Source organism: Zobellia roscoffensis (assembly GCF_015330165.1).
GTDB lineage: Bacteria > Bacteroidota > Bacteroidia > Flavobacteriales > Flavobacteriaceae > Zobellia > Zobellia roscoffensis.
This window is the reverse complement of sequence record NZ_JADDXT010000002.1, coordinates 3,979,340-4,037,010: the sequence shown is the minus strand read 5'-3', so window position 1 is coordinate 4,037,010 and position 57,671 is coordinate 3,979,340. Positions and strand designations below refer to the sequence as shown.

The window sequence follows — 57,671 nt, the reverse complement described above, 5'->3', positions numbered from 1 at the left end:
ATTTAAAATGATTGACAGAGCGGAAGGTTTAACATTATTTAAAGCAAGGGTAAGTAAGGCTATAAGAGATGGCCTAGAAGATTATATTCCAGAAGGAAATGAAAATTGGATTCTTGGAAGTCAAGTAAGAGATAAAGGAAGTATACAAAGGATATATGGATAGGTTCAGCAGCAGACTTAGCTCTTAGGAATAAAATCGCCATCTATCCAGTAGGGGGATGGTGGAAAAATCGTAAAAAACTAGGCCGTTATACTTCAAGTGTTGACTATAGCTTAGTTATTTCAATAGAAACAGATAATACAGAAGTTGACATTTATAACAATGTATTGAGTCAAATAGAAGTTCCTATTTCGATTAGTACTATTTAGGTTATTAAATTTTTGTTGGCCTAAGAGAATTTTAGCTAAACAATAGGCGAGGGGAGTGGCCATATTTTAGGGGGCTGGTTATCATTTTTCTTGACAATTGAAAAGATTCTTAAACCTTAGAGTAGTCTTAAGAGTTACAATGGATCCTAAAATATAGCGACTGAGCCGTACATTGTTTCTAAAATTATCTGTAAGCCTTGATTTTTTTGTTTCTTTTTTTATCAAGAAAAAAAGATAAGGACAATTCCTTTTTCTTTTATAACTCTACTAAACTGTAATTCATCTACTAAAGTTGGTCAAATAGAACTGTTCCTATAAAATCTATTTGCAGCTATTTTCTGTTTTTTTACACACTTTTTTCTACTATCTATACAATACTTACATTACTATTTGGCAATAAATAATATTTTCAAAGAAAAATAATTTAACATTGTCTAGAATGAAAGAAGTTTTTAGATTTAACCGAATTAGACCTGTAAACTTGTTATTTGAGGAGGAAAAAGAAACGGTCGGCATTCCTCTTTTTCCAAACTCTTCAGACGATTCTTTTGCCTTATTCTACCTAGATAGGGAGAAGTACTTTGAAGCGATGATTAAATCAATGCAAGAGTCTCAATTATTCGTTTATATGCCGGAACAACTATCGCCAGTTGTTCAAAAATTATACTTGTGGCTGCAAAAATGTTCTAGACCGATTACTCTGGAGAAATTTCAAGCTTTCTACAATCAAACATTAAAACCCATAATAAATCAGAAGCCTGATTTTTCTTTAGATAAAGAATGGCATAAGTGTAGTCATAGTTTTTTAATGAAACTCTTTAAAAAGGAGAGGAATCTTATTCCAGAAGCTCAATTTGATTTAGTTAATAAATTATACGATGTGGATTATCAATTGATAGTTAAGACATGTAAAATTCTAGACATCTTCAGAATTGCACCATTAAATAAAAATAAAGAAAATAAAACTCAACTTTCAAATCTATTCAAAACAACTGAAAATGGTGGGAGTAATTTAATTGACAATATATTAGAATTGCCAATATTATTACCGCCCGGAATAAATACTCCATTGTGGCCAAACAATGACGGGATTGAGATGCCAGCTCATCCACTTGAAGAAAATTGTAATTGCGACGAAGAAGGGAATATTACGCAAGACTCAAGTTCGTATACTACTACTATTAGACATGATGTGGCGGATTTATATGTTATAAAAGAAGAGTTGGCTAGATATGAAGAAGGTGACATAGCGTACATAGAAAATGTTTTAGCAGGCGAAGAAAGGGTAAGAAAACATAGAAGTCTAAAGATTTCGGAAACAAAATCTGAATTGGAAACTAAAAGTGATGTCTATGAGGAAAGAGATCATCAGTTAAGTGAGAAGTTTTCATTACAGGAACAGGTTAACAAAACAGTTCAAGAAAGCCTCAATCTAGATGCGGGAGTAACTGTAAATTCCAAATTAGGACCAACAGCTGATATGACTGCAACAGCTAATGTGGGTTATAAATTCTCTAAATCTAAAAATAGTTCTTTAGCTAGAAATTACGCTAAGGATATTGTAGACAGGTCTGTCTCAAAGATTCAAGAAAATGTTAGACGATTAGAATTTGAAAGAGTTCAAAAGGAGGTTGAGGAAAAAAACAAACACGCCATTATCAATGAAACGGGCAAACATAAATCAGGTATATACTATTGGGTAAATAAAATTACTCATGCTCAAATGTTTAATTATGGTAAACGGATGATGATGGATATGTATATTCCAGAACCAGCATCTCTTTATAAACATCTTTTTGAAGAATCAAAAAACAATAAGATTGATGAAGTTAAACCACCAATAACTCCATCAATAACTTTACAAGAAATTAAAAGGGAAAATTTCGATGATAAACTTAATACCTATAATTTGACTGGTGCACCTCTGCCCCCTGAAGAATTTAAAGTAATTAGTTTCTCTTTTCAAACTGCCAATAAAACTTCAGAAGAACCAACAAATTTTAGCGAAAAATTTAAGCAGCAGATTCCTGAAGATTATTACTGCAATTCTTTGAATTATACAATTTCATTAATAAGGGAGAGCCATGCTACTGAAATAGATAATCGTGATCGTATGGGGTTGACCATATCTATTGGTAATAACAGATCATTTGTATATAGGCTAGATAATGATGTGTCTGGTCCCATTATTGAATTGGTGAATAATGAAAATGGAGACTTAATAAATCTTGATAACTCATTATCTAATCGTAACGGTATAGGAAAGACTATAGAAGTAACTGATTCTATAAATTACGGTCATCAAAATGGAATTGAAGGAACACATGATTTTTCTGTGTCTGGTTATTCTACATATTCAATAGCATTAACTTGTTCCGTTGTTATGAAATGTACTTTAAAAAAAGAAGTTGAAAAAGAATGGAAGCTGAAGATTTATGATATGATAATGGATGATTATAAAGAGCGTCTTGAGGAATATCACGATGAAAAAGAAGCAACCAATGAACTTATTACTATTGGAGGAAGAAATCCATTCCTAAATAGAGAAATAGAGCGTACAGAGCTAAAGCGCCATATCATTGCTATTTTAATGAATAATTATTTCAAAGGCTTAGGCTCCATTATTTCTATCACAGAGCCTTGTGATTATCCAGAAATAGATTTTGAAAAAATGGAAAAAGAGGCACATATAGTTCGCTTTTTTGAGCAAGTGATAGAGTGGAAATACATGAACTATCTATTTTACCCAAGCTATTGGGCTAGAAAATGTAAGTGGGTAGAACTTTTAGAAGAAGATACCGGTGATCCTCTATTTGATAAATTTTTAACTTCTGGTTCTGCTAGAGTACAAATACCTGTAAGACCTGGTATGGAAGATAAATTTAATTGGTTTTTACGTCAAAGAGAGATATGGGCAGAAACAGGTGAACCACCTGTTTTTAGTGATGACGAATATGTTTCTATGATACAAGAATTAAAAGAAGCAAAACAAGGTGACTATCAAGAAAGAAAGGGTAATATTATAGTTACTTCAGATGCAACTGTTTTGGAGTTGACAGATAGTACTTACTATTGGGATATAGTAAATGATATAATACATCCGCTTAACGGAAAGAATGATATTGACAGGGAGTTATTAATTGATTTTGAAATCTATAGAATTGTTGAAATAGCGCAGAAAAACCCCGATGATATAGAAACATGGCTACTTACCATTGATAGAGAATTTCAAGGAAGTAATACCAATGTTTATAAGCATTCCGTCGGAGCTATATTTGTCGGCGCGCCTTGGGAAGTAAAAATTCCAACTAAGTTGGTGTATTTGCAGAATGAGGATGATAAATTACCTGTGTATAATTAATTCATTTATTTTAATAACACCTTACGTTTAAAGCATGAGTGGTGGAGAAAAATCAACTGAAAACAAGTATGGTTCTCAAATATTATTACATAATCAAGTTACTAATAAAACTAATTTAATTTTTGAATTTGTAACCGAAACGGAAAGAGTTAAAAAATCAACGTCAAAATTAGCATTTGCCATAAAATTCAAAGGATATATTGAAGTTAAAAAAGTTCTTTTAAAAGAATTTCACAAAGATATTCCTGTAACCAATATAGAGGATATAAAAAACCTAGTAACAAAAGAAACAATACGAAAAGTTGGAAAAAACTTAAGTACAAAAACAACAAAGCATTTATTACCCCTTAATTTAAATAAGTTTTATAAACTTTTTGAAGACTTTCTTCTGTTAGGAAATGAAACAAAATTTTTAAAAAATCTTGATCAATTTTATCTAACAACAAGGAAAGGTATTATTGTTTCTGGTAACATCGAAATTGATTTTGGAGTACCGGAAATCAATGTAATGCCGGAGCGAAGCTTTTACAAATTAAAATGGAAGCTTAGTATTTATCTTTTCTTTCTGACTATTCCCATAGAAACTGAAACTTTTAAATTGAATATTAGGGGACATGAAATTCAATTTTCTTTTGTTGGTGAAGCACTTATCGATGTTGGAGTTTCTTATGATTTATTAAAGGCAATTATAAAACAGGGGATTAAAAGAAACCTACTTCCCGAATCATCCGTTACCCTTTACAAGAAATATTCTATGCCTATTTACAAAAAAATAATGAATCTTGTAAGTGCTGCCAGACTTGGATTTAGCCTGATTGGGTCCTTCGGTGGACTTCTTGCAGCCATTGGAATAACAACTGCTCTAATAGGAATTTCTTATGCTATGTTTGATGAAATAAGTAAGGCTCATTCTAGAGGAGAAGCAGAAGCCAGATTACTAGCCTATTCCAATGCATTTGTTGCAAGGCTACTCTGGAGTCCATCAATACTTAAGATAAAAACAGAAGATGTCATAACAAGTAAATCTGAACTTTATAAGTATTATCAAAACTTGAGCATCTTCCACAATAGTGGAAAATTTCATAAAAATCATTTGGAAGGATTGAATAATGCGCATCGGCTTTCTTTAGAGTTTCCTAAAATTTCTGATCACGATATTTTACTTGGGTTTATGTTACCAGCTATTAGGAATGTAGATGAGCGATATTTTAGAAACATTAATAAGTATGCTGCCCAAAAAGATATTAAACTGGTGTGGAAAAATTTTTATCTAGGATATTCAAAATTGATAAAAATAAGTTGAAACATGTAAGCATGTGCCTCGATTAATGTTTTATGATATGGGCTTGACTGAAGCTAATTAAAGTAATCGCGATTTTATGGGCCTAAGAGAATTTTGGCAAAACAATAGGGGAGAGGGGCGTTAAGAATTTTAGGGGGCTGGTTACAATAATTGTTGATTGCCATGTTGGTTCTTTTACCTTAAAGCAGTCTTAAGAGTTACAATGGATCCTAAAATTTAGCGACCGAGCCGTTCATTGTTTCCAAAATTATCTGATAACCTTGATTTTTTTGTTTCGCTGCTACATCATCTCGCTCAAAGTATACTTTGCCGTATCAAGAAAAAAAGATAAAACATTACGGTTACTGGTTACAATGTTTAAATTCTATTTGACATAATATTAGAAGTACTTTAAGTAATTGTTGAAACAGAGCTAAGTGGTAGCAAGTGCTAAGAATTTTACTCGCAGAGAAAATTTTAGCTCTTGCGGCAATCTGACGAAATGTTCGTGAAAAATTTATCGACTTATAGTTTCTTATAAATCGTGTATTTCAAAATAATCTAAAAGTTTTGCTTTTTTTGGCGCTGGCCAAGCGTTGGAAAATTGTGTTTAAATTTAAAATGCGTATTTCAGCATTTTATAATTTAAAAAGTAATCGAACGTTTGGTAGCGGCAATTTTACATAACGGCAAATTATGGTACAAATGAAAATATGCGTCGCAGACACCGCTTAAAAAAGTTTAATGACCCTGTTGTAAGTTTTAATCGATTCTCGGAGCTTGAGGGCTATTTTATATAATATAGAATTATAGCTTATAAACGTATATTCTTTTGTGTGGTTCAAATGTTATACTTTGTACTATAATTTATATTATGTAAAATAGAAAATTTAACCCTGCACTATCGTACAGTTTCTTGGTTTCAAATATATATTGGAATCTTATACCGTTTTTACGTATCTGGCTACGTCACTTACGAAAACGTCAAAACCTTGTAAGTAGTTTAAAAATAAACGGTAGCAACGTGCAGCTGAGTTTGGCTCTTTGCGTAATTTAGAACTAATACTTCTATTGGTATCTCTTAAGACTTTTGCTTCTTCTTTAAGTTCGTCTAAACGTAAAAATTGATTATACGTCTGTGGCTCGCACATATACGAATTCAATTTAGCATAAAGTTGCCCTATGTCTTTTAGATTACGGTCCAACCTTTGCAATTGGAGCTCGCTGGTCTGAATGTCTTCTTGTTTGGTAAATGTTGCTGTCAATATCTGTTCCATATCAAACCTACTTAAATAGTGCTTTCTGATTTTGCGCATCAAATATACACTACAAATACTCAGGTTTGATATGAGACAGCATAAATTTAACCTAACGTTCACATTAGGTGTTTTTTAAATAAGTTTGACTGTTAAAAAATTAGTGTCCGGTACAAATATGTAGATACTCTTCTACACCGTCATTCAGTCTCCTAAATTCAGTAAGATGTCTTTTAGCACGTTCTAAATGAATGTTAACCGTTTTACGAGTATCCTGTAATGCCGATATAATTTCACTATTGGAATGGCTTAAAGAATCCATTTTACTTCGTAGCGATTCTATTCGCTCATAAAGCGAATAGGTTTTTGGCTCACAACGGTACGAATTGAGTTTCGTTCGTAATTGAACCAGGTCTTTTTGATTTCGTTGAAGTCTTACAACAATGGCATTTTTGTCGTTTTCTTCTACTTTTGATGAAGGGCGCTGAGTTGTTGTCATAGGTGTAGAGTTTTGGGTTGTTGAGATAAACTGTGTTCCTCTAAGTTATAAAAAAAAATCCTACAGTTTTCACCTTAACACCCATATAATCAGACTTTAACATTAAATTAATGATGTTTGCTATACTATGTCACAAAGTGAAATATGTAATTTTATTAACAACTTATCAACAGCTAATCAATTGAACTTAAAGGAGTAACAACAGAAATAATCTTTAGATTTAAAGAACCATTTTGACGACCTTCAAAAAATTATAAGCTCAAGCCCTTTATCGACTTATTGAACTCTTAACAGTATAAACTCCTGAAAATCTATTCTAAACAAACCCATTATCTTCAGAAAAATTGCTTTGAAAGTCAAAATATACGTTCGTAACCAAAAAAATACCCCCAAAAAGCAATTTGCTCTATGGAGGTATTTTCCGTTTAGGTGGTATATATTCTTTATTCTTCGTCCTCAAATTCAATTTCGGCCATGGTTCTGGATAACCTATTCGAGAATGGTTCCGTTATTAAATCTTGAAGTAACCGTTGTCTTTTTCTTTCTGAAATATCTAAAGTATCCAATATTTCCTTACGTCTTTTGGTTTCTGCCAAACGTTCCTCTCGTAACTGGGTACGTTCTTCTATAGTCAACATAACTTTAGGCTCAAAACGCTCCATAACCGTATACTTGGTGATTTCAGATTTCTTTTCTTTAATTTCTTGAGCAGATAATCCACATGTACCCATAAGAATACAAGCCGCGATCATAAAAAGGGGGGTTTTCATAATTACTTCATATTAGTTCTGTTATAAAGATACTAATTTACCAAAAACGGTACTAGTTTACACTTTAGATTGTATTTATGCCGACAAATATGTTCGGGTCATCGGTATTTTCAAATGACTTACCTTTGTAAAACTACAATAGCACCGCATTCATGAAATCTATTTACATCCTATTCATAACACTGCTAATCAGTGGCTGCATGCTACATGCTCAAGACCAAACTAGTATTACATCAGCTGAAATTACATTTCGTTTTGTTTCAAAAAATGTGGACGGCAGCCTATCGGGTTTTGAATCAAAATCAGAACTAAACCTTACCTCTATAACCAATTCCAAATTTAAAGGTTCTGTAAACGTAGAAACTATTAAAACGGGCAACTTTCTTAGGGACTGGCATCTAAAAGGTAGTAAATACTTTAATTCAGATGACTATCCAAAAATCAGTTTTGAAAGTACTAAAATTGTAGATACAACAAATGGTTTTTCCGTTACAGGAACCCTTACCTTAAAGGGTACCTCAAAGTCTATCACCATCAACTTTTTAAGAAAACAGTCCAAATTAGTGGGTACTACTACCCTATTTTCATCAGATTATGGAATTTCAATCCAAAAAGAAAGAACAGATAACAAGGTTGTGGTTACTCTCATTTTTACTACAAACAACGAATAGTAATGTATTGAAAAACAACGGTAATATGATTATCGTTCATATCATAAATAATTCTTTCTTAAGTTGATTTCAATTGAGTTAAAGACGTTATTTAATGCGTCTACACAAACTCCAAAAAACAGTATCTTCGCAGCCGTAAAAACTATATAGTATGTGGGTTTGGATACTTTTTATTGCTCTTATTATCGTTTTCCTTGCGTTAGACTTAGGCGTGTTCAACAAAGATGAGCATGTCATTAAAAGTAAAGAAGCTGCTATATGGACTGCCGTGTGGGTTTCCGTGGCCTTGGCCTTTAGCGGTGTTATTTATTGGTTGTTTACCGAAGGGCTTATAGAAAATCCCACCAACTTAACTCCCAATAATGCCGTTCTGAAGTATATAACTGGCTACCTCATAGAATTATCGCTTAGTATAGATAACGTTTTTGTTATTGCGGTTATATTTTCTGCTTTTAAGATTCCGGCACTTTACCAACATCGCGTGTTGTTCTGGGGTATTTTGGGTGCTATTGTTTTTAGAGGGTTGATGATTCTCTTTGGCGTGGCGCTGATTACTAAATTTGAGTGGATTATTTATGTCTTTGGGGTGTTCCTATTATGGACGGCTTTTAAGATGCTTAAGGGCGATGACGAAAACTTTAAACCCAAGGATTCATGGATTTTCAAGCAAATAGGTAAAATTTATCCAATAACATCTGACTTTCACGGGCATGACTTTTTTGTAAGACTGAAAGGTTTACGCGCCGCCACTCCCCTTTTCGTGGCCTTAGTGGTTATTGAACTTACGGATGTGTTGTTCGCTTTGGACAGTATTCCTGCTATTTTAGCCATTACTGCAGACCCTTTTATTGTATTCAGTTCTAACATATTGGCTATTCTTGGTTTGCGTTCTATGTATTTCCTTATCTCTAGAATGTTGGAGAAATTCCGTTATATAAATTATAGCTTGGTAGTTATATTGGCCTTTGTAGGGCTTAAAATGTTATTTTCCCATCAAGTGGAATTACCAGAATGGCTATCTCTAGTTGTCATATCCGTGGCGCTTTTATCAGGTATTGGCGCGTCCTTATTAATTCCCGAAAAGAAGACAAAAGAAGAGTTACCGCAAAACGATTAATCATTTAGACTCCAAGTTTTGCGTCTATAATGCCGAGTGCATCTTGTACGGTTTGCATTTGGTCCATATCTGCATTCTCTAGCATGATATCAAATTCATCTTCAACATCTAGAACTATATCCACTAAATTGGCCGAATTAATATTAAGTTCACTAATAAAATGACTCTCTGCTGTAATGGCATCTACCGAAACATCTTCAGGTAAATAGACCTTAATAATATCTTTAAGTTTGTTGTATTTAGTCTCTTGATCCATAGTTTTTAAGTCGATTGATTCTCTTGCTCTTTCTCAAGCCGTATAATTTTTAAAAATAACACAAGCATTGACATCTCCAAAACCGAAACTAGCTTTTGCTAAGATACTAGGTTGATGTGTTATTGTTTTTTGAGGGATACGTTCAGCTTCAATTATTTGCGTGATTTCTGGATGTAAATCCTCACAATTCTTATTCCCGAACACTTGAGATTTTTTAAACTGAAGTACTGCTGCCACACATTCAATACTCCCTGCAGCAGATAAACAATGTCCAAAAAGCCCTTTAAAGGAATTGATGTAGGGAAAATCATTTCCTGAACGCCCCAAAGCTGCACTCCAATTTGCAATCTCTAATGCATCTTTGGTCGTAGCAGTTAAATGTCCGTTTATGGTATCAATAGCATCATTTTCTATTCCTGCATTCGTAACCGCTTGAGAAATGCAACGTTGTACCGCTTCACTATTAGGTGCGGTCATTGTACCATCACCACGTTGCCCACCACTATTTATAGCACCCCCTAAGACTTCTGCATAGATTTTGGCTCCGCGTGCTTTGGCACTCTCCAAAGATTCCAAAACTAAGGCTCCTGCCCCACTTCCCGGCACAAAACCTACCGCCGAAGCACTCATAGGCCTACTGGCAACTTCAGGGTTATTGTTATAATTTCTAGGAAGAATCCGCATGGCATCAAAGCCGGACCAAACATAGGGTCCGCTATCACTGCAACTACCTACCAACATACGTTCTGCATGACTGTTGGCAATACGCTCATAACCCATAAGAACACCTTCCGTTCCTGTTGTACAAGCGGAAGAATTTGTTGTCACTTGATTGCCGCAACCTAAAATACCGCCTAAATAGGCACTAACGCCACTCGCCATAGTTTGGATAACCGTTGTACTTCCCAAACGACGGACTTTCTTTGCATCTACAAGATGTATAGCCTCATGAAACTTATCCACCCCCAGCGTTCCAGATCCGAAGAGAATACCGCTGTCCCAATCTGGTTTGTCCTTTTTGGCTACTGGTAATCCGGCATCCTTCCATGCATCGGCACCTGCAATTACACCGTACATAATTCCCGTGGCGGAGAGTCCGCGTAATTGTAAGGGTGTAAAATACTGATTTAAAAGCTCATCGGTCAACTCAGGTTTCCCTGCGATTTGACAAGCAAACTCAAGCGCTTTTAATTGAGCCTGAAACCGAATACCACTCTTGCCTTGCTCCATTGCTTCAGCAAAACTATCAAGACCAATTCCATTAGGCGCACAAACTCCCATGCCAGTTATTACAACTCTTCTACGCATTTCCTTCAGTTTTAAACATTCCGGATATCTCACCTTTGCAGACCAATTCCCCTTGGGAGTTGTGCATTTTTACCTTGCATTTCAACTTATTGAATCTAAAATATACTTTCTCAGAGGTAACCGTTACTTTTTCGTCCGGTTGTACTGGAAGCAAGAAATCCATCTGAGAGCTACTCATACCGATTTGCATCCCTTTTGGTGTAAAATCATCTGCTTGAGACAACAGAAAGATACCCAAACACACCAAGCCAATCTGCGCACAACATTCGGTCAAAAGTACACCTGGCGTTACCGGAGCCTCTTTAAAATGCCCTTTGTAAAAATCCGAATCCTTAGAAAACAAATAGGTGCCTTTCACCCCATCCCTACTCACCTTTAGCAGGTCGTCAACAAACAAGAACGGAAGGCCGTACGGTAATTGGTTTATAAGTTCTGTTTTCGTCATTTTATAATATTCTGTTTTAAATTAGATTGCGCAGCGCGTAATCACAGGCACAAATCTCACAACCCCTTCCTGAGCGCAGCCAAAAAGGTTTATGTTCTGTACTCTTACCCCTTCCTGAGCGCAGGCAGACACAACCCCTTCCTGAGCGCAGCCGAAGGGAGGGGTTAACGCAAACTCTCCCCTCCATCCACTTTTATCACGGTTCCCGTAATCCATTTTGCCTCATCAGTACTCAACAGATAAACGGCATTGGCCACATCCTCAGGTGTAGTTAAACGTTTATTAGGGTTACGGTTAAGGGCGTTTTTCTTTAAACTATCGCTATTGGGTATCATTTGAAATGCCTTGGTATCTGTAGTTCCTGCTTGTATGCAGTTGGCTTTAATTCCTTTTGAGGCGTATTCCAATGCAATACTTCGTGTAAGCGCTTCCAGAGTTGCTTTAGCTGCAGAAACAGCTGCATAGCCTTCCCACGCTTTGCTACTACCCTCACTGGTAAAGGCAACAACACGCGCATCTTCATCAAATAGATTTTGTGCAGAAAGCTCTTTTATCCAATCGTAAAGACTTAAAGCCATGGCATTTAGGGTGATTTCTATATCTTGATGGTTTAAAGTGATTTCTTTGTTTGAAGTCATAGGTTTTAGGCTTCCTTTAGCAATGCTGTGGACTAACATTTTGATTTTCCCTGAATGGTCTAATGTCGATTTTATCTCATCAATAATTTCCTTCCTTTTACTAGAATTCGCAACATCAATATTAAAACTCAATAGCTCCACACCCCTTGAAGTGATTTCTTTAAAATGAGTGTTAATCTCTTCTAAATCAGTTCTCCTATCTCTATGTATAATTATGAGGTGATATCCGTTACGCGCCATTTTTTTAGCGGTTGCCAAACCTAGTCCGCTACTCCCTCCAAGAATAAGTACCCACTGTTTTTTCATATTATTTTATCACTTCCATATGTTACCATTCCAATAAAACCCGTTGGGCAGAGAAACCCGGACCAAAACTCAGAATGAGTCCTTGCTCTCCATTTTTTATATCTTTTTCCATAAATCGCTCTAAAACATAAAGTACGGTTGCGCTGCTCATATTCCCATATTGGCGCAATACCTCACGTGTATCATCAATATTCTTCCCCATTTTTCCAAACAGCGCTTCAACCGTCTGGACTATCTTCTTTCCTCCAGGATGAAAAATTAAATGATCAACTCCATCTATGGATGTGCCATGCTTTTTTAAAAAGGGGTGTACAATATTCGGGAAATGTTCAGCTATAGTTTCAGGTACGGATATATCTAAAATCATTTTAAGACCGTGGTTCGTTAAATCAAAACCCATCATGTGTGTAGCATCGGTAAAGTGATACATTTCACTCCCTTTTATCATGGGACCCATTGCTTTTTCTTCCGAAGACATAAGTACACAGGAAGCACCATCGCCAAAAATGGCAGCACTTACCATATTGGCCATAGAAAAATCATTTAACTGAAATGTAGCAGTAGGACTCTCAACAGCAATTACCGCTGCACGTTTCCCTGGATTAGACTTTAGGAAATTGTGCGCATAAATCAAACCAGAAACACCAGCAGCACATCCCATTTCAGTAACTGGAAGGCGTACCACATCTTGTCGTAATCCTAAATCATTAATTAAATAGGCATCCAAAGAAGGAATCATAATACCCGTGCAACTCACCGTAATAATATAGTCTATGGAATCTGCTTGCCAATTGCTTTGGATTAATGCTTTCTCTAGGACCTTCTTTCCTAATTTCTTGATTTCACGAACATATATATTGTTTTTCTCTTCGAAGGAAGTTGCAATAAAAACCTCTTCCGGCTGCATAATACTATAGCGTTTATCTACAGCTGCGCCTTCAAAAATCTTAATGACCTTACGTCTAAAACGATCTTCTTGACCAGAAAGCCAAAGATTCACTAAGGGCAAAATTTCCTTGGTTGGTTTGCAATAATCAGGCAATTGCTTGACTGTTTTTACTATTCGAACTTCATTCATATATTTAAGTCGGTCGTTTTTGTTGGGCAACCCATACATATCTAAAGGCCCATTTCCAGTTGATAGTATGCTTCATTTTAGGTAGGTTTTTAGAAAGTGCTAGTAACTCATTCATCTTAAAACCACTTTTTATAGAGATAAGACCATCACTTTTGGCTATATCTGTTCGTATAAAAATAGCACTAAAGAGTTTAAAAAGTTGATACGCTAAAGCACTTCTATGTAAATCGTTAATAATAAATCCGATTCGGCTCAATTTTGAAAACTGTTCTAGAAATTGAGGAATTTGGTCATTTTTAAAATGATGCATTGTAAGGGTGCACAATAATATATCACACTCCAATTTGTCTGGTTTCAACTGTAAAATATCTTGTTTCCAATACTGAATTTCAGGAAAATGCTTCGATTCTTCACTTGCTATTTCAAGACTTTTATCATTCAGATCAACTCCGATACAAGTAATACCAATGTTTTGTTTTCTAGCCCATAAAACAACCGCTCTAAGCATACTTCCGTCACCACAACCCATGTCTAAAATCGTATATGATTCTTTGTTTTTTCCTGATATTAGACTATCTAAAGCCTGAATAGTAAGATTGTTTCCATTCAAAAAACGATTAGCATGATCAATATCTAATAAAACCTTTTTAAGAAGAGTTTGATCTAAGGATAAATCATCCATAAGTTCAGGTTCCACACTTCGTTTTAAAAAATCGCTCATTATTTTATGGGTTTCCCATGGGTATTTTTAATTAGTTGTTTTAAAAGCCAAGGTTGTTTTACTACTAGTGTCATGGCAAAGCTAGACCAAGTAGGATTCAGTAGTACAGATTGTAATTGTCTTCCAAACCATAATCTTCTTTTAAAAGTACGATTCCATTTTTTCACATAAGCCCCTTCCATCTTTATTCGGTCTATTTCATTTCCCGATAAAAACGCATCTATACATTCTGATGCTATTTTAGCACTATGGATAGCCATAGCCATCCCGTTCCCGCAAAGGGGATGAATTAAGCCAGCCGTATCACCGCACATGATAACATGTTGCTCTACCGGGCTTTTAGCGTGAAAAGATACTTGTGCTATAGTTAAGGGCGACTCAAAAAGCGGTTCTGCATGAGTCAAAAATTCTTCTAAAATCGGGTTTTTTTGAACAACTCTGGTGTTGAATTTCTCAATATCCTTTTCCAGCTGAAAACTTTTGTAAGATGTGAGATAACAGAAATTAATTGCACCTGATTCGGTTTTTGATAGCCCACCATAGCCCCCTTTAAAATTATGAAGGCCTACTTCATTTTCTGGAAAACTATCTAGTCTATAGTGACTCTTGACCGCAAGCCAAGAAGATTTTTGCTGAATAAAACTACGATTCAACTGCTTGTCCAGAGCCCCTCGCTTGCCATATGCACCAATAAGAATTCTTGAAGTATATGTTTCATTGTCAATGGTAACCGTTTTAAAAACAGCACCTTGAAATCTAATTTCACTTACAATTTTAAAAACAAAGTCCACCCCTAATGAAACTGCTTTTTTATACAACAAATTGTCAAAAGCATACCGGCTAATACCTGTTCCCCCTAGAGGTAACTTAGTCTCTAGAACTATACCCTTCACGGTTGAAAATTTTAAAGTGTCAATTGAAATGGCTCCATGATCTTTTAAATCCACCCCTAAACTTATTAAATATGGAAGTACTTCATTAGATACATATTCACCACACACTTTATGATGTGGATAAACTTCTTTTTCAAAAACCAATACGGCATGGCCTACTTTTGCCAAATGGATAGCAGCCGTTAAACCAGCTAATCCTCCACCAACAATGATTACGTCATATTGCTCCACTAGCGGAAGATAGTAAATTTGGCCAAAAAAAATACCGACATAAATTGTCGGTATTTTTCCAAAATTATGTGATTACGTAGGATTATTATCCTTTCACTTTTTGTTTTGCTTCTTGTTTAAGTGCTTCGCTGGCTACAATGGCCAATTCTACTCGTCTGTTTTTAGCTTTACCCTCCGTGGTAGTGTTATCGCCTACAGGCTGAGACTCACCGTACCATTTAGTTTCTAATCGGCTTTTATCAATACCTTGAGCAGTTAAGTAGTTTGTTACTGACGTAGCTCTTTGTTTAGATAAAGTCATATTATAATCATCTGGCCCAGCACTATCCGTATGACCTTCTACCAAAACATTAGATTTTGGATAATCTTTTAAGATTTGGGCCATACTATTCAATGTAGTTTGAGAAGTTCCTTTTACATCAGATTTGTTGGTATCAAAATAAACACCTGCATCCTCATTAAAAGTAACATTGATTCCTTCACCCACACGACTTACCTCTGCACCCGGAATTTCTTCTTCAATACGCTCTGCTTGACGGTCCATACGATCTCCAATATATCCGCCAGCCACACCACCAATAGCAGCGCCAAGAATAGCGCCTAATACCGTATTGTTACCGCTTCCAACATTGTTTCCTATAATACCACCAATCGCTGCACCACTACCTGCACCTATTACAGCACCTTTTTGTTTGCTATTGGCATTCTGTACCGTTTTACAACTTACAACCATGGTCATTGCCATAACGATGTATATTGATTTTAAAGCTATTTTTTTCATGTGACTATATTTTATTGTTTTGAAAATTTATAAACGACCGAAACCGGACTGCCATCCACATTCACATCAGACTTTAAAGTCATTTGAGATGCTGATAAAGAAACGATATCTAGGCGATACCCAGTTCTGCCATAAATGTCTTTTTTCTTTTCATCTATATACTTGAATTGTAACTTATTGTTACCATTTTCATTCTCTAAAACTGACCATCTAATATTTCTAGCTCCACCAGAGCAAACACTATTAGTGGTAGGTATGGTATAACTGCCTGTACTGTTGTTCTCTAAGAAATACCACGTACTCCCTTCAAAACAAAAGCCATTAGCATCATTAAAAAGCATGGATTTAAAAGAACCTCCATTGCTTTCGTAACCAACATTTTCCAAAATCCAGTTACCATTAATTATTTTGCGTTCTTCACGCACATTTTTTGACAGAGAACATGATGTGACTACAAGTGATAGGGTCAGCATCAATATGCTATTTTTGATCATATTTTTGAATTAAAGTTTGCATAGATACGGTTTAGTTTGCGTCAAAGTTGCTAATAGACCGTTAAACAATTATTAATACCACAAAGATGTCGTTTTGCTAAAGTGTACACTACTGTGAAAGAATAAGATGTTTGCTCAATTACTAATAAGCAAGGAGCTCTTTAAGTGCCGTAACAAACCTCTCTTTTGGTAAATAATTGTTTTCTAGTATTTTTGAAAAAGGAATCGGTGTTTCCATACTGGCCACACGTTTAACAGGTCCGTCTAAATACTGAAACCTATTTTCCATGACCATAGCCGAAATGTCACTGGCAATACCACCAAACATACTGTCTTCTTGAAGAATAATAAGCTTTCCTGTTTTTTCTACAGATTTGTAAACGGATTCAATATCCAAAGGGGCTAATGTTCGCAGGTCAATAAGATCTGCGGAAATATCCGGATGCTTCTCCAACGTGTCCAAAGCCCAATGCACTCCTGCTCCATAAGAAACAATAGTTATGTCCTGCCCTTCCTTCAATAAAGCTGCTTTGCCGAAAGGTAGGGTATAATAATCTGCGGGGACATTTTGATAAACACTTCGGTACAACGCTTTATGTTCAAAAAATAGAATCGGATTAGGGTCGTTAATTGCTGTACCCAATAATCCTTTTGCATCATACGGAAAGGCCGGATAAACAACTTTGAGACCTGGAGTTTTAGTAAACCAAGCTTCGTTGGTTTGGGAGTGAAACGGGCCAGCACCTACATCGCCACCACAAGGCATACGAATAACCACATCTGCTTTCTCATTCCACCTATAGTGGGATTTAGCTAAATAGTTCACTACAGGGTTGAATCCGCTACTTACAAAATCTGCAAATTGCATTTCTACAACTGCTTTCATTCCTTTAATTGATAATCCCATTGCAGTGGAAACAATTCCAGATTCACAAATTGGGGTATTCCGTACCCGCTCTTTTCCAAAAGCATCCATAAAACCTTCCGTAATTTTAAAAACACCTCCGTAATCGGCCACATCTTGTCCCATGATTACCAAATTAGGGTGTTTTTCCATGGACTGCTTTAAGCCTTTTGAAATGGCATCTACCAAACGAATATGTTCAACAACACTCCCCGGGTTCGTTTCTTTATATTCAAAAGACGCGAATACATCTAACAGTTCTTGTTCCGTATTGGATTCAACTTCTGCCTCATCAAAGGCTAGTTTTAAATTAGTGTTGATTTCCGTTTCAATTTCAGTTCTTAGAGTTTCAATTTTTTCTTCTGATAGTAATTTTGCCTCTAGAAGGAGTTTTTCATAATTAGAAATAGGGTCTTTCTCTGCCCATTCTGCCATGAGCTCATCAGGAACGTATTTGGTGCCACTTGCCTCTTCGTGTCCGCGCATGCGAAAGGTTTGAAATTCAATTAAAACCGGGCGTGGATTTTCCCGCAAATCTTCCGCAATCTCTTTAACCTTGGTATATACCCCAATAATATCATTTCCGTAAATCGTATACGATTCAATTCCGTAGCCTAGCCCTCTATCCGCTAGATTTTTACAGTTATATTGCTCTTTTGTTGGAGTAGAAAGGCCATAACCATTGTTTTCAATACAAAAAATAACGGGTAAATCCCATACCGATGCAATATTCAAGGCTTCATGAAAATCACCTTCACTAGTACCACCTTCGCCTGTAAAAACAGCTGTAACCGCATTTCTATTTTGAAGCTTTTCGGCCAAAGCAATACCATCGGCTACTCCTAACTGCGGACCTAGGTGACTGATCATTCCTATAATTTTGTACTCTTGCGTTCCAAAGTGAAAACTACGGTCCCTCCCTTTTGTAAAGCCATTCATTTTACCTTGCCATTGAGAAAAGAGTCGGTGTAAGGGAACACCACGAGTGGTAAACACGGCTAGATTTCTGTGCATTGGCAATATATACTCATCATCATTCAACGCATTTGTCACCCCTACTGAAATGGCTTCCTGTCCAATACCACTAAACCATTTAGATATTTTACCCTGTCGCAAAAGAATCAGCATCTTTTCCTCTATCATCCGTGGACGTAGAAGGTCTTTATAAAGCTTTAGAGAGACTACTTCGTCTATATTCTTTTTATCGTCTTGCATAAAATTCTGGGGATGTGTTTCCAATTAGGTAGATAAAAGTAGCAAAAATACCACATCTCCCGCTTGCTTTGTTATATATAATAGTTGAGTAGATTTTACTAACTTTGATAAAATTTATAAAGCAACGTCATGAGTGCAATACCTAGTGTAGATTTACAGGATTTTGTTTCGGATAGTAACGAAAGAAAAGAGAAGTTCATAAAAGAAATTGGTTCTGCTTTTGAGAATATTGGCTTTGTAGCCTTGAGCGGCCACTTTCTATCAGATGATTTAGTAAAGAATCTTTACGATGAAATAAAGAAGTTTTTTGACCTTCCACAAGAAGTAAAAGATTCTTATGAAATAGAAGGAATAGGTGGCCAACGCGGGTATACTTCCTTTGGAAAAGAACATGCTAAAGGTAAAAAAGAAGGCGATTTAAAAGAGTTCTGGCATTTTGGACAGTATGTGCAAGATAACCCTAAATTGGAAGCAGAATATCCAGATAACGTTATGGTTGACGAACTGTCTAAGTTCAATGCCGTTGGAAAGGAAACGTACCAGATGTTGGAGAAAACAGCCAAATATGTGCTTCGGGCTCTGGCTCTTCACCTTAATTTGGAAGAAACTTATTTTGATGATTACATAAAAAATGGTAATTCTATATTACGCCCTATTCACTACCCTCCTATTACATCTGAACCTAAAAATGCTGTTCGGGCAGCCGCTCATGGCGACATTAACCTTATCACCTTACTAATGGGTGCACATGGACGTGGACTTCAAGTAAAAAACCATGAAGGCGAATGGGTAGATGCTATTGCACGGCCTGATCAGTTAATGATAAATGTTGGGGATATGTTGTCTAGACTTACCAATAACAAATTAAAGTCTACCATTCACCAAGTAGTGAATCCGCCTAAGGAACTTTGGGGAACGTCACGTTATTCTATCCCTTTCTTTATGCACCCTATAAGTGAAATGCCCCTTAATTGTTTGGGAAATTGTGTAGATGATGCCCATCCAAAGCAATTTGAGGATACTACAGCAGGCGAATTCTTGCATGAGCGTTTGATTGAACTAGGACTTATAAAAGGATAACAATGGATTTACAGGACCAATTAAAAAATCTCTTTCCAGAACACGAGCCTGAAGAAACTGAAACACCGGCAGAAGAGAAAAGTGATATCTGGCTACAGGACGATCCTATTATCTGCAAGTACGAAAAAAGAAAAGGGAAACCTATTACTATATTAGAAGGTTATAACGGTGCGGAAAGTGATTTTAAAAAATTGGCGAAGGAGCTTAAAACTAAATTAAGTGTAGGAGGTACTTTTAAAAATGAACAAATCATAATTCAAGGCGATTATAGAGATAAAATTATGGTCTTATTGAAAGAAAAAGGTTTCGCTGTGAAGCGAGTTGGAGGATAAACCCAATAAATAAGGGGGTTAACAAGGGTTATTGAAGACATCTTTAATTCTGTTAATTATTTTTGCTTTTTTTTTAATAAATAGTACTTTTATTCACTTGAACCTTATAATACACCCTACATGAGTTCCCTTTTGCACATCACTAACGGAGACAGCTTTACGGATAGATTAAAATCACTAAAAATAAAGGGTGACATTATCACGTGGCGTGAGATGCTATGTGAAGGTAAAACACTTACTAATGTGGGAAGCGAATCTTTTTGGAAAGCTCGCTTTGAATTCTTAAATAAAAACTACAAGGTATCAAAATCATGGTTTATTGAAAAAACCCTAAAAGAATACCGATCCCTTTGTAACCATAAACAACAAGATGAGATCGTACTCTGGTTTGAGTACGATCTTTTTTGTCAAGTAAACATGATAGCCGTGCTCAGTTGGCTTAAAACCAATCGTAAATACGCTCAAGTTTCTTTAGTCTGTAGTGGCAAAGAAGATAGTACAGATAAAATGTACAGTCTAAACGATTTAAACGATGACCAGCTGCAGGAATTATATAAAAAGAAAGTAGAACTGACACAGGATGATATTGAGTATGCGGATTATGTTTGGCAACTATATTGCAGTGACAATCCCATACGTTTAGAGAATTTGTCTGATTTTGGTGAATTCCAATTCAACTACTTAGGCGAAGCAGTTCGTACGCATTTACACCGTTTTCCAAGTATAAAGAATGGACTCAATCAAATGGAAAATGACATCTTAAGACTTGCAATAGATAAAAAACCCACTTCTAAAGGAGCTTTTGTTACTGAAATTCTTCAGAATCAAGGTTTATTAGGATTTGCAGATACGCAATACGATCGGGCCTTAGGAAGACTAAAACCTTTATTCTCTTCTTTTAACCCAGTAAGACTTACCAAAAAAGGAAAAGAAATATTGGAAAACAAAACAAGCTACTATTCCTGTATTCAAGATAACGACGTATACCTTGGTGGCGCGTTAAAGTATAATTTTCTTTACAATACCGAAGCTAACAGAATTCTAAAGCTGTAACTGCATGCAATTAAGCGCCTCTGAGCTTATCTTAAATGCCGACAAGAGCATTTATCATTTAAACTTATTACCCGAAGATATTGCGGAAACTATTATTACGGTTGGCGACCCTGACCGTGTTTCAACGGTTTCCAAGTTCTTTGACTCCATAGAAGTAAAAAAAGGGAAACGAGAATTTTATACCCATACAGGTACACTCAACGGAAAACGAATTTCGGTGGTTTCTACAGGAATCGGGACAGATAATATCGACATCGTTTTTAACGAGTTGGATGCATTGGTCAATATTGATTTTGACACCAGAACGGTAAAACCGAATAAGACCGTATTGGATATCGTAAGAATTGGCACTTCCGGATCTGTCAGGTCGGATATTCCAATCGACTCCTTTTTGATGAGCGAATACGCCATGGGTTTTGATGGTCTTTTACACTTTTACGAAAGTGATGCCATCCAAGAATCTGATGTTTCGGATGCTTTTGTCAATCATATGAATTGGTCTCCCAACAAATCAGTGCCGTATGTTGTAAAATATGATGAAAATCTAGGTAAAAAGCTATTGTCTAATCGTATACGATTAGGCACAACAGTTACCAATATAGGCTTTTACGGCCCACAAAGTAGGGTTTTGAGATTAAATCTTAGTGACGCTGACCTTCAAGAGAAATTAGCCTCTTTTGCTTATAATGATGTGAAGATAACCAACCTAGAAATGGAGACTTCGGGTATTTATGGGCTTTCAAAATTGTTAGGACATCGTGCGGTTTCCATGAATTGTATTTTAGCAAATAGAGCCAACGGAGAGTTTAGTGCAAATCCTACCGAGTCCGTTGAAGAACTGATTCAATATACCTTAGAAAAGCTTACAACTACATAAATCAGTTAACACTAATTTTAGGTTCAACTGTATGCGATTGGTTATTTTTGTGAGCTATGGATAAAGAATTGTACAAACACCGTGATGTAAATTGGTTGTCTTTTAATGAAAGAGTACTGTTGGAAGCTGCCAATCCCACCACTCCCCTTTTGGAACGGCTAAAATTCTTAGCTATCTTCTCATCAAATCTTGATGAATTCTTTCAAGTGCGTGTTTCACAACTTCGACAATTAAAATCCGTTGACAAATCGATTCGAAAGAAACTGGTTTTACGCTCAAACAAAACCTTGAAAAAAATTCTGGGTATTGTAGATGAACAACAACAGCGGTTTGGCAGCATCATGGAAGAAATCTTTCAAGAGCTGGCCAAGGAAGATATGCACTTCTTGACAGGCGAAGACCTCAATCCTGTACAAAAGCAGTTTTTAGACACTTATTTTAAGAGTATTTCGGATGATTGCAGTGTATCCAAAGCAGAACAAAAACCTAAACTGGAAGATGGCGGACTCTATTTTTTCGTAGCTCAGGCGAATGGCGCATGCTACTTTGTAGGTATACCTTCAGATATCCACGAGCGTTTCGTACAACTTCCGGGTGACGGTCATTCCTTTATGTTTTTAGATGATGTTGTTAAATTAAATTTAGAGAAGCTCTTACCTCCCGTGCCAATTGAAGCTAGCTTTTCACTAAAACTCTCAAGGGATGCTGAACTTTATTTAGAAGATGATTTTGGAGATACACCTTTGGCAGATCAAATATATGATGCTTTAGACCAAAGGAAATCCGGTCAACCCACACGACTACTTTATGATGCGAAAATGCCAGAGGTATACAGGACAATCATTAGAGAGGCATTGGAAATTGGAGTAATAGACCTTTTTCCAGGAGGACAATATCATAATCTTTCAGATTTTTTCAGTTTAAGTAATCCTACTGATAATCCCAATTTAACGTATAAAGCTCAGGAGCCTTTACCACATCCTGTATTATCTCAGACCACTGATATTTTCGCATCTATAAAAGAGAAAGACCAATTGGTGCATTTCCCATATCAAAGTTTTGATGTGGTGGAGCATTTTATTTCTGCTGCAGCAAAAGATGATAAGGTGTTACATATTAAAATTTCATTATATCGTATCGCAAAATCATCCGTGCTTACAGACGCGTTACTTTTAGCGCTTAAAAATGGTAAAAAAGTAACCATTTTTGTAGAAGCGAAAGCCCGCTTTGATGAAAAGAACAACATTGAATGGGGGAAAATATTTCAGGAGAATGGCGCCAAGGTCTACTTTAGCGTTCCTAATATCAAGGTTCATTCTAAGATTGCTTTAGTAGAACGAATAGAAAATGATTCCATAAAAAAATACGCGTACATTGGCACGGGAAACTTCAATGCAAAGACTTCAAGAATTTATTGTGACCATGGGCTCTTTACAGCTCAAAATCAAATAACTGACGATTTGTATCAAGTGTTTTCAACTTTAAAACGTCGTTTGATTATTCCAAAGTTAAAACGCCTACTTGTTTCTCCTTTTAACACTAGAAACGTGTTCTTGAAATCTATTGAAAGTGAGATTAAAAATAGTAAAGCAGGTCTTCCTGCTAAGATTACGGCAAAAATGAACAGCTTAGAAGACCAAACCATGATAGATGCATTATACCGTGCCAGTGAAGCAGGTGTACAAGTGCGTCTTATTGTTCGCGGATTTTGTTGTTTAATCCCTAAGCCAATTGAGGAATTGGAGCGAGGGGGTACACCCATTATTATAACCAGTATTGTAGATCGGTATTTGGAACACGGACGTATTTATTTGTTTCATAATAATGGAGACGAAAAAATGTATATTGGTTCTGCTGATTGGATGACACGGAACCTGGACCGAAGAATTGAGGTGCTCACCCCAATTTTAGATTCTGATATTTTCAATGAATTAAATGATATTCTAGAACTTCAGTTAAACGATACGGTAAAGGCCCGTGTTCAAGATGTAGAAGACAGTAACAAACCAGTAGACCAAGGAGAGTATGAGCCAGTCCGTTCTCAATATGCTATTTACGAGTATCTTCAGAAAGCGCTAAACACTCACAAAGAAGCAATTTAAGTAGGTAAATAAAGGGTCTTATTTAATATTCATCACTCGGTTTTCTTAATTTTATAACCTTAAGCAGTACAGTATACATATGAAAAAAGTAAGAATTATAGGCGTTCCAGAACATTTTAACCTCCCTTGGCATATGGCTATCGAAGAAGGCGCTTTTGAAGAAAGAGGTATTGACTTAGAATGGACTGAAATTCCGGAGGGAACAGGCAAAATGTGTCAAATGCTTCAAAATAACGAAACAGACCTAGCTATAATTCTAACCGAAGGACTTGTAAAAAGCATTACTGAGGGTAACTCCTCTAAAATTGTACAAGAATATATTTCTACGCCTCTACAATGGGGCATACACGTAGGTGCAAAAAGCAAATACAAGTCCATAGCTGACTTAAAAGGCTCTAAAGCGGCCATTAGTCGTATGGGTAGCGGAAGTCACCTTATGGCTTTTGTAAACGCACAAAACAAAGGGTGGCCTACAGATTCGTTACGATTTGAAATCATAAACAATCTTGACGGTGCTGTTGCAGCCTTAACGGAAGGAACTGCCGATTATTTTATGTGGGAACGCTTCACAACAAAACCATTAGTAGATAAAGGTGTTTTTAGAAGGTTGGGCGACTGCCCTACTCCATGGCCTTGTTTTGTGATTGCTGCTACCCAGAAGTTTCTGAACGAAGAAGAAAATATCCTACGACATATTTTAGAGGTAATCAATAACTATACTTCTGAATTTAAACAAATACCAAGCATAGATCGTAGCTTAGCAAACAGATACGCACAACAACTAGAGGATATTCAGGAATGGTTAAGAATAACGCAATGGAGCCAGAAGCAACTTCCAGAAGCTACTCTAACAAAAGTTCAAGACACCTTAAGAGAATTAAATCTAATTGATAAACCTATTTCCCTATCAAAAATCTTAAATTAACTTAAATAACGACTAGGTTGAAATGACTTTGAATCAAATACCTAAAAGTATCGTCAGATAAAGGTTTTTGAGAGAAATCATCAATAAACTCATTGCTTTCCGCTCTATCCTTATCCTCTTGATTATCACTTGTAGTTACTAGAACTATGGTGATTTGATCTTTCAATTCTTTTGGAACAGATTCTTCATATGCTTTCATGAACTCCCATCCGTCCATAATAGGCATTTTTAAATCAAGCATTACCATGCATGGCAATTCTAATTTTACCTCACCATCACCCAAAATAAAGTCAAGGCCCTCTATACCATTTAGCGCTGTATTAACTTCTAAACCCAAATCTAGTTTATTAATAAAAACTGAATGTAAGATGTTGTTTATTTCATCATCATCAATAAGTAATATTGAATTTAATTGCTCTAAATTTTTCATGGTTTTTTTGTTGGTTAGTGCTGCGTCTAGTGTTTAGATAAAAAATCTTATTTAAAATTAAATAAATAACCCAAAACGTAAGGTATTTATTGTTAATTTATCAGATATTTTATCATAATCGCAAAATATTAGCTTATAAGCTAAGAGAAACCTTTAGTAACATGTTATATCTGCTTAAAAATTATTGATTCACCAAGTAATTTGCTCTAACCCCTTTTTCTTAAGGATTTCATTAACCTGACTAAAGTGATGGTTTTCAAACCAATACCCACGATTAGCACTTAAAGGCGATGGGTGACCGGAATTTAGGATATGGTGTTTATTCTTGTCAATTAGTTTAGTTTTCTTTTTAGCAAACCCACCCCAGAGTAAAAAAACGAGGTCTTCTTTTTCATCGGATAGTTTCTTGATTACAGCATCGGTAAAAATTTCCCAACCCTTTTTCTGATGGCTTCCAGCTTCATGAGCACGTACTGTTAGGGTGGCATTCAGAAGGAGAACGCCTTGGCTTGCCCAGTGCTCAAGATTTCCACTTTCGGGATAGGGGGTGCCTAAATCGGTTTCAATCTCCTTAAAGATATTTCTTAACGAAGGTGGATGAGATATCCCATCTTTAACCGAAAAGCATAACCCGTTTGCTTGCTCAGGACCATGATACGGGTCTTGCCCAATAATAACAATTTTGGTCTTGTCAAACGGGCTATAATGAAAAGCTGCGAATACATCCTCTATTTTAGGATAGCAAAGGTGTTCCTTGTACTCATTTTCAACAAATTCCATCAATTCTTTGAAGTAGGGTTGTTCAAATTCTCCAGAAAGTGGCTTTAACCAACTGTTATGTATTTGTACTGTCATTTATTATTATCATTTTTGTATAGCAAGGGTAATTTCTGATAATAGATGTTATACTCAATAAAAACCTTCCAGAATGAAGCTTTTTTTATCATCAATTTCAAAATTACTTAAAATTTACAGTGCATTGGCTAAGGAAGGTTGGCTTTAAATATCCATAAAAATGAAAAAGTGTGTTTTATCTCTACTAACGGTATCATTGCTATTTAGCTGCATTCCAGACAAAAAAGAAATAAGTTCTGTTAACCCGGAAAACTGGACAAAGCGAAAGGTTGCTATTTCTGCCAAGGATTCATTGGAATACGGAAAGACTTACCTTTCTATATATTCTCAGATTTACAGTATATCTGAGCATAAGACCCATAATTTAACCGCTATGGCAAGTCTGCGAAATACAAGTGATAAAGACACGGTATACCTTACAAAAGCGGAGTACTTTGATACACATGGAAAATCCGTCAGAACGTATTTTGACCACCCCATCTATTTGGCTCCCATGGAAACTACCGAAATTATTATTGACGAAGTTGATACTGAAGGGGGTACAGGTTCTAATTTTTTAATTGAATGGAAAGTCCCAAAAGGGTGTCCTGAGCCGTTATTCGAGGGCGTTATGAATTCCACTATGTCACAACAAGGACTTTCTTTCACCACAGTAGGAAGACGCATTGAGTAATTTATGCTTCTTGCTTCTACTCCATGTGATAACGCGTTTCACATTTCACTATCAATGCCTACCTTTGCCGTCGCAATTAAATAAGAATGGCAAATATTCACGCTAAGACCGTACAAGACCTAGAATTCCCCACTGTTTTAAAGCAAGTTTCGGCACGCTGCTCAACGGAAATGGGAAAGGAACGCGCATTGGAAATCGTTCCGATGTCGGATAAGGAAGCTGTTGTTGAAATTTTAGGGCAAACGGCAGAGTATTTATCCTCTTTTGAGAATGAAAATAGAATCCCACCTCATGGTTTTGACACCATAAACAAAGAACTTCAGTTACTCCGAATAGAAAATACAACCCTTGAGGTTTCTAGTTTTAAAAAAATTGGGACTATCTGTACTACGGTAGCCTCCCATAAAAAATTCCTCAAAAAATTTAAGGAGTATTACCCCCTACTCTTTGAGGTTTCTGATAAAGTTGAGTTGAATACGGATATTCCTAAGGAAATTGAGGTAGTCATTGACCGTTTTGGTGAAGTGAAAGACAGGGCATCCAACAAGCTTTTCGACATTCGCCGTCAGATGAATCAGGTGAAAGGTAAAATTGGGCAGAGTTTTGCATCTGCTCTAAATACCTATCACGGTTCTGATTATTTAGACGATATACGGGAGTCCGTTGTTGAGAACCGCAGGGTTTTGGCAGTAAAAGCCATGTACCGCCGCAAAGTGAAAGGAACTGTCATGGGCACCTCCAAAACGGGCAGCATCGTTTATATAGAACCTGAAGCTACTTTAAAATATAGCCGAGAGCTGAATAATCTGGAATATGACGAGAAAGAAGAAATTCAGCGTGTACTAAACGAGCTTACGAACCAAATAAGGCCATTTGCATGGTTATTGGAAGAATATCAGAATTTTCTAACACACACAGATATTACTGCAGCAAAAGCAGCTTATGCTCGCGATACGAATTCCTTGTTGCCGAAAATTAATGATGAAAAGCGATTGTATTTACGAGATGCTTTTCACCCTTTGTTATATTTGAGCAATAAATTACAACGTGCAAAAACCTATCCGCAGACCATAGAATTGCATGCCGAAAACCGGATAATTGTAATCAGTGGACCAAATGCAGGTGGGAAAAGTATAACTTTAAAGACAATCGGTTTACTTCAAGTAATGCTTCAATCAGGACTTCTAATTCCTGTTCATGAAAGAAGTTCTGTTTGTTTGTTCAATACGATACTTACGGATATTGGAGATAATCAATCCATAGAAAACCACCTAAGTACATATAGCTACCGTTTAAAGAATATGAAGAACTTTTTACGGATTTGTGATGATGAAACCCTGTTTCTTATTGATGAGTTCGGTACCGGTAGTGACCCCGAATTGGGTGGTGCACTTGCTGAAGCCTTTTTGGAAGTTTTTTACGAACGTGGTGCGTATGGTGTGATTACTACGCATTATGCCAACTTAAAGGCATTGGCAGATGAGTTGCCACATACCACAAATGCCAACATGGTATTTAACAGCAAAACTCTAGAACCTACATTTCAGTTGGTTTTGGGTGAAGCAGGTAGCTCGTTTACCTTTGAAGTTGCCCAAAAGAATGGTATACCCTATAGCTTGATAAACAAAGCAAAGAAGAAGATAGAGCGAGGGAAGGTCCGTTTTGATGCTACTATAGCCAAATTACAGAAAGAACGCAGTAAAATGGCTCAAACAGGTTCTAGGCTTCAAGAAGAAGAGTCTAAAGCACGTGAAGAGGCTTCCCGTTTAGAGATGCTCAATGCTAAAGTAAAGAGCAAACTAGAGAATTACCAAGAATTATATGACCATGATCAGCGTATGGTACAACTGGGCAATAAGATAGATAAGGCGGCAGACCGTTATTTTATTGACAAAAAGAAACGCTCATTGGTTTCTGAGCTATTGCGGATTGTAGAAACCGAAAACAGCAAGCGGAAAAAGAAAACCGCCAAGGAAGCAAAGGTGGAACGCACCAAAAAAGCCAAGGTTATACAGGAGGTTCAAAAAGAGGTGAAGGTAATTCGTGAAAAGAAGATTGTCGAAAAGAAAAAAGCGATTATCAAAGAAAAAAACAAACCACGGCCTATTTTTAAGGTAGGCGATCGCGTGCGTATGCAAGATGGTAAAGCGGTGGGGTCTATAGATACCCTTGAAAAAAACAAGGCGATTGTAAACTATGGTATTTTCACGACTAATGTTAGCGTAGACCAATTGGAGCTGGTGGAACGGGTTAAGAAGTGAAAGTATCATTAAATAGGATTAAAGCTTAGGACTTCAACAAATACTAGACTAATTTTACAAAGTGGAAAATTCAAAACAAATCGTTCTTTTTGATGGCGTATGCAACTTGTGTAATGGCGCTATTCAATTTATCATTAAACGTGATACAAATGATATTTTCCGTTACACCCCATTACAAAGTGAATTGGGCCAGAAGCTAATTTCTGAGCGAAATATAGATGCTGACACTATTGATTCCATCATTTTAATCAATCCAGGTGTTGCGTTTTATATTAAATCCGATGCAGCTTTGGAAATCGGTAAGAATTTAAAAGGTTACAAAGTGATTTCGTCCATTTTATTATGGATTCCTGGTAGTTTACGCGATATCGTATATGATTTTATAGCGCGTAATCGTTATAAATGGTATGGCAAAAAAGAACAATGTATGATTCCTACACCGGAATTAAAGGCTAAGTTTTTATAGTCATTGTCACTGACTGGTTGTAACCCCTTAAATTGCACTCACTCCCGTTTTTCACATTTCTTACTCGTACTTTAAGTTCTCTATAAAAAACATAAGCCTAATCCTTTATGAGGCAGTGTTTTATGTATATGCACAAGTTTTGCTCAGCCAAATATTCGATTTTTGTAATCAATATTTTGGCTATGGCAGATAACAGAAAAAAAAGAGGTTTACGCAAAAAACGGTTCATAATTCCAGTTGGAATTATAGTTTTTCTAATTGTTCTACGCTTATTGATGCCAGTTCTCGTTAAGCAGTATGTAAATAATGTTTTGGCCGAGATTCCTGGTTATTATGGGCATGTTGATGGTATTGATATCGCTTTATATCGTGGCGCCTATACTATTGAAAATCTATCTCTTAGAAAAGTTGAAGCAGGTTCAGAAGTGCCTTTCTTGGATTTTGAAAGAACAGATATTTCTGTAGAGTGGAGTGCACTGTTAGATGGCAAAATTGTTAGTGAAATAGAAATTTTACGCCCAAAAGTAATCTATGTATTTGAAGACCAGCAAGACAGTATAAACGAACCGGAAGTGGAAGATTGGAGCAAAGCTCTCACCGATTTGGTTCCTATAGAAATCAACAATCTGAAAATAGCAGAAGGCATGGCTGCCTTTGTGCAACTTCAAGCTGATCCTAGCATAGATTTAAATCTGAAAAATATTAATCTGCATGCGACCAACCTAAGAAACGTGGTACAGCAAGAACGTACATTGCCTTCTGATATGCATGCTACAGCTACCTCTATAGGAAATGGAGCTATGGAGTTGGATGGGAAAATGAATCTAGTAAAAGAAATACCGGATATGGATATTGCTTTTTCCATAACGAATGCCGATGTTAAAGCTTTAAACGATTTTACTAAATATTATGCCGAGATTGATTTTGATAGTGGCACCTTTGAGGTTTTTGGAGAAGTTGCCATTGCCGATGGATTCTTAAAAGGTTCCATTAAACCGATAATTAAAAATGGAAAACTCATTGGAAAGGATGATGGCTTTTTATCAACACTATGGGAAGGGTTTGTAGGTTTCTTTAAATTCCTCTTAAAAAATCAAAAAAACGACACCTTGGCAACTAAAGTACCACTAGAAGGTGACCTGAACAATGTGGGCACAAAACTTTGGCCTACCGTTACCAATATCTTCAAAAATGCATGGATTCAAGCTTTTAAAGGTGTTGTTGATGATGATATCACTTTTAAAGATGCAGAAGAAGGAGCTGATAGTGAGAAAAAATAGTATTGAGTATTGAGTATTGAGTATTGAGTATTGAGTATTGAGTATTGAGTATTGAGTATTGAGTAGAAAAGTCAGTTTGTTCGAATGAACAAACTGACTTTTCTACTTTGGTATAATTTTAAAAGCTATTTGACCTCACTGTAGTTATCATCCCAGTTTTTTACTTTGGGTTTACCTAGTTTGCCTACGGATTTTGCGACCAACATAGAAACACAGGCGTCACCTGTAATATTTACTACGGTACGGAGCATATCCAAAGGTCTATCTACGGCAAATATAAGAGCGAGACCTATTGCCAATTTATCCTGAGGAAAGCCAATAGCCTCAAGAACAATTACAAGCATTACCATTCCTGCTCCGGGTACGGCGGCAGAACCAATGGAGGCCAATAAAGCGGTAAGTACAATTGTTAACTGTGCAGAAAAGGGCATATCAAAACTTAAGGCTTGAGCAATAAAAACCGCAGCAACACCTTGATAAAGGCTTGTTCCATCCATATTTATGGTAGCACCAACAGGAAGTACAAAACTAGACACTTCTTTGTCTACACCTATATGTTCTTCCACACGCTCCATAGTCACTGGCAGAGTGGCTGCACTAGAACTTGTGGAGAATGCCAAAAGTTGGGCCGGAGCCATTTCTTTTAAGAATTTCCACGGATTGTAACGTGTAAATGTGGCTACGACAATACTATAAAAGACAATCATTAGCATGAGCCCTAAAGCTACTACACCAGCATATTTAAGCAGTGCAAACAATAAATCTGAATCTCCGGAAGAAACTACTACGTTTGCCAATAGGGCAAATACTGCAACTGGAGCAGTGAGCATAATTAAATCTACCATCTTTAAAACTACGTCATTTAACGAGTCGAAAAAATTCTTTAAGGGTTTAGCCCGCTCCTCTCCTATCAATAGCATAGAAATACCCATAAAAATGGTAAAGAAAATTACTTGGAGCATTAAACTATTGTCTCCTAATGCTTTGAACGCATTATCCGGCACCATATCCTCCAAGAATTGCAAAGGACCACTGTCTTGCTGTCTATGCGCTTCTTCTAACTTTGATGTAACACCACTATCATTAGAATAGGTTTCGGTTAATTTTGTTATGGTGTCTTCAGATATACCCTCTCCTGGTTTGAGAAGATTTACTAAAATAAGTCCGATGGAAATGGCAATTATCGTAGTGCCAATATAAATGGCAATAGTCCGTAGACCAATATTTCGGAATTTTGAAATATCCTTTAAATCTGATATTCCCTTTATCAGCGAAGCTAAAATAAGTGGAATTGCAATGAGCTTCAGAAGTTTGACGAAAATCGTCCCTAGTGGGTTAATCCAGTCTAGAACAAAGTCCTTTCCCCACTCTACATAAGTCATTCCAAAGCCAAAGAGAATACCTAGGATCATTCCGATCAGTATCCTCCAGTGTAATTCCAATTTTTGCATGCATCAAAGTTTAAGGAAGTAATATACTGCTTTTGGTCCGAAAGCAGAAAAACAACCTACAAATCGCATATGGATTTAATGAATTGCCAATAAAATGATTACGAATTTACCTTAATGGTACGATTTAGCAATCTAAAATCTGCCATTACTAATGCAGCCATTGCCTCAACAATAGGTACAGCACGTGGTACTACACAAGGATCATGACGACCTTTACCTTTTGTTTGTACGAAATTACCGTCTTTATCAATAGTTTGGTAGGGTTGAATTATTGTAGCTACAGGTTTAAAAGCGACATTAAAGTAAATGTCCATTCCATTACTAATTCCTCCTTGAATACCACCGCTATTATTGGTTTTGGTAGTTCCATCTTGATTGAATTGATCGTTGTGCTCGCTGCCTTTCATAGCAACACCTGCAAATCCGCTTCCGTATTCAAAACCTTTTACAGCGTTAATGGATAGCATTGCTTTTCCCAATTCGGCATGAAGTTTATCAAATGCCGGTTCACCAAGGCCTATTGGCACATTTTGCATCACACATGTAATAATACCGCCAATAGTATCTCCTTCTCCGCGCACCTCTTTTATGTACGCTTCCATTTTGGCTGCCATTTCTGGATCAGGGCAGCGCACAGGATTGGATTCGATTAATGAAAAGTCCAATTCTTGATATGGAGTTCCCATTTTCATATTACCTACTTGAGAAACATAGGCGTTGATTTTCATTTCGGACAGGAATTGCTTGGCAATTGCTCCTGCTACTACCCTACTTGCAGTTTCGCGGGCAGAACTGCGTCCTCCGCCACGGTAATCCCGAAACCCATATTTTTGGTCGTACACATAATCCGCGTGAGACGGTCTGTAAGAGTCCTTAATGTGTGTATAATCGTGAGATTTTTGATTGGTATTGTGAATAGCAAAGCCAATGGGTGTTCCCGTAGTCTTGCCTTCGAAAATACCTGAGTAGAATTCCACCGTGTCCGGTTCTTTCCTTTGGGTTACAATTGCAGATTGTCCAGGTTTTCTTCGGTTTAGTTCATTTTGAACGGCATCAAAATCAATTTCAATTCCTGAAGGACATCCATCTAAAACACCTCCTATTGCTGCACCGTGAGATTCCCCAAAAGTGGAGAGTTTAAATAGGTTTCCAAAAGAATTTCCTGCCATTCTAAAAAATTAAAAGTTAATACTAGCTCGATCAATAAAGACTAAAATCTTAAAAATCTATAATTGAACATGAATTTGTTCCGTCCAGAGTAGTTTTAGTTTTCTGTTTAAGCAAGCAGTAAAGATAAATCTTAAATCATTGACCACAAAATTAGGCTTTAGCTATTCACTATATCATCACACATATAGCTCTTAAAGTTTATTTAATGGTTTCAACATCTATTGATAGTGTCAATTTTACTCAGACTTTACATGTATATGATTAATTTGTATATCCCCTTCTTATAAAATGGAATGCTGGTATACCCGCCTGTTATTTCTTCGTTTTTTAAGTGACTCAGAATACTAAACAGTAGTACACACCAATTGAATATGAAAAAACGAAAAATAGATATCTCCGTAATTTCAGATGCACATTTGGGCACTCTTGAATGTCATGCAGATGAATTACTCACGTATTTAAGTAGCATTTCACCTAAAACCCTTATCCTAAACGGCGATATTCTAGATATTAAACGCTTTAATAAAAATTACTTCCCAACCGTACACACCAAGGTTTTACGCAAGATTATTACACTTTCCATGAAAGGTACCGAGGTTTATTATATAACCGGTAATCACGATGATTTGATGAGGAGGTTTGCCGGTATTTCACTGGGAAATTTACATATAGTCAATAAGTTGGTCTTAAATCTGCATGGTAAGAAAGCTTGGTTTTTTCATGGTGATGTTTTTGATTTCTCTATCAAAAATGCCCGATGGTTCGCTAAATTGGGGAGTTTTGGCTATGCATTCCTTTTCATTGCGAATAGAATGTTCAATTGGTCTTTGAAAAAAAGAGGGAAAGACAAATATTCACTTTCCAACAAAATAAAGAAAAACGGAAAAAAAAGTTTAGAGGTCACTAGTAAGTTTGAAAAATCTGCTGCGGATATTGCCATTGAAAACGGATATGATTATGTAGTTTGCGGGCATATCCATCAGCCTAAAAAAAGTCTACACCAGACTAGTAAAGGGTCTTGTACTTATTTAAATTCAGGGGATTGGGTGGGAAACCTCACCGCACTTGAATACTCTTTAAAACGATGGAAAGTGTATCGTTACAATCACGATAAACTCTCCCCTTTTTTTATGGATGAAGAACTGAAGAACATGAATATGCAAGATCTCATAAATTCCATTGCCGTTGCAAAGTCAAAACCTAAAAAAGAAGGTGAAACTCCAACTGACAACTAGTCTAAACTAGCGCATTTTTTAAAATCGTCACGGGATGCAGAGCCTCCCGCTTAGTGCCATCATAAATTTGATGCCTACAACTGGTTCCATTTGCTGAAATAATGGTGTCTTCAGGTGATTTTCTTACGGATGGGAAAAGTTTTAATTCCCCTACCTTCATGCTGACCTCATAATGCTCTTTTTCATACCCAAAAGAACCGGCCATTCCACAACAACCGGAGCTAATAATGGAAACCTTATAGTTTTCAGGAAGGTTGAGCACATCAAAAGTGACTTTTTGATTACTCAAAGCCTTTTGATGACAGTGTGCGTGAATCTTCACTGTTTTAGCCTCCTTGGTAAATAAGTCAGACGAAATTTCTTTTTTCTGTATTTCCAGAGCAAGAAACTCTTCTAATAGAAATGTATTCAATGCAATGGCACTCGTTGTTTCTTCATCTTGCGAAAAGCGTTTGTACTCATCCCTGAAAGTTAAAACTGCGGAAGGTTCTAAACCAATTACCGGTATTCCTTCGTCAGCAAACTTTTTTAACTTAGGTATATTCGCTAAAGCTAATTTTTTGGCTTGTTTTAAAAACCCTTTAGAAAGGTAGGTTCTGCCACTTTCACCATAGAAGAGTTGAACGTCATACCCAAGTTTAATTAATACTTCAATAGCATCCTTCCCTAACTCAATATCTAAATACTGACTGAATTCATCAATATAGAGTGCTAACTTTTGTTTTGTACTAGTGTGCTTATTTTTAAAAGATTGTAAGTAGTTATCAAAATTAAAACTTGAAACTTTAGGCAAGCTTCTTTCTGGTGCTACACCAGCTGTTTTTTTTAATAACCCACCAAAGAATTTAGAATCATATACCGCATTTGTAAGCCCCGGCATTTTGCTCCCCAACTTATTCAGTGTGGTGTTATAGGCGAATAATTTACCACGCATAGGGTAGCCGTTCGCTTCTTGGTATTGATATAAAAATTCTGCCTTTAAAGTCGCTACATCTACATTACTTGGACATTCGGTAGCACAAGCTTTACAGCTTAAACAAAGATCAAAAACTTCTTTTAATTCTTTTTGGTCAAAATTGTTCTTTTGTTCTCCAACCGTTAAATACTCACGTAATGCATTTGCCCTACCACGTGTGGTGTGCTTCTCATCTCTTGTAGCATGAAAACTAGGACACATGGCACCAGCAGCATTTTCGGTTTTTCTACAATCACCGCCGCCGTTACACTTCTCGGTAGCTTTTAGAATGCCTTCACTATCCGAAAAATCGAGTAAAGTTTTAATCTTCGGTTCGTCTCTATCTACCTCATATCGTAACGATTCATCCATAGGATAGGCATCAACAATTTTCCCAGGATTAAAAATGCCTTCAGGGTCAAAATAAGATTTTATCCGTCTTAGTAATTGGTAATTTTGCTCACCTATCATAATGGGGATAAACTCCGCACGCACAATACCATCGCCGTGTTCACCACTAAACGATCCCTTGTACTTTTTAGTTAAGTGTGCCACGTCTGTAGTAATGTCCCTAAACATGACCACATCATCCTTTTTCTTTAAGTTCAATATGGGGCGTAAGTGTAACTCTCCTGCACCGGCATGGGCATAGTACACGGCAGATTGTTTATAGCCGTCCATAATCTTGGTGAACTCACCTATAAAAGGTTTTAAATCTTCAATAGCAACAGCGGTATCTTCAATACAAGCTACCGCTTTACGGTCGCCTACCATATTCCCCAAAAGGCCTAAACCAGCTTTACGAAGAACAACCGCTTTATTTACATCCCCATCTCTCAATATAGCTTCGGAATAACTAAGTCCCGACAATTTCACTGTTGCAAGAACCGCATTTATTTGACGTTCTAGGTCTTCTTGGGTATGTGCTTTAACCTCCAACATTAATAATGCCGCTGGGTCGCCCTCAACAAAAAACCGATTTTTAAGTTGCTCCCTATTGTTTTTGGTACAATCTAGAATCACCCTATCCATCATTTCACACAGGTGCAAATCGTGTTCCATAACCGGTGCAACATCGGTAAGACAGTCTTCTAGTGTATTGTAATGGGTTACCACCATTGCCGAAAGCTTAGGCGGAATATCGTCCAGTTGAAAAGTAATCTCAGTAGTAAAGGCCAAAGTACCCTCACTACCACTCAATAATTTACAAAGGTTTATTTTTTCTTCGGTGCCACCAAACACATTGGTGTTTAGCAGTTCATCTACGGCGTAACCTGTACTTCTTCTGTGTATTTTCGGTTTTGGAAACTCCTCAAAAATGTGTTGCTGCACTTCTTTAGGTGACAATTCTTTATAGATTTCCCTATAAATAGTACCCTCTAAAGTGTTTAAGCTCATCTTTTCTTCAAATTCACTGGCAGTAAGAGCCTTGAATTCTACTTCGCTTCCATCAGACAATACCGTTTTAAGTGAAATAATCTTTTCACGGGTAATACCGTACTTAATTGAAGTTGTTCCCGATGAATTGTTACCTACCATACCCCCTACCATACAACGGTTTGCTGTAGAAGTGTTAGGTCCAAAAAACAGTCCGTAGGGTTCAAGATGCTGATTCAGTTCATCTCGAATAACACCAGGTTGTAAAGTAACCTGTTTGTTTTTCTCATCAACACTAACGATTTTTGTAAAGTGCTTAGAGGTATCTACAACAATTCCTTCGCCAACCACTTGTCCCGCCAAAGAGGTACCTGCGGTACGGGGAATAAGACCAACTTTATGTTTAGTTGCGAACTGAATTAGTGTTTTTAAATCCTCAGTCGTTTCAGGAAAAGTGACAGCTGTAGGAATTTTTCTATACACGGATGCATCCGTGGCGTACAGGGTTTTTGTTAAACTATCCGATAAAACGCGGCCTTGTAGAGAATTAGCTAATTCTTGCAGTAAATTTTTATTCAACGGTAAACAATTTAGATTGCTAAATTAAGTTTTTATGGTTGAAAGGCGAACGTTTAATGCCTTTTTAGAATCAAAAATCACAAGAATATGAAAAAATGGAAACTTTTATTTTTTATTTGCGTTTGCTTCACCGCACTTTCACTCCAAGCTCAAGAAATAGCAGATAACGCATTAGGTTTGCGTCTTGGAGATAGTGATGGTTTTGGAGCTGAAATATCGTACCAAAAATCTATTGGGCGCTATACACGTGCCGAACTAGACCTTGGTTACCGAGATAGTCGTGAGTTTGATGCCGTTAAACTTACAGGAGTTTACCAATGGGTATATGAAATTGATCAAGGATTTAATTGGTTTTACGGTGCTGGTGGTGGATTAGGAAGTGTAGATTTCTCTCCGGTTCCCAATAAAAACAACCCTACTATTGCCGAAGACCCTGACGGTGGACTCTTTGTTTTTATTGCTGGAGATGTTGGTGTAGAGTACAATCCCGACCTTCCTATTGTGGTATCATTAGATTTTAGACCGGAATTAGGTCTAGTCGGATTTAAGAATTTTGATAACAAATTTAATTTTGATATTGCTTTGGGTATCCGTTATCAGTTCTGAAGCAATTAAATAACAATACAAACCTAAGCTCTTGACTCATAATGTTAAGGGCTTTTTTTTGTTCCGATATATACCTACATTTGCTCAATCTTAAATAAAAAGAATGAAAAAAATAGTATTGTCAATCTGTATCCTAATCGGCTTAGTGGCCTGTAACCAAAAGCCCGAAGGGTATAACTTTAAAGGAAATATTACCGGTGAAGTAGAAAACGGAACAAAAGTATTTCTAAGAGCCATGGGTGAAAATGGCCAGCCTGTAGATGTGGACACAACTACTGTAGACAACGGAACCTTTACTTTTAACGGTGTTGCCGATACTCCAGAAATGCATTATGTTTTTGTTGATAAACTAATGGGCTACACTGCTGTAATCTTGGAAAATGGTGATATTGAACTTAAAGCACAGAAAGACAGCTTAGGTTTTGCTACCGTAAAAGGTTCTAAGCAAAACGAAGTGTTCATGGATTACATGGACCAGTCCAAAAAAATTACCGCACAGGCACAATCTATACAGCAAGATATGCAAAATGCCCAGCAGTCTGCCGATGAGGCCACGGCAAATTCACTCCGTGATGAGATGATGGAGCTGCAAGAGGAATATAAGAACTTTGAGCTTACTTATATAAAGGAGCATCCAGACGCACTTATATCTGTTCTATTAATCGATAGGGCTATTGGAGCTCGCGCCGTAACTGGAGAAGAGGCTCAAGCCATGTATGACGGCCTTTCTCCAGAAATTCAGAAAACAAAAGCTGCTGTTTCTGTTCTTGAAAAATTAGATGCTCAGAAAAAAACCGAAGAGAGTCAAAAGAGTACGGCTATAGGGGCCAAAGCTCCTGCTTTTACCGCTCCTACTCCTGATGGAAAAGAATTAGCCCTTGCCGATGCTTTAGGCAAAGTTACTTTAATAGATTTTTGGGCTGCATGGTGTAAGCCTTGTCGTGCGGAAAATCCTAACGTTGTAAATGTTTATGAGAAATACCATGACAAAGGTCTAAACATTATTGGTGTTTCTTTGGACAAAACGGGAGATGCTTGGAAGAAAGCAATTGCAGACGACGGTCTTACTTGGAACCAAGTTTCTAACCTCGCCTATTTTAACGATCCAATCGCTAAATTATATAATGTAGATGCTATACCAGCAGCTTTCTTGTTGGATGAGAATGGTGTTATCATTGCAAAAAATCTTAGAGGTCCTGCTTTGGAACAAAAAGTAGCTGAACTTCTTCAATAGAATTCTAAGCCCTATAAAAAAAGCCCCGAACGTATTTCCGTTCGGGGCTTTTGATTTTATATGATTTGTTATTAGAACTTGTTACGGACATCTCTAAACTCTCCTGTAACTTTAGCGCTTCCAAGTTTTTTAACACTTCCAAAGACATTTGCTACAGAGTCATCACCTATAAACTCAAGGGTAGCTCCGTCATTAAGAATTATATCTCCATAGACTGTTAAGTTACCTTCAATTCTAAGGGTAGCATCTTTATTAACTGTAATATTTTTTTTAGAATTATTTCTACCGATATACAACGTACCGTTCATTTCAAATAATCCACCACTATTTATGTAGCTACTATTTTTTACTGCCCAGGTACCACATAATAACAAAGAACCGTTTACATTAAGGGTATTGAACCATTTAGACCCTTTGTATTCTTTAGTTTCACCTTCATTTACTGACAGGTTAGAACTACCAGAGTAATAAAGCAAATCAGAACAACGTGCTTCTAAGCTTTCATCAGGTCTGTTCAATTTAACAATCTGAAGACCGGCTTTACCAGAAGCGGCAAAAATATAATCACCTTTTGAGGCTACAAAGTTTATAGAGCCATCCAAATCAACAACACCTATAATATTAGTCTGACCATCTTTTTCTTCGGAAAGACACAAGCCCGCACCACCATTGGCCATAAGCAACACATCTTCGTTAATTGCTACGGCGTTGGTTACGATGTTTTCACTTTCGGTTCCTTCAGGATTCAAAAGAATAGGGATATATTGTACTAAATCTCCACTGGTCATATTATAAACTCCAGCACCCTTAGAACCTTCAGAAACAAATATTCTATCTCCTGAAAAATCTAAAGTTCTCTTACTATTATCTCCAAAGTCCGAACTAATTGAAATTTCCTGACTTACGGTAAAATCGGTATCCATAATACTCACACCATTACTGGCATCTAAAACTGCAATAGTTCCATTATTATGCGCTACGGAACGTAAATCGGAAAAAGAAACATCGTTTTGAGTAGAAAGGTCAGTGCTCTTATAAGACGTCAACAAACCATCTTTACCACTCGTAACCAAAACGCCATCAGATGATATTTTTACATCATTGGCCGTAAATCCTTCTTGAAAACCATATACCAAGTCGCCACTTGTATCCAATCTTCCTCCAGAAGCAGGAATTTTAACCACAAATGAGTTCGCCGTAGCTCTAACCGATTTTTCTGCATCTACACCACCAACAGCATATACATATCCATCATCATAGGCAATGGCGTTAATATCTGCATTGGAATAGTATAACCTAGAAGTTACTCTAGGATTGTTCGGGTCACTTACATCTATAATATCAATACCACCGGCATAACCGTCTTCAACTGTATTGTAGGATACATAGGCATAATTACCATCTACATCTACATGTGAAGCAGTTAGGTTTTCAGCACCAGTATATGAAGGTGGATCCACACGCGCAATTAACGTTAACGGATAATCACCTGCCATTTCTTCAATAGTTTTAGATGTTTTACCTGAAGCACCATCTGTATTATTAATTTCTAGTACACCGGCATCATCATAAAGGATACTATTTTCTAATACTGATTCTTTTGCTTCAAGAGAAATATTGTCTTCAGTATCACTAAACACAGTAGTCTCATCGCTACAAGAGGTAACAAATGCAACAGCTGCTAATGCAGCGAGGGAAAGTCTTTTCATTATAAGTAGGTTTAAAAGCTATTAGATTTGGGTTCTAACAGAACGTAAAACTACGTTCAACTGTATACCTGTCTTGTATTTTTTCGATGAAATACCTATATAACTGGCTTTTCTAGCCTATTTATCGAAATATTGATGTGTTAACTAAGAAGTTTATTAAAAAATATCGATAAACGGCAACTTATATCTTACCTAACTTGGCCATTATTAAAAGGATAATAATAGGTAAAGCTAACAACCCTACCATAAGTGGCTCATTTACTAGTAGTTGAGGCATAAACAGAAGTGTACTTACATACCCACCAATGGCTCCGCCAAAATGGGCCGTATGTCCAATATTGCCTAAACGGCTTTTCATGCCATAAATAGAATACAATAAATAACCAATACCAAAAACATAAGCCGGAACTGGCAGAGGAATGAACATAATACCCAATTGCATATTAGGCTGCAAAAGAATAGCTGCGTATAATACGCCTGTAACTGCCCCACTTGCCCCTACTGCGCTATAATGTGGTTCGTCTTTATGAAAGAACATTGCTAAAAGACTACCCGCTAATAAGCTAATGAAATAGATACCTATAAATTTTCCTGACCCAAACCAGCTAACTACTACAGGGGCAAAAAAGTAAAGTGTAAACATATTGAAGAAAAGATGTGCAATATCTACATGCAAAAAACCCGAGGTAACCATACGGTCTTTCTGGCCAGCTTGAATCTGACCGATGCCAAATTTATAACGTTCAAAGAAAGCCGTATCATTAAATCCTTTTAAAGAGACTAAAATATTGGCTGCAATTACCACGATAGTGGCAATATCTAGGTTGTTCATATTGTGAAGTTAATTTCGTGTCAAATATAGCTATATTTGTGCATTAAAAAGTTTTCATGCAGTTGCTTGTTTTTGTTTTGGTGTATCCGTTGCTATGGTTAATTTCTATACTTCCCTATCGCCTTTTTTATGGATTTTCTGATTTTGTTTTCTTTTGGATCTACCGAGTTGTTGGATACCGAAAAGATGTAGTACGCCAGAATCTAGAATTAGTGTTTCCAGAGAAAACAAAGGCAGAAATAAAAGACATCGAAAAGAAGTTTTATCACCACATGTGCGATATGTTCTTAGAAATGGTTAAAACAATGAGTCTTTCTAAAGAGACTGTAAAAAAACGCTATACTGTTAAGAATATAGAAGTTTTACAAGAAATTGAAAAAGAAAAAAGTATTCTTGTTGTTTGTTCTCATTACGCCAATTGGGAGTGGAATGTTAGCATGAATAATTATGTAAATGCTAAAGGTTATGCCGTTTACCAGAAGGTAAGCAACACCTATTTTGACCAATGGATTAAAAAGGTTAGAGCTCGTTGGAATACAACTTTAATTACCAAAGAGGAGACTGCTAAAACCGTATTACTAAATTATAAGAACAACGTAACCGGTATTTTTGGTATGGTAAGTGACCAATCTCCGCAGAGGTCACGTGCACAGTATTGGACGGAGTTTATGGGTGTGAAAGTTCCTGTAATTAATGGAGCGGAAAGTTTGGCCAGAAAAATGGACCTTGCCGTAGTTTTCTTGAAAGTCTCTAAAGTGAAAAGGGGCTATTATAGTGCCGAGTTTATTCCCATAACCACTTCCGGAAAATCAACGGAAAAGCATGAGATTACCGATACTTTTCTTCGACTTGCTGAACAGCAAATTAAAGAGCAACCTGAATATTACCTATGGACACATAGACGCTGGAAACACAGGAATAAGGTGCCTGTGGAGTTTCAGTAACCCCTCGCTTCGGCTGTGCTCAGGAAGGGGGCAGTTATGACCAATAGTTTCAAACTGACTGCGCTGAAAGGGGTGTTTAATTATGGCCAAGCTCCAAGAGAGTTTATGCACAAAAAAACGCTCAGAATCAAAATGAGAATAATCTCATTAAACATTCCAAGCGTTAAATCTTAAAGCACAACCCTGAGCCTAGTCGAAGGGTGGGCTTGTTACAACCCTGCAACTTCTTTTATCTCACCAATAACGCGATTGGCAAGTTTATCTGCTTCAGACTGACTCTTCGCTTCGGTGTAAATACGGATAATAGGTTCCGTATTGGATTTTCTCAAGTGTACCCAATTTTCTGCAAAATCTATTTTCACTCCGTCTATAGTAGATATTTCCTCATCTTTATATTTTTCGGCCATAGCCTTAAGAATACCATCAACATCTAAACCTGGTGTTAATTGTATTTTCTTTTTACTCATAAAGTATGATGGATAACTAGCACGTAATTCTGCAACAGTCCCCCCTTTTTCGGCCATCAACATTAAGAATAAAGCCGTACCAACCAGTGAATCCCGACCGTAATGACTATCTGGGTAGATTATTCCTCCGTTGCCTTCTCCACCAATAATGGCGTTATTCGCTTTCATTTTGGTTACTACATTTACTTCTCCTACTGCAGCAGCCTCATAGGTACCACCATGCTTTTGGGTAATATCTCGTAAAGCACGGGAAGAAGATAGGTTAGAAACCGTATTTCCTTTGGTCTTGCCCAAAACATAATCCGCACAAGCCACTAATGTATACTCTTCTCCGAACATTTCACCTGTATTGTCAATAAATGCCAAACGGTCAACATCTGGATCTACTACGATTCCAAAGTCCGCCTTTTCTTTGATTACCAAGTCACAGATATCTCCTAAATGCTCCTTTAAAGGTTCTGGATTATGTGGGAAATGGCCTGTTGGGTCACAGTATAATTTTACAACTTCCACTCCTAGCTCTTCCAAGAGTTTAGGAATAGCGATACCTCCGGTAGAATTCACGCCATCTACCACAACTTTGAATTTTGCCTTTCGGATGGTATCTGCATCCACTAAGGGAAGATCCAATACTTCATCAATATGGATATCTATATATGAATCGTTTCTGGTAATACTCCCTAAATCATCTACTTCAGAGAAATCAAAATCTTCTTTATCGGCAATATCAAGAATTTTAGCACCTTGAGCGGCATCTAAAAACTCCCCTTTTTCATTCAGAAGTTTTAATGCATTCCATTGTTTTGGATTGTGACTAGCAGTTAAAATTATACCTCCATCTGCTTTTTCCAAAGGCACAGCAATCTCAACGGTAGGTGTTGTGGAAAGGTCCAAATCAACAACGTCTATACCTAATCCTACCAAGGTAGAAACTACAAGGTTCTGAATCATTTCACCAGAAAGACGGGCATCACGACCAATTACCACTTTCAACTTGTCTTTTTTTGAATACTCTTTAAGCCATATTCCATAAGCTGCTGCAAATTTTACAGCGTCAATTGGGGTAAGGTTATCACCAGAACGGCCGCCGATGGTACCACGTATTCCTGAAATCGATTTTATTAATGTCATTTTTTTCTAAATTCTAAATAGTTTATGCAAATATACAGGTCTAGGGCTAATACTATGTTTGCAATTTGTAAATTCGGACTTATGAATTTTCTTGCACATATTTACCTCTCCTTTGGAGACCAAGAAATTACCTTGGGAAACTTTATAGCGGACAGTATTCGCGCCAATAAATACAAGCATTTACCAGAACGGGTGCAGCAGGGAATTATTTTACACCGCGAAATTGACACTTTTACGGATACACATGATATTCCTAAAATAAGTAGTAAACGGTTGCATAAAAATTATAGCCACTATAGCCGGGTAATCGTGGATATATTCTATGATCATTACCTGGCCAAAAATTGGAATACCTATAGTGACACACCTTTGGATATTTATGTGGAGAATTTTTATGACCTGCTAGAAGACAATTATACCATTCTGCCTGCAGGCGTGCAACGGATGATGCCGTATATGATTTCTGATAATTGGATATACAACTATTCCAAAATGGATGGTATAGCCAAAGTTTTGAATGGCATGAACCGGAGAACGAATAACAAATCTAAAATGAATTTTGCCATTTTAGATCTTGAGGAGCACTATGAAAAGTTTGAAGAAGAGTTTACCGCTTTCTTTGAGGAGCTTATGGTCTTTTCAAAACAAAAATTTATATCACTTTAATAAAAACAAACAAGCTTATAGGATTTTTTAAATAGATTAAAACTTTAAACCGACCCACTTATGAAACCAACACGTTTAATTCTGCTCAAATCCCTTTTACTTCTTCTCTTTGTAAACTGCAAAAGCGCACCCGCTAAACCCGCAAGACCCACTGGTGTTGTTGCTGAAAAAGCCATGGTTGTTTCTGCACGAGAAGAGGCTTCTACTATTGGGGCTACTATTTTAAAACAAGGAGGTAATGCTTTTGATGCCATGGTAGCTACTGAGATGGCTTTGGTAGTAGCGTACCCTTTTGCTGGTAATGTCGGTGGTGGCGGATTTATGGTCTATCGCAAAGCGGATGGTTCTGTGGGTGCTTTGGATTATCGTGAAAAAGCGCCACTATCAGCTACAAAAGATATGTATTTGGATTCGTTGGGCAATGTTATTCCGGGTATGAGTACCAAAGGAGCAACTGCCGTTGGCGTGCCAGGTACGGTAGCCGGAATCATTGAGGTGCACAAAAAATTTGGTTCTTTGCCGTTAGCGGATATTCTTGAACCCGTAATTGCTTTGGCCGATAGTGGCGTTATCGTTACCGAAAAGCAAGCAGCCCGATTTGAAAATGTACGTGATGTTATCCTAGAAGTAAACGATAGTGTTACTACATTTCCCATTGGTTGTAAAGCTGGCGATTTGGTAAAGTATCCTGCTCTTGCAAACACCCTGCGCCGGATAGCCAAAGATGGGCGAGACGGATTTTACAAAGGTGAAACGGCAAAAGTACTGGCAAGTTTTATCCAAGAGAATGGAGGTTTCGTTACCGAAGAAGATTTAGAGCAATACCAAGCACAATGGAGAGAACCAGTTTCTTTTAGCTACAAAGATCTTCATATTATTTCTATGAGCCCCCCAAGTAGCGGTGGAGTCACTATCAACCAAATATTAAAAATGATGGAGCCGTATGATGTGGCCGATTTTGGCCATAATTCCGAAAAGACGGTTCAATTGTTTACAGAAGCTGCACGCCGTGCCTATGCGGACCGTAATTATTGGCTGGGTGATCCTGATTTTGTAAGTATACCAATGGAAGACCTTTTGAGCGATACTTATATTGAAGAAAGAATGGACGATTTCTCCTTTGATAAAGCAACTAAGTCCGTAGATGTTCGTGAAGGAAATCTGCAAATGGCGGAAAGTATGGAGACCACCCACTACTCTATTGTTGATGCAGAGGGTAATGCCGTTTCCGTTACCACAACCTTAAACGGAGCCTATGGGTCAAAGCTCTATTGTGACGAGCTCGGATTTTTCTTAAACAATGAAATGGACGACTTTAGCGCCAAAGCCGGAGTACCTAATATGTTTGGGCTTGTCGGCGCCGAAGCCAATAGCATTGCACCGGGAAAACGTATGTTAAGTAGTATGACACCTACCATTGTAGAAAAGGAAGGTAAACTGTGGATGGTTGTGGGAACACCGGGAGGCTCTACTATCATTACCGCTGTGGCGCAGACCATTTTAAACGGATATGAGTTTAATATGAGTATGCAGGAGGCCGTGGACGCACCACGTTTCCATCACCAATGGCTACCGGATATGGTTATTTTTGAGCCAGATGGTTTTTCTGATGAATTAAAGAGCGAACTGAAATCCAAAGGTTATAACATTAATGAAGACCGGACGCCTATTATCGGAAAAGTAGATGCCATTCGTGTGCTGCCTGATGGTACTTTGGAAGGTGGTGCCGATCACCGTGGTGATGATACTGCGGTTGGTTTTTAATAGGATTGTAGATGATAAAAAGACTATTGAAAATTATTGGAAAAGGCGTTTTAATTGTTGCCGCTATTCTTCTTATCGGTTTTGGGGTGCTCTATTTAATTTATAATGAGCCTCTACCGGAAGGGACCCCAGGAATTGAGGCCGATGCTCTTGCCCATAAGATGCTAGACGCCATAAACAACGAAGCGTATTCAAAAACCAAGTATTTGGAATGGAGTTTTGCCAATGGGGCACACCATTATAAATGGGATAAAGCGAATGGTAAAGTTGATGTGAAATGGGATGACTATCATGTTCATTTACTCTTAAAGAACCCTTCAAAAAGTAATGTTTTCGAAAACGGTTCGGAAGTAATAGGTGAAACTAAAAACGAACTGATTAACAAAGCCGAAGGTTTTTTTAATAATGATTCCTTCTGGCTAGTAGCGCCTTTTAAAGTTTTTGACCCTGGAACAGAACGGAGTTTGGTTACCCTAGAGAACGGTTCTAAAGCTTTACTAATTACGTACTCGTCTGGAGGCAGCACGCCTGGGGATTCGTACCTCTGGCATCTAGGCGCTAATGGCTTACCAGAAAGCTACCAAATGTGGGTCAGTATTATTCCCATAGGCGGACTCAAAGCGACTTGGGACGATTGGAAAATTATGGAAACCGGTGCTTTCCTACCTACTTCTCACAAACTAGGACCTATGACCTTGGATATGGGAGATGTTAGGGGATATAATTGAGAGATAATTCTTAGCCTTGGATGGGTTTTAGAAAGGATCAACCCAATAATTTTTCACTCAAGAATCTCCCGACTTTTTTGATGTTCAAAGATTTTCTGAATTTAATTTCAAAAACACCAACACCACTCACCCATATTTTAAAATCACTATCGCCATCAAAAGTTCCTGCCGTTTCGATGGAAAAGGAGCTAATTTTTGAATACGGAAAAGACTTAAATTCTTTTTTACTGCCCGTAAGTCCCTGAACATCCATAGCAATTATTCGCTTTGTAGTAAACCAAACTTTATCTCTTACATGAGAATATGCTAGGTTTATTTCCTCTCCGTCTATAAGTATATCTTCAATCTTTGCTCTACTTGCTTCGGGGTTTTCTTCTTTTGTTACGCTAAAGGTTACTAGTAAATCAATTTTCATAAATTACTTAATTCAATTTTTTATACACCTCAATATTCTGAAAAACAGTGTCATTACGACTGTACGTATTTACCTGTTTGTAACTGTTGGTACTACGTTCTATTGGAATGATGTAGGTGTTCACATCACTCTGCATGGATTTGGACATGGATGTCAAGGTTTCGGTAATCGTATCGTTTTTGAAGGTGTACGTGCCGTACCCATGCCATTCTGAACCGTCCGGAGCTGGGTTTGTATTCCAGATAACATGCCCCTCTAAGTAAATCTTATGCTGTACTTTGGAGGTGTCTGTAATCAGCGTATCTCCATTAGCAAGATTATAGAAATGGCTTAACTTCCACACACCATCTAGGGGAGTTGCATTTTTCGCTTCTGCTGTGGAGCTTGTTGAACCACAAGAGGATAAAACTAGTAGTAAAAGACTGAAATTGGCAAAAATGAGGTTTCTTAGACTAATTTTCATATTCATTGTTTTGGGTTATAACGATTATACATTTCTGCCCATTTTGAAACGGTAAAAGGAGAGAAAAGCGTTTATTTCTTTTTCAATCAATTCTAGCGCAAACCCATGTTGCTTCAGCAACAGGTTCATTCTGAGCAAATGCAATACCTGTTTGCTTAATTATCCTATTGCTTACTCTAACATTTTGAATTACATATTTAATTTCCTCTCCATAGGTTACACCTTTCATAAAATTCACATCTGTCATACTCACTAAACCAAAAAAACCATCTGCGAGTCCGGCTTTCTTTAAACCTGCACCTCCACATTGCGCCATAGATTCAACTAAAATCATTCCGGGTATAAAATCATAATCAGGAAAACTTCCTGTTAACATTGTATCCTCATTTATAAAAACTTTTTAGCCCGATTACCTCTTTCTCGTTCGCAGTTAAAATTTTATCTACAAACAAAAAAGGAAATCAATCTATGTGGTATTAACTTTTCTATTTCAGTTTTAATTTTATTAATACTTTAAAATATGCAAAAGTTAATATTACTCAATTTGAATTTCTATTTAACGGCATATTTTACAACTATACTCTTCTCTATAACACTTGGATTAAATGAGTACGATGTAGAAGAGCCAATACTAGAACGAGAATATGCAAAATTCTCGATAAAGCTTGAGATAAAACTAAAGTCTGATTTAGACTCTGAAATTTCAACGATTTCCCCAACTTTCATATGATTTAACTCTGCTATGAGCTCAGCTCTTTCCTTCGCTCTTTTCATTAATTTAATATAGATTTCCTTCGTTTTGGCTTCTGTATCCCTGTCTTCATAATCAATATTGGAAATGTAAAAATTAACGCCTTCTTTTTTCATTCTAGTCTTGAAAAGTTCCTTTTCCAAAGAGTCCTCAACTTTTACAGTATATATCTTTTTGTCTGTTGATTCAAGTGTAATATTAGCATCTGGATTTCCACTTAGCGAGAATTCATAACTATACTCTTTTAACAAATTCACTATTTTACTTTCAGATGCTCTAAGTTTTTCCGCATATTCACTTGCCCCATTTGGATTGTCGTAATCATAGTTAAATTTACTATCACTTAAGACTTCAAATTCGTAAGATATTGGTTTTAACGCTATTGTGTCTTTAACCATAACCTCTATAAATTTTTCTTGGGCTGATGAGTTACATAAATTACCTAAGATTAAAACCAATAGTAATACTAAGCTATTTTTCATTTGGTTTAGATTAATATTTTGTTTGTAATACTTGTGAATTTACAACCTTTAACAAAATATAACCTACAAAAACATGTAAGATTTAGAAAGTTATATTAAAAGTAATTTTATATAAAAATTGCAGCAAAAACATAAGCTTCTGCTGCATCTATTTTCAACCCGGTAGAGTAGTAACTTCTTTGTGATGTTTTACATCATAAAGAAGAATTGTTTACATTACCCCGGCCACAGCCTCCTTTTCACTTACCAGATCTAGAATAAATTCATCAATCTGTGGTTTAGTTACATTTGGCATACAAATAATATGAGTGGCTTCATCTGTGGCCAATTGCCATTTGTTCTTTATGGATTTAGCTACTTTAGGAAACACTACCGTAATACTACCAGGATTCGTCCAAGCTTTAACTCCGATTTTAATTAATTCCTGTTTACAATATTCGGCTGTTTCCAAACTATGACGGTAGCGTTCTTCCAACCCTTTTACACCCATTTTCTTTATAGCATACCATAAAAAAAGTGGACTATGACCGTTTCTAGAGCCTGTAATTGTTGTATCTAACGAACCTATATACGAAATGCCCCTTGCAATTCTATCCCTTAATGAACGCTTGGCGATGATAACTCCAGAAGGAAAAGGAGACCCAATAAATTTATGTCCACTTATGGAAATACTATCGGCGCCATCTTGAAAGTCAAAAGGAATCCTAGGTTCAATAAAAGGGCCATATGAACCCGCTAAAGCAGCATCACAATGAATGTAGTGATTTTGAATAGCAAGCTTTTTTATAATCCGCTTTACCCTAGAAACATCATCCTTCGCCTCGGTCATGGTAGTACCAAAAGTTGTAAGAATAATTGCGGGTTTATCCCTGTTGAGTTGCAACGTATTTTCAAGGTCTTCATAATCTAGTTCCCCATTCTCTTGCGCTCTAATAGTAATACTTTGCATATTCAACAAATGAATATTCTTTCTTACGCTATAATGGGTAGATTCCGAGAAATACACCATTGCTTTTGGATGCGATTCCCGTGCTAAATACAAACCATATAGGTTACTTTCAGAACCTCCGTTGGTTACGTAGCCCCAATAATCGGTTGGGTCGGCTCTAAATAGTTCCGCAAAGAAATCCACCACTTCTCTTTCCATCTCATGTGTTTGAACCTTATAGGTGTTATCCTCATAAGGGTCTCCCACATTATTTATAGGGTGTTTAAAAAATTCGTACAATCGGGAATAATCAAAGTCCTTCGCTACTGGATAACCTAAAACTCTATTTTTTTCTTCGATCAGTTTGGTTAGCAGTTCATCTACCTGTTGCTCATCATTCATATACGTTGATTTTATACTGTAAAATTACAAATAGTAAAACCAAATACTGTAAATTTTTCAAATACAGAATAATAAACTATTATATTTGTTATGAAAGTGTTTTTATTCTTTTTGAAAGGATAAATAGTTGAACCGTAGAAAAATAATCTAATATGGATGCGATCGATCACAAGATACTCATGCAGCTTCAAGCGAATGCAAAACAAAATACCAAAGAAATAGCGGGTAAAGTCGGACTTAGTGTAACGCCTACCTATGAGAGAATTAAAAAACTTGAGCAACAAGATATTATCAAATCTTATGTTGCCTTGCTTGATAGAAATAAAATCGGAAAAAAACTTATTGCTTATTGTCAGGTTACTTTAGTGCAGCAGCAGAAGAAATTAGCGGACAGCTTTAAAAGTGAAATGCGTTTATTACCCGAAGTAATGGAGTGCCACGAGGTCTCAGGAAACTTTGATTATTTACTTAAAATTGCTGTGGACGATATCGCAGGGTTTCATCTGTTCATCAACCAAAAACTATCCATAATAGACGGAATTTCCACCATACACACTTCCTTTGTTCTAGACTCGGTAAAGGATAGTACGGCCTATAGTTTATAATTATGCCGCCATTTCTTTCAAAGCCTTTACAAACGTATCTAGTTCATCCGTTGTTGTAAATACGTTGGGCGTAATTCTACATCCGTTTACATTGGCATACTTAACAGCGACGGTAAAAATCTGATAATCGTCCAACAATTTCTTTGCTAAGTCGGCAGGTTCCATTCCCTCAATACCCACATTGGCAATACCACAAGCTCTATAGGATTCTTTGGGAGTGTTCAATAAAATCCCGGGTAAGTTTCGAACTTTGCTGGTCCAGTATTCCTGAAGATAGCGCATACGTGCTTCCTTTTTTGCTCCACCTAATAAATTATAATAATCTATGGCATTTTCAATGGTCAAATCATGGTATACCGGTATTGTTCCCGTATGGTTCAATCTAGAAATATCACCCGGTTCTCTCTTTGCTTCTGCAAAAATGGGCCAAAGCGTATCTATATGTTCATCGGCGACATACAATAAACCGGTACCTAAAGGCACTGCCAACCACTTATGGAGGCTTGAACCGTAGTAATCACATTCTAAATCCGTAATATCAAATTCAAAATGACCAATACAATGAGCTCCATCTACCAAGACCTGCACGCCCTTTTCATGAGCCATCTGACATATTTTTTTGACGGGTAAGATATGGCCTGTAATATTGATCATGTGGCTTACCATCAGCAATTTGGTATTTGGGGTTATAGCTTTCTCGTAAACGGCGACAATTTCCTCATCTGATTTTGGGTGATTAGGTACTGAAACTTCTTTATTTATAACACCATAACGTTTTGCCACCTGCTCGAACATGAGTTTCATGGCTCCATAATCTTGTAGGGCATACACCGCTTCATCGCCAGTTTTCCAATCCAGACCCATAATTACCATATCTAGCGATTCCGTTGCATTTCTGGTTATGATGATGTTCTTCGTTGTTGTGCCGATGAGTTTACCCAATTTCTCGGTCATACGGGCTTTATTTTCCCACTGTACGGTACGCATGTAATAAGACCCTTCGTAATTTATCTTATCTATATTTTTGTGAAGCGCTTCTAGTGTTGGTGTTGGAATGATATTGTAATACCCACTTTCTAGGTTAATATAATCTGGTTTAAGTTTATAATCCTCACGTACTTTCAACCAAAAATCTTCATCTGTAGTTAGTTTATGTATAGGGGTTTGTGCAACAACTTCTGCCGAATTTGCCAAAGCACTGCCGTAGAATGGTGCGCCCAAAGCGGCCATTGATACATTTTTGAGGAAATCACGTTTTTTCATAAGGTCGGTTTTACAAAAATCAAATTAGTTAGAAAAGGCTAGATTGCAATACTTGAATAAAATCAACCCAGACCTTACTAAATATAGGACTTTGCGATGGGTTCCAATAAATGGATTAAAGAGAATTGTATTTTGTGTTTTCTAGAGGGTAGGATTTTTAGAATAATGAAATTTAGAGGGTATTCTTTTTTGTCATATGTAGTGCATAGAATGGCATTACAAGATGATAGTACAAAGTTTTCATTCTTGTAATAGCCACAAAAAAGCTAGGATTACCATTTTCAGGCTTCCCTCTTATCTAAAAAACAGCGTGATGTAGACGTATTGCCTATTCTTATACGGCCTGTTGCCCTATAATGGTCAAAAATTCATCCCTATATGCTTTATCTGCAAAGCAACCGCCATATTCTAAAGTTGTAGTGAAGCTGTTCTTGTCTTTAATACCTCTTGAGGAAACACATAAATGTTTTGCACATACGGATACGATAACATCTTCTGTATCCAACACCTTTTGCAAATCATTGCGTATTTGTAGAACCAATCTTTCCTGTACTTGCGGACGATGCGCGTAATAATCTACCAAACGGTTAATTTTGGACAACCCGATTACTTTGTCCTTTGGAATATAACCCACATGAGCATGCCCAACTATGGGTAAAAAGTGATGCTCACAGGCAGAATCGATAGTAATATTCTGCTCTACCAGCATTTTTTTATAGCCATATTTATTGTTGAAAGTAGAAAGCTTGGGCCTATTGGCTGGGTCTAAACCATAAAACAACTCTTTTATGTACATTTTTGCAACGCGATATGGGGTGCCGGATAAACTATCATCCGTTAAATCCAAGCCCATTTCTTTCATTATCATTCCAAAATGATGCTGAATGTTCTTGATTTTTTCGTCATCAGATTTATCAAAGGCATCTGCACGTAAAGGAGTTTCCGTATTTGCAGAAAAATGGTTGTCTCCCAATATTTCAATCTGCTCGTTATTCTTGTTATTCATGTGCACAGCATTGGTTGTTAGTAGTACAGTTACAGTACTTCTTATTATAAAGGTGAAACCCTATCAAAGCTATTGTTGGAATATAGATAGTTGCTTCAGGTATGGGCAAAAGCTCCATTTTTTCGTTCATGATAATCACGAACAATCCGCCATAACTTAACCACAAGGCTGGTTTTATCCAGTTGATAGTTGTAGTTTGTGTGGAACGGTAGACCGCTAGGAACGATATGGCAAGAAAAAGAAAATCAAGAAATTTCCACCATGAAGGCATAGTAAGGTGATTTACTACCAAGCCGCTTTGGGCAACAAATAAAAACGGAGTGGCAACGCAATGTACCAGACACAAAGAACTTGCTAATGCACCTAAAGCGTCCGGTTTTTTTGTAATATCGATCATGTATGTATTATTAATGCAACTGTGTTGCAAATGTAAAACACAAAATTTGTTGTTGCAACTATGTTGCGTTATATTTGTACTATGGGAATTGTTAGAAGGACAAAATCGGTTGATGCTATATTGGAAGAATTCAAAATGAACTCAGGTGCTATTTCGGTGGTGAGCTTGGTGGACCAACTGAGTTCTCGCTTTAATAAAACCACTGTGTATAGGGTTTTGGATAGGCTGGAGGAAGATGGTATTTTACATTCTTTTCTTGGAAAAACAGGAATTAAATGGTACGCTAAGTGTTCTGGTTGCTCGGCTTCCGAACACCATGATGTACACCCTCATTTTCAATGCCTTAGCTGTGGAAAAGTGGATTGCCTAACCGTAAATGTTCGTATTCCCAGTATTCCCAATCGTAAAGTGGAAGCTTCCCAAATATTGCTGCAAGGGCAATGTGAGGCTTGCCTGGTGTAGTTTGGTATAATGACCCTGCCCCCTACTCCTTTACCATTTCACTTGATTTAAACTCAACACTTCGCTTTTCTAAATATTTCCAGATTTCCGTTGTATTTGCTGTTTCCGATAATGAAGTGAAATCGTTTTGCGACATACAATAGGTTAGAAATCCATCAACATTTGCTTCGGGGATATCAAAACTTTCGGCTAGGGTTTTCTTTGAGAATTTAGTAATGACCTCTCTTTCCACGTCCATAATTTCATCACGAAGGACCATATCCTCAAAGGATTTGGTTCTACCGGATAATTGGTTCATTATTTTATGAGTGTTTATTGTTAAAGCAATAACATAAAAATTGACGTATTTACCCCTATCAGCCTCCAAAAGCAATCGCTCACTTTGGCTCATAACATCCAAATCTGCGTTGGGCAGTGCTAATGAACCTGAAGTAACTACAGGTTCAAGTCCTAACCGGTCTAAGTCACGGTCTATTTCCCCTGTCAGGTTATACGGGGTAACCGTAACATCCTTTAAATTAATAACATTCTCTATAAGATCTATGGTAATTACATCCAAATTTAAGATGGGCTCGGTAATGCTAACGTCCTTAGTTAGGTATTGAACGGCAGTAAGTCTGAGTACATCCCCTACTTTAACCTCAATAGAAAATAGACCTAAGGAATCTGTAATTGTGGTTTCCTTTGAATTTAGGTTCATGACCAACACGTCCCTAACGTCATTGTCAACGTTTTGCACCTTTCCTTTTAATAATTTTGCACCATTTTGTCCAAAAGCAGAGTTTAGTCCTAAGAACAGACAGAAAAAGCAACCAATGCCGAAAAAAGTTTTGAAAACCACCCTTCTAGTTTTATCTAGAGGAAAATTATAAAACATTTTAGAACTGAGAATGAGCGTAGTAGGTAAAATATTGTTAAATAAAAACTCCGGCTTGAATCTATAGATAAAACAATGGCATTATCCAATCAACGCATTTCATAATTGAAGAAAATCAATATCAAATTTTATGGATGTTTACAAAATAGATAAGGGTAAATGATAATTCAATTTAAATAAAATCAAAACTTCTTTTCATAGCAATACTTTAATAAGTTAGTATGTAGAACAGACTTAAAATCAGCACTATTTGAAAGATCAAATCAGTATTTCGCAATTGCAGGAAAAGTTTCCAAACGGAAAAATAGAAACGTATGAAAAGGATCATACCATATGTTTCATCCATAAGAAAGTAACCACGTTTAGGTGGCTTTTAGAAGGTAGTATTGCCTATTATCTTTCTATGGAAAACCCTGATAAAGAAATATTGGTCTGTCAAACATCCGAACCATTTTCCACATTGGGATTAAATGGGTTCACGCTTCCAAAACGCTATGTGTACAAGGTATTGGTGGCTTCTGAAAAAGCGGTCTTTTTTGAAATTCCTTTTGAACAGATAGAAACCTATTTGCAGGAAGGTCATAAAAATATCCTTCTTAAAAACATAGGTTCAAAATTATATCACCTGTTGCATACAGCTTTATTAAAGCAATCGGAACTGTTAAATCCGGTGCGTTTTCAGCCTTTTGTGGAAGACCGTAAGTTTCAAATATCGCCCGTAGCGGAAAAAGAAGCCGTCATTTCCTTAATGAGGCGTTCGCCATTTCTGGATTATTTTGAGGAGAAACACCTATCCGCTATGGCCACCTTGGCCGAGCGCAGGGAATACGAGCCGGACGAAGTACTATATGTCCAAGATGGTTATAGTAATGGCTTATTTATTCTGATCGATGGCGAAGTATCCATAAAACGTATTGAAAATTCAATAGAAATTAAACAGCGTTCCATCAAAAACTCAGGTTTTGTATTCGGTTGGTCTTGTCTTCTGAAGCAAAAAGATAGCTGTTCTGCCATTACGCGTACCCGAACTTCGGCCTATTTTATTCATGACCATGACCTCATGAAGCTGTTCAAAAAAGATGATCAGTTCGAAGGTCAGTTTTTTCAGCGTTTAATATGGCTGATGGGCAACCAGCTGAACGCAGCATTCATAAGATATGTGGGCTTGCTTGGGAAGCATAATCTTCAGGCCGTTTTTCAGCTGATTAAAAATAATGAATCCCGCTTATCGGTTTCTTCTTCTTTGCACCAAGTGCCCCATTTGTTAAAATGCAATAACACCAAAGCTCTGGCTTATGGTACTTTGAACTCTTTGATAGAAAATGGCACTGCTTTGGAAAGACATATTGCCTCTTTGAGTTTGGAGTTGCTGACTGAAGACCAGAAAGAGAGCAATTTTATAAACGGATTGCAGGAAATCTATTCAAACGTAGCGGCAAGGGATACAACGGACCTAGATTTGAATCGGAAAATATGTGCCAGATTGACCAATAAGGTCTTTGAAAATGTACCGTATGTAATTGAAGGATGGGAAAACCTACCAGAAACGGCAGGTCATATTTTTACCTACAATCATTTAATTAATGATGCCCACTACACCTTAAACAACAGTTTTCAAATTACCTTGGATTCCCACTTTTTGAGTGCTAAAGTATTGTTCGAAAAATATGGGGAACCGGGTATTAGAACCGTTCGCATTGGCCGCGGTCAGGAATATGGTCATCAAAACTATTACAACAATTTAGGCCATATAAATGTATATACCAAAGACTCGGAGCTCACGTCATCCGAAAATGTAAAACAGGCCCGAAACATCTTTTATGAAGAAGCCTCCAAACACCTG

55 protein-coding genes (2 of these 55 running past the window's edge) are annotated in these 57,671 nt (G+C 37.0%); 25 read left to right on the top strand and 30 right to left on the bottom strand.

Features of this window, described 5'->3' with window-relative positions:
* The 3 genes from IWC72_RS16295 to IWC72_RS16285 form a co-directional block, all read left to right on the top strand.
* Positions 1–163, top strand: partial view of a S8 family peptidase gene (locus tag IWC72_RS16295; RefSeq protein ID WP_194530490.1) — the end only. Its footprint begins 2,090 nt before the window's first position; only the last 163 of its 2,253 coding nucleotides appear in the window; the start codon falls outside the window, past its left edge; its stop codon occupies positions 161–163.
* A gap of 645 nt (positions 164–808) precedes the next feature.
* Positions 809–3,730, top strand: coding sequence for a hypothetical protein (locus tag IWC72_RS16290; RefSeq protein WP_194530489.1), 2,922 nt, complete (start codon positions 809–811; stop codon positions 3,728–3,730).
* Between the two features lie 34 nt (positions 3,731–3,764).
* Complete coding sequence (locus tag IWC72_RS16285) at positions 3,765–5,033, top strand: hypothetical protein (RefSeq protein WP_194530488.1); 1,269 nt, start codon at positions 3,765–3,767, stop codon at positions 5,031–5,033.
* Between the two features lie 920 nt (positions 5,034–5,953).
* Here IWC72_RS16285 and IWC72_RS16280 read toward each other — a convergent pair.
* The 3 genes from IWC72_RS16280 to IWC72_RS16270 form a co-directional block, all read right to left on the bottom strand.
* Positions 5,954–6,289 carry a hypothetical protein gene (locus tag IWC72_RS16280; RefSeq protein WP_194530487.1) on the bottom strand — a complete coding sequence of 112 codons (336 nt, stop codon included), beginning with the start codon at positions 6,287–6,289 and terminating at the stop codon, positions 5,954–5,956.
* 139 nt (positions 6,290–6,428) lie between these two features.
* The gene (locus tag IWC72_RS16275) at positions 6,429–6,767 is read right to left on the bottom strand and encodes a hypothetical protein (RefSeq protein WP_194527233.1); all 339 of its coding nucleotides are present in this window, start codon (positions 6,765–6,767) and stop codon (positions 6,429–6,431) included.
* Positions 6,768–7,210: 443 nt separating this feature from the next.
* Positions 7,211–7,537 carry a hypothetical protein gene (locus IWC72_RS16270; RefSeq protein ID WP_194530486.1) on the bottom strand — a complete coding sequence of 109 codons (327 nt, stop codon included), beginning with the start codon at positions 7,535–7,537 and terminating at the stop codon, positions 7,211–7,213.
* Positions 7,538–7,737: 200 nt separating this feature from the next.
* Between IWC72_RS16270 and IWC72_RS16265 the strand changes: the two genes are divergently transcribed.
* Both IWC72_RS16265 and IWC72_RS16260 read left to right on the top strand, forming a co-directional pair.
* Positions 7,738–8,208: a YceI family protein gene (locus tag IWC72_RS16265; protein WP_194530485.1), complete on the top strand. Its 471-nt coding sequence runs from the start codon at positions 7,738–7,740 to the stop codon at positions 8,206–8,208.
* A gap of 151 nt (positions 8,209–8,359) precedes the next feature.
* Positions 8,360–9,325, top strand: a complete 966-nt coding sequence (locus tag IWC72_RS16260; protein ID WP_194530484.1) for a TerC family protein — start codon at positions 8,360–8,362, stop codon at positions 9,323–9,325.
* Positions 9,326–9,329: 4 nt separating this feature from the next.
* On the opposite strand, the gene IWC72_RS16255 is transcribed toward IWC72_RS16260, so the two are convergent.
* The 10 genes from IWC72_RS16255 to IWC72_RS16210 all read right to left on the bottom strand — a co-directional run bounded on the left by IWC72_RS16255 (position 9,330) and on the right by IWC72_RS16210 (position 18,595).
* A complete protein-coding gene (locus tag IWC72_RS16255) occupies positions 9,330–9,581 on the bottom strand; it encodes a phosphopantetheine-binding protein (RefSeq protein WP_194530483.1) in 252 nt (83 codons plus the stop codon).
* Between the two features lie 33 nt (positions 9,582–9,614).
* Positions 9,615–10,889 (bottom strand): beta-ketoacyl-[acyl-carrier-protein] synthase family protein, encoded by a 1,275-nt coding sequence (locus tag IWC72_RS16250; protein WP_194530482.1) that lies wholly within the window; start codon positions 10,887–10,889, stop codon positions 9,615–9,617.
* Complete coding sequence (locus IWC72_RS16245) at positions 10,882–11,334, bottom strand: 3-hydroxyacyl-ACP dehydratase FabZ family protein (protein ID WP_194530481.1); 453 nt, start codon at positions 11,332–11,334, stop codon at positions 10,882–10,884. The genes IWC72_RS16250 and IWC72_RS16245 overlap by 8 nt, the downstream gene beginning before the upstream one ends.
* A gap of 164 nt (positions 11,335–11,498) precedes the next feature.
* Positions 11,499–12,278, bottom strand: a complete 780-nt coding sequence (locus IWC72_RS16240; protein WP_194530480.1) for an SDR family oxidoreductase — start codon at positions 12,276–12,278, stop codon at positions 11,499–11,501.
* A gap of 22 nt (positions 12,279–12,300) precedes the next feature.
* Positions 12,301–13,356 carry a type III polyketide synthase gene (locus IWC72_RS16235; RefSeq protein WP_194530479.1) on the bottom strand — a complete coding sequence of 352 codons (1,056 nt, stop codon included), beginning with the start codon at positions 13,354–13,356 and terminating at the stop codon, positions 12,301–12,303.
* 4 nt (positions 13,357–13,360) lie between these two features.
* Positions 13,361–14,077, bottom strand: a complete 717-nt coding sequence (locus tag IWC72_RS16230) for a methyltransferase domain-containing protein (protein ID WP_194530478.1) — start codon at positions 14,075–14,077, stop codon at positions 13,361–13,363.
* Positions 14,077–15,201: an NAD(P)/FAD-dependent oxidoreductase gene (locus tag IWC72_RS16225; protein ID WP_194530477.1), complete on the bottom strand. Its 1,125-nt coding sequence runs from the start codon at positions 15,199–15,201 to the stop codon at positions 14,077–14,079. The genes IWC72_RS16230 and IWC72_RS16225 overlap by 1 nt, the downstream gene beginning before the upstream one ends.
* A gap of 85 nt (positions 15,202–15,286) precedes the next feature.
* The gene (locus IWC72_RS16220; RefSeq protein WP_194530476.1) at positions 15,287–15,982 is read right to left on the bottom strand and encodes an OmpA family protein; all 696 of its coding nucleotides are present in this window, start codon (positions 15,980–15,982) and stop codon (positions 15,287–15,289) included.
* Between the two features lie 11 nt (positions 15,983–15,993).
* On the bottom strand, positions 15,994–16,476 hold the full coding sequence (locus tag IWC72_RS16215) for a lipocalin family protein (RefSeq protein ID WP_194530475.1): 483 nt from the start codon (positions 16,474–16,476) through the stop codon (positions 15,994–15,996).
* A 142-nt stretch (positions 16,477–16,618) separates the two neighbouring features.
* Positions 16,619–18,595, bottom strand: a complete 1,977-nt coding sequence (locus tag IWC72_RS16210) for an alpha-ketoacid dehydrogenase subunit alpha/beta (RefSeq protein ID WP_194530474.1) — start codon at positions 18,593–18,595, stop codon at positions 16,619–16,621.
* A 129-nt stretch (positions 18,596–18,724) separates the two neighbouring features.
* On the opposite strand from IWC72_RS16210, the gene IWC72_RS16205 reads away from it, so the two are divergent.
* The 6 genes from IWC72_RS16205 (at position 18,725) to IWC72_RS16180 (ending at position 24,964) form a co-directional block, all read left to right on the top strand.
* A complete protein-coding gene (locus IWC72_RS16205; RefSeq protein ID WP_194530473.1) occupies positions 18,725–19,675 on the top strand; it encodes an isopenicillin N synthase family dioxygenase in 951 nt (316 codons plus the stop codon).
* A gap of 2 nt (positions 19,676–19,677) precedes the next feature.
* The gene (locus tag IWC72_RS16200; protein ID WP_194527218.1) at positions 19,678–20,007 is read left to right on the top strand and encodes a translation initiation factor; all 330 of its coding nucleotides are present in this window, start codon (positions 19,678–19,680) and stop codon (positions 20,005–20,007) included.
* A 120-nt stretch (positions 20,008–20,127) separates the two neighbouring features.
* Positions 20,128–21,060 (top strand): DUF1835 domain-containing protein, encoded by a 933-nt coding sequence (locus IWC72_RS16195; protein ID WP_194530472.1) that lies wholly within the window; start codon positions 20,128–20,130, stop codon positions 21,058–21,060.
* 4 nt (positions 21,061–21,064) lie between these two features.
* Positions 21,065–21,937, top strand: coding sequence for a nucleoside phosphorylase (locus IWC72_RS16190; RefSeq protein ID WP_194530471.1), 873 nt, complete (start codon positions 21,065–21,067; stop codon positions 21,935–21,937).
* Positions 21,938–21,993: 56 nt separating this feature from the next.
* The gene (gene ppk1, locus IWC72_RS16185; protein WP_194530470.1) at positions 21,994–24,039 is read left to right on the top strand and encodes a polyphosphate kinase 1; all 2,046 of its coding nucleotides are present in this window, start codon (positions 21,994–21,996) and stop codon (positions 24,037–24,039) included.
* Positions 24,040–24,118: 79 nt separating this feature from the next.
* On the top strand, positions 24,119–24,964 hold the full coding sequence (locus IWC72_RS16180; RefSeq protein ID WP_194527214.1) for a substrate-binding domain-containing protein: 846 nt from the start codon (positions 24,119–24,121) through the stop codon (positions 24,962–24,964).
* Position 24,965: 1 nt separating this feature from the next.
* Here IWC72_RS16180 and IWC72_RS16175 read toward each other — a convergent pair whose 3' ends face one another.
* Both IWC72_RS16175 and IWC72_RS16170 read right to left on the bottom strand, forming a co-directional pair.
* Positions 24,966–25,394, bottom strand: a complete 429-nt coding sequence (locus IWC72_RS16175) for a response regulator (RefSeq protein WP_194527213.1) — start codon at positions 25,392–25,394, stop codon at positions 24,966–24,968.
* 189 nt (positions 25,395–25,583) lie between these two features.
* Positions 25,584–26,249 carry a uracil-DNA glycosylase gene (locus IWC72_RS16170; RefSeq protein ID WP_194527212.1) on the bottom strand — a complete coding sequence of 222 codons (666 nt, stop codon included), beginning with the start codon at positions 26,247–26,249 and terminating at the stop codon, positions 25,584–25,586.
* A 160-nt stretch (positions 26,250–26,409) separates the two neighbouring features.
* Here IWC72_RS16170 and IWC72_RS16165 point away from each other — a divergent pair, with 160 nt between their 5' ends.
* From IWC72_RS16165 to IWC72_RS16150, 4 genes are all read left to right on the top strand, one after another.
* A complete protein-coding gene (locus IWC72_RS16165) occupies positions 26,410–26,922 on the top strand; it encodes a DUF3124 domain-containing protein (RefSeq protein ID WP_194530469.1) in 513 nt (170 codons plus the stop codon).
* A gap of 86 nt (positions 26,923–27,008) precedes the next feature.
* Entirely contained in the window at positions 27,009–29,183 is a 2,175-nt protein-coding gene (locus IWC72_RS16160; protein WP_194530468.1) for an endonuclease MutS2, read from the top strand.
* 61 nt (positions 29,184–29,244) lie between these two features.
* Positions 29,245–29,649, top strand: a complete 405-nt coding sequence (locus IWC72_RS16155; protein ID WP_194530467.1) for a thiol-disulfide oxidoreductase DCC family protein — start codon at positions 29,245–29,247, stop codon at positions 29,647–29,649.
* A 182-nt stretch (positions 29,650–29,831) separates the two neighbouring features.
* Positions 29,832–30,929 carry an AsmA family protein gene (locus tag IWC72_RS16150; protein ID WP_194530466.1) on the top strand — a complete coding sequence of 366 codons (1,098 nt, stop codon included), beginning with the start codon at positions 29,832–29,834 and terminating at the stop codon, positions 30,927–30,929.
* A gap of 125 nt (positions 30,930–31,054) precedes the next feature.
* Here IWC72_RS16150 and IWC72_RS16145 read toward each other — a convergent pair whose 3' ends face one another.
* Together IWC72_RS16145 and aroC are read right to left on the bottom strand one after the other, a co-directional pair.
* The gene (locus tag IWC72_RS16145; protein WP_194527207.1) at positions 31,055–32,380 is read right to left on the bottom strand and encodes a dicarboxylate/amino acid:cation symporter; all 1,326 of its coding nucleotides are present in this window, start codon (positions 32,378–32,380) and stop codon (positions 31,055–31,057) included.
* A gap of 98 nt (positions 32,381–32,478) precedes the next feature.
* Positions 32,479–33,549, bottom strand: a complete 1,071-nt coding sequence (aroC, locus tag IWC72_RS16140; RefSeq protein ID WP_194530465.1) for a chorismate synthase — start codon at positions 33,547–33,549, stop codon at positions 32,479–32,481.
* A 372-nt stretch (positions 33,550–33,921) separates the two neighbouring features.
* Here aroC and IWC72_RS16135 point away from each other — a divergent pair, with 372 nt between their 5' ends.
* A complete protein-coding gene (locus tag IWC72_RS16135) occupies positions 33,922–34,785 on the top strand; it encodes a UDP-2,3-diacylglucosamine diphosphatase (RefSeq protein ID WP_194527205.1) in 864 nt (287 codons plus the stop codon).
* Position 34,786: 1 nt separating this feature from the next.
* Here the strand turns inward: IWC72_RS16135 and IWC72_RS16130 are convergent, their stop codons facing one another.
* Entirely contained in the window at positions 34,787–37,696 is a 2,910-nt protein-coding gene (locus tag IWC72_RS16130) for an FAD-binding and (Fe-S)-binding domain-containing protein (RefSeq protein ID WP_194530464.1), read from the bottom strand.
* An 87-nt stretch (positions 37,697–37,783) separates the two neighbouring features.
* Here IWC72_RS16130 and IWC72_RS16125 point away from each other — a divergent pair, with 87 nt between their 5' ends.
* A complete protein-coding gene (locus tag IWC72_RS16125; protein ID WP_194527203.1) occupies positions 37,784–38,302 on the top strand; it encodes a hypothetical protein in 519 nt (172 codons plus the stop codon).
* Between the two features lie 103 nt (positions 38,303–38,405).
* A complete protein-coding gene (locus IWC72_RS16120) occupies positions 38,406–39,536 on the top strand; it encodes a TlpA disulfide reductase family protein (protein ID WP_194530463.1) in 1,131 nt (376 codons plus the stop codon).
* Positions 39,537–39,607: 71 nt separating this feature from the next.
* On the opposite strand, the gene IWC72_RS16115 is transcribed toward IWC72_RS16120, so the two are convergent.
* Together IWC72_RS16115 and IWC72_RS16110 are read right to left on the bottom strand one after the other, a co-directional pair.
* Positions 39,608–41,245: an LVIVD repeat-containing protein gene (locus tag IWC72_RS16115; protein WP_194530462.1), complete on the bottom strand. Its 1,638-nt coding sequence runs from the start codon at positions 41,243–41,245 to the stop codon at positions 39,608–39,610.
* Positions 41,246–41,426: 181 nt separating this feature from the next.
* Positions 41,427–42,077 (bottom strand): rhomboid family intramembrane serine protease, encoded by a 651-nt coding sequence (locus IWC72_RS16110; RefSeq protein ID WP_194527200.1) that lies wholly within the window; start codon positions 42,075–42,077, stop codon positions 41,427–41,429.
* A gap of 56 nt (positions 42,078–42,133) precedes the next feature.
* Between IWC72_RS16110 and IWC72_RS16105 the strand changes: the two genes are divergently transcribed.
* Positions 42,134–43,021 (top strand): lysophospholipid acyltransferase family protein, encoded by an 888-nt coding sequence (locus tag IWC72_RS16105; protein ID WP_194530461.1) that lies wholly within the window; start codon positions 42,134–42,136, stop codon positions 43,019–43,021.
* A gap of 209 nt (positions 43,022–43,230) precedes the next feature.
* On the opposite strand, the gene glmM is transcribed toward IWC72_RS16105, so the two are convergent.
* Entirely contained in the window at positions 43,231–44,619 is a 1,389-nt protein-coding gene (gene glmM / locus IWC72_RS16100; RefSeq protein WP_194530460.1) for a phosphoglucosamine mutase, read from the bottom strand.
* 81 nt (positions 44,620–44,700) lie between these two features.
* On the opposite strand from glmM, the gene IWC72_RS16095 reads away from it, so the two are divergent.
* The 3 genes from IWC72_RS16095 to IWC72_RS16085 are packed head-to-tail and all read left to right on the top strand — an operon-like array spanning position 44,701 to position 47,777.
* Positions 44,701–45,285 carry an acyl carrier protein phosphodiesterase gene (locus tag IWC72_RS16095; RefSeq protein WP_194530459.1) on the top strand — a complete coding sequence of 195 codons (585 nt, stop codon included), beginning with the start codon at positions 44,701–44,703 and terminating at the stop codon, positions 45,283–45,285.
* 60 nt (positions 45,286–45,345) lie between these two features.
* On the top strand, positions 45,346–47,049 hold the full coding sequence (ggt, locus tag IWC72_RS16090; RefSeq protein WP_194530458.1) for a gamma-glutamyltransferase: 1,704 nt from the start codon (positions 45,346–45,348) through the stop codon (positions 47,047–47,049).
* 11 nt (positions 47,050–47,060) lie between these two features.
* A complete protein-coding gene (locus tag IWC72_RS16085; protein ID WP_194530457.1) occupies positions 47,061–47,777 on the top strand; it encodes a hypothetical protein in 717 nt (238 codons plus the stop codon).
* A gap of 37 nt (positions 47,778–47,814) precedes the next feature.
* Here the strand turns inward: IWC72_RS16085 and IWC72_RS16080 are convergent, their stop codons facing one another.
* The 5 genes from IWC72_RS16080 to IWC72_RS16060 form a co-directional block, all read right to left on the bottom strand.
* Positions 47,815–48,192 (bottom strand): PH domain-containing protein, encoded by a 378-nt coding sequence (locus IWC72_RS16080; RefSeq protein WP_194530456.1) that lies wholly within the window; start codon positions 48,190–48,192, stop codon positions 47,815–47,817.
* A gap of 7 nt (positions 48,193–48,199) precedes the next feature.
* Positions 48,200–48,655: a hypothetical protein gene (locus IWC72_RS16075; protein ID WP_194530455.1), complete on the bottom strand. Its 456-nt coding sequence runs from the start codon at positions 48,653–48,655 to the stop codon at positions 48,200–48,202.
* 82 nt (positions 48,656–48,737) lie between these two features.
* On the bottom strand, positions 48,738–49,031 hold the full coding sequence (locus IWC72_RS16070; RefSeq protein WP_226979600.1) for a 3-hydroxyacyl-ACP dehydratase FabZ family protein: 294 nt from the start codon (positions 49,029–49,031) through the stop codon (positions 48,738–48,740).
* 176 nt (positions 49,032–49,207) lie between these two features.
* Entirely contained in the window at positions 49,208–49,888 is a 681-nt protein-coding gene (locus IWC72_RS16065; protein WP_194530454.1) for an SIMPL domain-containing protein, read from the bottom strand.
* 211 nt (positions 49,889–50,099) lie between these two features.
* Positions 50,100–51,218, bottom strand: coding sequence for a histidine decarboxylase (locus tag IWC72_RS16060; protein ID WP_194530453.1), 1,119 nt, complete (start codon positions 51,216–51,218; stop codon positions 50,100–50,102).
* A gap of 152 nt (positions 51,219–51,370) precedes the next feature.
* Here IWC72_RS16060 and IWC72_RS16055 point away from each other — a divergent pair, with 152 nt between their 5' ends.
* Positions 51,371–51,823 (top strand): Lrp/AsnC family transcriptional regulator, encoded by a 453-nt coding sequence (locus tag IWC72_RS16055; RefSeq protein WP_194530452.1) that lies wholly within the window; start codon positions 51,371–51,373, stop codon positions 51,821–51,823.
* Here the strand turns inward: IWC72_RS16055 and IWC72_RS16050 are convergent, their stop codons facing one another.
* The 3 genes from IWC72_RS16050 to IWC72_RS16040 all read right to left on the bottom strand — a co-directional run bounded on the left by IWC72_RS16050 (position 51,824) and on the right by IWC72_RS16040 (position 54,489).
* Positions 51,824–53,086 (bottom strand): aminotransferase class V-fold PLP-dependent enzyme, encoded by a 1,263-nt coding sequence (locus IWC72_RS16050; RefSeq protein ID WP_194530451.1) that lies wholly within the window; start codon positions 53,084–53,086, stop codon positions 51,824–51,826. It lies immediately after the preceding gene.
* 334 nt (positions 53,087–53,420) lie between these two features.
* Positions 53,421–54,092, bottom strand: a complete 672-nt coding sequence (gene folE / locus IWC72_RS16045) for a GTP cyclohydrolase I FolE (RefSeq protein WP_194530450.1) — start codon at positions 54,090–54,092, stop codon at positions 53,421–53,423.
* Complete coding sequence (locus tag IWC72_RS16040; RefSeq protein ID WP_194530449.1) at positions 54,085–54,489, bottom strand: MerC domain-containing protein; 405 nt, start codon at positions 54,487–54,489, stop codon at positions 54,085–54,087. The genes folE and IWC72_RS16040 overlap by 8 nt, the downstream gene beginning before the upstream one ends.
* Positions 54,490–54,570: 81 nt before the next feature.
* On the opposite strand from IWC72_RS16040, the gene IWC72_RS16035 reads away from it, so the two are divergent.
* Complete coding sequence (locus IWC72_RS16035; protein ID WP_194530448.1) at positions 54,571–54,951, top strand: Fur family transcriptional regulator; 381 nt, start codon at positions 54,571–54,573, stop codon at positions 54,949–54,951.
* A gap of 22 nt (positions 54,952–54,973) precedes the next feature.
* Here the strand turns inward: IWC72_RS16035 and IWC72_RS16030 are convergent, their stop codons facing one another.
* The gene (locus IWC72_RS16030; RefSeq protein ID WP_194530447.1) at positions 54,974–55,792 is read right to left on the bottom strand and encodes a hypothetical protein; all 819 of its coding nucleotides are present in this window, start codon (positions 55,790–55,792) and stop codon (positions 54,974–54,976) included.
* Positions 55,793–56,078: 286 nt separating this feature from the next.
* Between IWC72_RS16030 and IWC72_RS16025 the strand changes: the two genes are divergently transcribed.
* On the top strand, positions 56,079–57,671 hold the 5' portion of the coding sequence (locus IWC72_RS16025) for a cyclic nucleotide-binding domain-containing protein (RefSeq protein ID WP_194530446.1). It continues 969 nt past the right edge of the window; only the first 1,593 of its 2,562 coding nucleotides appear in the window; the start codon lies at positions 56,079–56,081; its stop codon lies off the right edge, out of view.

Coding starts and splice junctions, on each gene's coding strand:
- IWC72_RS16290 (WP_194530489.1), top strand. CDS start 809: ATGAAAGAAGTTTTTAGATTTAACCGAATTAGACCTGTAAACTTGTTA.
- IWC72_RS16285 (WP_194530488.1), top strand. CDS start 3,765: ATGAGTGGTGGAGAAAAATCAACTGAAAACAAGTATGGTTCTCAAATA.
- IWC72_RS16280 (WP_194530487.1), bottom strand. CDS start 6,289: ATGGAACAGATATTGACAGCAACATTTACCAAACAAGAAGACATTCAG.
- IWC72_RS16275 (WP_194527233.1), bottom strand. CDS start 6,767: ATGACAACAACTCAGCGCCCTTCATCAAAAGTAGAAGAAAACGACAAA.
- IWC72_RS16270 (WP_194530486.1), bottom strand. CDS start 7,537: ATGAAAACCCCCCTTTTTATGATCGCGGCTTGTATTCTTATGGGTACA.
- IWC72_RS16265 (WP_194530485.1), top strand. CDS start 7,738: ATGCTACATGCTCAAGACCAAACTAGTATTACATCAGCTGAAATTACA.
- IWC72_RS16260 (WP_194530484.1), top strand. CDS start 8,360: ATGTGGGTTTGGATACTTTTTATTGCTCTTATTATCGTTTTCCTTGCG.
- IWC72_RS16255 (WP_194530483.1), bottom strand. CDS start 9,581: ATGGATCAAGAGACTAAATACAACAAACTTAAAGATATTATTAAGGTC.
- IWC72_RS16250 (WP_194530482.1), bottom strand. CDS start 10,889: ATGCGTAGAAGAGTTGTAATAACTGGCATGGGAGTTTGTGCGCCTAAT.
- IWC72_RS16245 (WP_194530481.1), bottom strand. CDS start 11,334: ATGACGAAAACAGAACTTATAAACCAATTACCGTACGGCCTTCCGTTC.
- IWC72_RS16240 (WP_194530480.1), bottom strand. CDS start 12,278: ATGAAAAAACAGTGGGTACTTATTCTTGGAGGGAGTAGCGGACTAGGT.
- IWC72_RS16235 (WP_194530479.1), bottom strand. CDS start 13,356: ATGAATGAAGTTCGAATAGTAAAAACAGTCAAGCAATTGCCTGATTAT.
- IWC72_RS16230 (WP_194530478.1), bottom strand. CDS start 14,077: ATGAGCGATTTTTTAAAACGAAGTGTGGAACCTGAACTTATGGATGAT.
- IWC72_RS16220 (WP_194530476.1), bottom strand. CDS start 15,982: ATGAAAAAAATAGCTTTAAAATCAATATACATCGTTATGGCAATGACC.
- IWC72_RS16215 (WP_194530475.1), bottom strand. CDS start 16,476: ATGATCAAAAATAGCATATTGATGCTGACCCTATCACTTGTAGTCACA.
- IWC72_RS16210 (WP_194530474.1), bottom strand. CDS start 18,595: ATGCAAGACGATAAAAAGAATATAGACGAAGTAGTCTCTCTAAAGCTT.
- IWC72_RS16205 (WP_194530473.1), top strand. CDS start 18,725: ATGAGTGCAATACCTAGTGTAGATTTACAGGATTTTGTTTCGGATAGT.
- IWC72_RS16200 (WP_194527218.1), top strand. CDS start 19,678: ATGGATTTACAGGACCAATTAAAAAATCTCTTTCCAGAACACGAGCCT.
- IWC72_RS16195 (WP_194530472.1), top strand. CDS start 20,128: ATGAGTTCCCTTTTGCACATCACTAACGGAGACAGCTTTACGGATAGA.
- IWC72_RS16190 (WP_194530471.1), top strand. CDS start 21,065: ATGCAATTAAGCGCCTCTGAGCTTATCTTAAATGCCGACAAGAGCATT.
- ppk1 (WP_194530470.1), top strand. CDS start 21,994: ATGGATAAAGAATTGTACAAACACCGTGATGTAAATTGGTTGTCTTTT.
- IWC72_RS16180 (WP_194527214.1), top strand. CDS start 24,119: ATGAAAAAAGTAAGAATTATAGGCGTTCCAGAACATTTTAACCTCCCT.
- IWC72_RS16175 (WP_194527213.1), bottom strand. CDS start 25,394: ATGAAAAATTTAGAGCAATTAAATTCAATATTACTTATTGATGATGAT.
- IWC72_RS16170 (WP_194527212.1), bottom strand. CDS start 26,249: ATGACAGTACAAATACATAACAGTTGGTTAAAGCCACTTTCTGGAGAA.
- IWC72_RS16165 (WP_194530469.1), top strand. CDS start 26,410: ATGAAAAAGTGTGTTTTATCTCTACTAACGGTATCATTGCTATTTAGC.
- IWC72_RS16160 (WP_194530468.1), top strand. CDS start 27,009: ATGGCAAATATTCACGCTAAGACCGTACAAGACCTAGAATTCCCCACT.
- IWC72_RS16150 (WP_194530466.1), top strand. CDS start 29,832: ATGGCAGATAACAGAAAAAAAAGAGGTTTACGCAAAAAACGGTTCATA.
- IWC72_RS16145 (WP_194527207.1), bottom strand. CDS start 32,380: ATGCAAAAATTGGAATTACACTGGAGGATACTGATCGGAATGATCCTA.
- aroC (WP_194530465.1), bottom strand. CDS start 33,549: ATGGCAGGAAATTCTTTTGGAAACCTATTTAAACTCTCCACTTTTGGG.
- IWC72_RS16135 (WP_194527205.1), top strand. CDS start 33,922: ATGAAAAAACGAAAAATAGATATCTCCGTAATTTCAGATGCACATTTG.
- IWC72_RS16125 (WP_194527203.1), top strand. CDS start 37,784: ATGAAAAAATGGAAACTTTTATTTTTTATTTGCGTTTGCTTCACCGCA.
- IWC72_RS16120 (WP_194530463.1), top strand. CDS start 38,406: ATGAAAAAAATAGTATTGTCAATCTGTATCCTAATCGGCTTAGTGGCC.
- IWC72_RS16115 (WP_194530462.1), bottom strand. CDS start 41,245: ATGAAAAGACTTTCCCTCGCTGCATTAGCAGCTGTTGCATTTGTTACC.
- IWC72_RS16110 (WP_194527200.1), bottom strand. CDS start 42,077: ATGAACAACCTAGATATTGCCACTATCGTGGTAATTGCAGCCAATATT.
- IWC72_RS16105 (WP_194530461.1), top strand. CDS start 42,134: ATGCAGTTGCTTGTTTTTGTTTTGGTGTATCCGTTGCTATGGTTAATT.
- glmM (WP_194530460.1), bottom strand. CDS start 44,619: ATGACATTAATAAAATCGATTTCAGGAATACGTGGTACCATCGGCGGC.
- IWC72_RS16095 (WP_194530459.1), top strand. CDS start 44,701: ATGAATTTTCTTGCACATATTTACCTCTCCTTTGGAGACCAAGAAATT.
- ggt (WP_194530458.1), top strand. CDS start 45,346: ATGAAACCAACACGTTTAATTCTGCTCAAATCCCTTTTACTTCTTCTC.
- IWC72_RS16085 (WP_194530457.1), top strand. CDS start 47,061: ATGATAAAAAGACTATTGAAAATTATTGGAAAAGGCGTTTTAATTGTT.
- IWC72_RS16080 (WP_194530456.1), bottom strand. CDS start 48,192: ATGAAAATTGATTTACTAGTAACCTTTAGCGTAACAAAAGAAGAAAAC.
- IWC72_RS16075 (WP_194530455.1), bottom strand. CDS start 48,655: ATGAAAATTAGTCTAAGAAACCTCATTTTTGCCAATTTCAGTCTTTTA.
- IWC72_RS16070 (WP_226979600.1), bottom strand. CDS start 49,031: ATGTTAACAGGAAGTTTTCCTGATTATGATTTTATACCCGGAATGATT.
- IWC72_RS16065 (WP_194530454.1), bottom strand. CDS start 49,888: ATGAAAAATAGCTTAGTATTACTATTGGTTTTAATCTTAGGTAATTTA.
- IWC72_RS16060 (WP_194530453.1), bottom strand. CDS start 51,218: ATGAATGATGAGCAACAGGTAGATGAACTGCTAACCAAACTGATCGAA.
- IWC72_RS16055 (WP_194530452.1), top strand. CDS start 51,371: ATGGATGCGATCGATCACAAGATACTCATGCAGCTTCAAGCGAATGCA.
- IWC72_RS16050 (WP_194530451.1), bottom strand. CDS start 53,086: ATGAAAAAACGTGATTTCCTCAAAAATGTATCAATGGCCGCTTTGGGC.
- folE (WP_194530450.1), bottom strand. CDS start 54,092: ATGAATAACAAGAATAACGAGCAGATTGAAATATTGGGAGACAACCAT.
- IWC72_RS16040 (WP_194530449.1), bottom strand. CDS start 54,489: ATGATCGATATTACAAAAAAACCGGACGCTTTAGGTGCATTAGCAAGT.
- IWC72_RS16035 (WP_194530448.1), top strand. CDS start 54,571: ATGGGAATTGTTAGAAGGACAAAATCGGTTGATGCTATATTGGAAGAA.